This window comes from Hydrogenophaga sedimenti (assembly GCF_051857515.1).
In the GTDB taxonomy this organism is placed as follows: domain Bacteria; phylum Pseudomonadota; class Gammaproteobacteria; order Burkholderiales; family Burkholderiaceae_C; genus Hydrogenophaga.
Genome location: NZ_JBPZHA010000013.1, coordinates 55,435 through 112,321, shown reverse-complemented (window position 1 = coordinate 112,321; position 56,887 = coordinate 55,435). Strand labels below are relative to the sequence as shown.

The 56,887-nt window shown below is 66.0% G+C and carries 53 protein-coding genes and 1 riboswitch (2 of these 54 running past the window's edge); of the genes, 39 read left to right on the top strand and 14 right to left on the bottom strand.

The genetic code is table 11. The annotated features are described in order from the left end of the window. A protein-coding gene (locus tag ACS5NL_RS19520; RefSeq protein ID WP_439355644.1) for a DNA-3-methyladenine glycosylase family protein crosses the window boundary here: on the bottom strand, window positions 1-562 show its 5' portion. It extends 89 nt beyond the left edge of the window; 562 of the gene's 651 nt are visible here — the first part of the coding sequence; the start codon lies at window positions 560-562; its stop codon lies beyond the left edge, outside the window. Beyond that, window positions 562-1,947, bottom strand: a complete 1,386-nt coding sequence (gene cysS, locus ACS5NL_RS19515; protein ID WP_439355643.1) for a cysteine--tRNA ligase — start codon at window positions 1,945-1,947, stop codon at window positions 562-564. The genes ACS5NL_RS19520 and cysS overlap by 1 nt, the downstream gene beginning before the upstream one ends. A 183-nt stretch (window positions 1,948-2,130) precedes the next feature. On the opposite strand from cysS, the gene ACS5NL_RS19510 reads away from it, so the two are divergent. The 6 genes from ACS5NL_RS19510 (at window position 2,131) to ACS5NL_RS19485 (ending at window position 7,660) form a co-directional block, all read left to right on the top strand. Continuing rightward, entirely contained in the window at window positions 2,131-3,210 is a 1,080-nt protein-coding gene (locus ACS5NL_RS19510; RefSeq protein ID WP_439355642.1) for a YybH family protein, read from the top strand. An 89-nt stretch (window positions 3,211-3,299) separates the two neighbouring features. Further along, complete coding sequence (locus ACS5NL_RS19505; protein ID WP_439355641.1) at window positions 3,300-4,727, top strand: L,D-transpeptidase family protein; 1,428 nt, start codon at window positions 3,300-3,302, stop codon at window positions 4,725-4,727. Beyond that, window positions 4,727-5,461, top strand: coding sequence for a peptidylprolyl isomerase (locus ACS5NL_RS19500; RefSeq protein WP_439355640.1), 735 nt, complete (start codon window positions 4,727-4,729; stop codon window positions 5,459-5,461). Before ACS5NL_RS19505 ends, ACS5NL_RS19500 begins: the two co-directional genes overlap by 1 nt. 2 nt (window positions 5,462-5,463) lie before the next feature. Then, a complete protein-coding gene (locus ACS5NL_RS19495) occupies window positions 5,464-5,970 on the top strand; it encodes a peptidylprolyl isomerase (RefSeq protein WP_439355639.1) in 507 nt (168 codons plus the stop codon). Between the two features lie 35 nt (window positions 5,971-6,005). Beyond that, on the top strand, window positions 6,006-6,803 hold the full coding sequence (locus ACS5NL_RS19490; protein WP_439355638.1) for a UDP-2,3-diacylglucosamine diphosphatase: 798 nt from the start codon (window positions 6,006-6,008) through the stop codon (window positions 6,801-6,803). Continuing rightward, window positions 6,800-7,660, top strand: coding sequence for a M90 family metallopeptidase (locus ACS5NL_RS19485; protein ID WP_439355637.1), 861 nt, complete (start codon window positions 6,800-6,802; stop codon window positions 7,658-7,660). The genes ACS5NL_RS19490 and ACS5NL_RS19485 overlap by 4 nt, the downstream gene beginning before the upstream one ends. A 3-nt stretch (window positions 7,661-7,663) precedes the next feature. Here the strand turns inward: ACS5NL_RS19485 and ACS5NL_RS19480 are convergent, their stop codons facing one another. After that, window positions 7,664-10,387 (bottom strand): DUF349 domain-containing protein, encoded by a 2,724-nt coding sequence (locus ACS5NL_RS19480; protein ID WP_439355636.1) that lies wholly within the window; start codon window positions 10,385-10,387, stop codon window positions 7,664-7,666. Window positions 10,388-11,108: 721 nt separating this feature from the next. Between ACS5NL_RS19480 and ACS5NL_RS19475 the strand changes: the two genes are divergently transcribed. The 19 genes from ACS5NL_RS19475 (at window position 11,109) to tolA (ending at window position 29,055) form a co-directional block, all read left to right on the top strand. Next, window positions 11,109-12,026, top strand: a complete 918-nt coding sequence (locus tag ACS5NL_RS19475; RefSeq protein WP_439355635.1) for a transglycosylase SLT domain-containing protein — start codon at window positions 11,109-11,111, stop codon at window positions 12,024-12,026. Window positions 12,027-12,075: 49 nt separating this feature from the next. Then, window positions 12,076-12,219: riboswitch (ZMP/ZTP riboswitch) on the top strand. A 60-nt stretch (window positions 12,220-12,279) separates the two neighbouring features. Next, window positions 12,280-13,524 carry a serine hydroxymethyltransferase gene (glyA, locus tag ACS5NL_RS19470; RefSeq protein ID WP_439355634.1) on the top strand — a complete coding sequence of 415 codons (1,245 nt, stop codon included), beginning with the start codon at window positions 12,280-12,282 and terminating at the stop codon, window positions 13,522-13,524. A 19-nt stretch (window positions 13,525-13,543) separates the two neighbouring features. Next, complete coding sequence (gene nrdR / locus ACS5NL_RS19465) at window positions 13,544-13,993, top strand: transcriptional regulator NrdR (RefSeq protein WP_439355633.1); 450 nt, start codon at window positions 13,544-13,546, stop codon at window positions 13,991-13,993. A gap of 134 nt (window positions 13,994-14,127) precedes the next feature. Continuing rightward, window positions 14,128-14,658, top strand: a complete 531-nt coding sequence (locus ACS5NL_RS19460) for a GspH/FimT family pseudopilin (protein WP_439355632.1) — start codon at window positions 14,128-14,130, stop codon at window positions 14,656-14,658. Window positions 14,659-14,797: 139 nt separating this feature from the next. Further along, window positions 14,798-15,373 carry a GspH/FimT family pseudopilin gene (locus tag ACS5NL_RS19455; protein WP_439355631.1) on the top strand — a complete coding sequence of 192 codons (576 nt, stop codon included), beginning with the start codon at window positions 14,798-14,800 and terminating at the stop codon, window positions 15,371-15,373. Window positions 15,374-15,386: 13 nt separating this feature from the next. Then, window positions 15,387-16,019: a type IV pilus modification protein PilV gene (pilV, locus tag ACS5NL_RS19450; RefSeq protein ID WP_439355630.1), complete on the top strand. Its 633-nt coding sequence runs from the start codon at window positions 15,387-15,389 to the stop codon at window positions 16,017-16,019. 2 nt (window positions 16,020-16,021) lie between these two features. Continuing rightward, on the top strand, window positions 16,022-17,011 hold the full coding sequence (locus ACS5NL_RS19445) for a PilW family protein (protein WP_439355629.1): 990 nt from the start codon (window positions 16,022-16,024) through the stop codon (window positions 17,009-17,011). Continuing rightward, window positions 17,004-17,630: a pilus assembly PilX family protein gene (locus ACS5NL_RS19440; protein WP_439355628.1), complete on the top strand. Its 627-nt coding sequence runs from the start codon at window positions 17,004-17,006 to the stop codon at window positions 17,628-17,630. Before ACS5NL_RS19445 ends, ACS5NL_RS19440 begins: the two co-directional genes overlap by 8 nt. A gap of 44 nt (window positions 17,631-17,674) precedes the next feature. Further along, the gene (locus tag ACS5NL_RS19435) at window positions 17,675-21,901 is read left to right on the top strand and encodes a pilus assembly protein (protein WP_439355627.1); all 4,227 of its coding nucleotides are present in this window, start codon (window positions 17,675-17,677) and stop codon (window positions 21,899-21,901) included. A gap of 10 nt (window positions 21,902-21,911) precedes the next feature. Continuing rightward, window positions 21,912-22,397, top strand: a complete 486-nt coding sequence (locus tag ACS5NL_RS19430) for a type IV pilin protein (protein WP_439355626.1) — start codon at window positions 21,912-21,914, stop codon at window positions 22,395-22,397. 4 nt (window positions 22,398-22,401) lie between these two features. Continuing rightward, a complete protein-coding gene (ribD, locus tag ACS5NL_RS19425; RefSeq protein ID WP_439355625.1) occupies window positions 22,402-23,550 on the top strand; it encodes a bifunctional diaminohydroxyphosphoribosylaminopyrimidine deaminase/5-amino-6-(5-phosphoribosylamino)uracil reductase RibD in 1,149 nt (382 codons plus the stop codon). A 70-nt stretch (window positions 23,551-23,620) separates the two neighbouring features. Continuing rightward, window positions 23,621-24,253 (top strand): riboflavin synthase, encoded by a 633-nt coding sequence (locus ACS5NL_RS19420; RefSeq protein WP_439355624.1) that lies wholly within the window; start codon window positions 23,621-23,623, stop codon window positions 24,251-24,253. 24 nt (window positions 24,254-24,277) lie between these two features. Further along, entirely contained in the window at window positions 24,278-24,742 is a 465-nt protein-coding gene (ribH, locus tag ACS5NL_RS19415) for a 6,7-dimethyl-8-ribityllumazine synthase (RefSeq protein ID WP_439355623.1), read from the top strand. Window positions 24,743-24,744: 2 nt separating this feature from the next. Next, entirely contained in the window at window positions 24,745-25,236 is a 492-nt protein-coding gene (gene nusB / locus ACS5NL_RS19410; protein ID WP_439355622.1) for a transcription antitermination factor NusB, read from the top strand. 14 nt (window positions 25,237-25,250) lie between these two features. Continuing rightward, window positions 25,251-26,471: a pyridoxal phosphate-dependent aminotransferase gene (locus tag ACS5NL_RS19405; RefSeq protein WP_439355670.1), complete on the top strand. Its 1,221-nt coding sequence runs from the start codon at window positions 25,251-25,253 to the stop codon at window positions 26,469-26,471. Further along, complete coding sequence (gene ybgC, locus ACS5NL_RS19400) at window positions 26,468-26,902, top strand: tol-pal system-associated acyl-CoA thioesterase (RefSeq protein ID WP_439355621.1); 435 nt, start codon at window positions 26,468-26,470, stop codon at window positions 26,900-26,902. Before ACS5NL_RS19405 ends, ybgC begins: the two co-directional genes overlap by 4 nt. 42 nt (window positions 26,903-26,944) lie before the next feature. Then, the gene (gene tolQ, locus ACS5NL_RS19395) at window positions 26,945-27,649 is read left to right on the top strand and encodes a protein TolQ (protein WP_439355620.1); all 705 of its coding nucleotides are present in this window, start codon (window positions 26,945-26,947) and stop codon (window positions 27,647-27,649) included. Between the two features lie 3 nt (window positions 27,650-27,652). Continuing rightward, window positions 27,653-28,105 (top strand): biopolymer transporter ExbD, encoded by a 453-nt coding sequence (locus ACS5NL_RS19390; protein WP_439355619.1) that lies wholly within the window; start codon window positions 27,653-27,655, stop codon window positions 28,103-28,105. Window positions 28,106-28,116: 11 nt separating this feature from the next. Beyond that, complete coding sequence (gene tolA, locus ACS5NL_RS19385) at window positions 28,117-29,055, top strand: cell envelope integrity protein TolA (protein ID WP_439355618.1); 939 nt, start codon at window positions 28,117-28,119, stop codon at window positions 29,053-29,055. A 35-nt stretch (window positions 29,056-29,090) separates the two neighbouring features. Here the strand turns inward: tolA and ACS5NL_RS19380 are convergent, their stop codons facing one another. The 3 genes from ACS5NL_RS19380 to ACS5NL_RS19370 all read right to left on the bottom strand — a co-directional run bounded on the left by ACS5NL_RS19380 (window position 29,091) and on the right by ACS5NL_RS19370 (window position 35,631). After that, entirely contained in the window at window positions 29,091-31,310 is a 2,220-nt protein-coding gene (locus ACS5NL_RS19380) for an ATP-binding protein (RefSeq protein ID WP_439355617.1), read from the bottom strand. A gap of 113 nt (window positions 31,311-31,423) precedes the next feature. Continuing rightward, on the bottom strand, window positions 31,424-34,990 hold the full coding sequence (dnaE, locus tag ACS5NL_RS19375; protein WP_439355616.1) for a DNA polymerase III subunit alpha: 3,567 nt from the start codon (window positions 34,988-34,990) through the stop codon (window positions 31,424-31,426). Between the two features lie 8 nt (window positions 34,991-34,998). Next, window positions 34,999-35,631: a COG4648 family protein gene (locus tag ACS5NL_RS19370; protein WP_439355615.1), complete on the bottom strand. Its 633-nt coding sequence runs from the start codon at window positions 35,629-35,631 to the stop codon at window positions 34,999-35,001. A gap of 165 nt (window positions 35,632-35,796) precedes the next feature. On the opposite strand from ACS5NL_RS19370, the gene ACS5NL_RS19365 reads away from it, so the two are divergent. The 14 genes from ACS5NL_RS19365 (at window position 35,797) to ACS5NL_RS19300 (ending at window position 51,170) form a co-directional block, all read left to right on the top strand. Next, on the top strand, window positions 35,797-37,005 hold the full coding sequence (locus ACS5NL_RS19365; protein ID WP_439355614.1) for a beta-ketoacyl-ACP synthase: 1,209 nt from the start codon (window positions 35,797-35,799) through the stop codon (window positions 37,003-37,005). Then, window positions 37,002-37,802 (top strand): beta-ketoacyl synthase chain length factor, encoded by an 801-nt coding sequence (locus ACS5NL_RS19360; RefSeq protein WP_439355613.1) that lies wholly within the window; start codon window positions 37,002-37,004, stop codon window positions 37,800-37,802. Before ACS5NL_RS19365 ends, ACS5NL_RS19360 begins: the two co-directional genes overlap by 4 nt. Window positions 37,803-37,861: 59 nt before the next feature. Next, window positions 37,862-39,499 carry an NAD(P)/FAD-dependent oxidoreductase gene (locus tag ACS5NL_RS19355; protein ID WP_439355612.1) on the top strand — a complete coding sequence of 546 codons (1,638 nt, stop codon included), beginning with the start codon at window positions 37,862-37,864 and terminating at the stop codon, window positions 39,497-39,499. Between the two features lie 77 nt (window positions 39,500-39,576). Then, entirely contained in the window at window positions 39,577-40,911 is a 1,335-nt protein-coding gene (locus tag ACS5NL_RS19350) for an NAD(P)/FAD-dependent oxidoreductase (protein WP_439355611.1), read from the top strand. A gap of 11 nt (window positions 40,912-40,922) precedes the next feature. Then, window positions 40,923-41,774 carry a MipA/OmpV family protein gene (locus tag ACS5NL_RS19345; protein ID WP_439355610.1) on the top strand — a complete coding sequence of 284 codons (852 nt, stop codon included), beginning with the start codon at window positions 40,923-40,925 and terminating at the stop codon, window positions 41,772-41,774. 49 nt (window positions 41,775-41,823) lie between these two features. Continuing rightward, window positions 41,824-42,534, top strand: a complete 711-nt coding sequence (locus ACS5NL_RS19340; RefSeq protein ID WP_439355609.1) for a lysophospholipid acyltransferase family protein — start codon at window positions 41,824-41,826, stop codon at window positions 42,532-42,534. Between the two features lie 2 nt (window positions 42,535-42,536). Next, complete coding sequence (locus tag ACS5NL_RS19335) at window positions 42,537-43,322, top strand: glycosyltransferase family 2 protein (protein ID WP_439355608.1); 786 nt, start codon at window positions 42,537-42,539, stop codon at window positions 43,320-43,322. Continuing rightward, on the top strand, window positions 43,319-44,077 hold the full coding sequence (locus tag ACS5NL_RS19330; RefSeq protein WP_439355607.1) for a class I SAM-dependent methyltransferase: 759 nt from the start codon (window positions 43,319-43,321) through the stop codon (window positions 44,075-44,077). Before ACS5NL_RS19335 ends, ACS5NL_RS19330 begins: the two co-directional genes overlap by 4 nt. Continuing rightward, on the top strand, window positions 44,074-45,252 hold the full coding sequence (locus ACS5NL_RS19325; RefSeq protein WP_439355606.1) for a cation:proton antiporter: 1,179 nt from the start codon (window positions 44,074-44,076) through the stop codon (window positions 45,250-45,252). Before ACS5NL_RS19330 ends, ACS5NL_RS19325 begins: the two co-directional genes overlap by 4 nt. A gap of 774 nt (window positions 45,253-46,026) precedes the next feature. Further along, entirely contained in the window at window positions 46,027-46,401 is a 375-nt protein-coding gene (locus tag ACS5NL_RS19320; protein WP_439355605.1) for a hypothetical protein, read from the top strand. Continuing rightward, a complete protein-coding gene (locus tag ACS5NL_RS19315) occupies window positions 46,398-47,069 on the top strand; it encodes a hypothetical protein (RefSeq protein ID WP_439355604.1) in 672 nt (223 codons plus the stop codon). The genes ACS5NL_RS19320 and ACS5NL_RS19315 overlap by 4 nt, the downstream gene beginning before the upstream one ends. 162 nt (window positions 47,070-47,231) lie before the next feature. Beyond that, on the top strand, window positions 47,232-48,809 hold the full coding sequence (locus ACS5NL_RS19310) for a type IV secretion system protein (RefSeq protein WP_439355603.1): 1,578 nt from the start codon (window positions 47,232-47,234) through the stop codon (window positions 48,807-48,809). 82 nt (window positions 48,810-48,891) lie between these two features. Beyond that, on the top strand, window positions 48,892-49,431 hold the full coding sequence (locus tag ACS5NL_RS19305; RefSeq protein ID WP_439355602.1) for a hypothetical protein: 540 nt from the start codon (window positions 48,892-48,894) through the stop codon (window positions 49,429-49,431). Beyond that, window positions 49,428-51,170: a hypothetical protein gene (locus ACS5NL_RS19300; protein WP_439355601.1), complete on the top strand. Its 1,743-nt coding sequence runs from the start codon at window positions 49,428-49,430 to the stop codon at window positions 51,168-51,170. The genes ACS5NL_RS19305 and ACS5NL_RS19300 overlap by 4 nt, the downstream gene beginning before the upstream one ends. Before the next feature lie 17 nt (window positions 51,171-51,187). On the opposite strand, the gene ACS5NL_RS19295 is transcribed toward ACS5NL_RS19300, so the two are convergent. From ACS5NL_RS19295 to ACS5NL_RS19260, 8 genes are all read right to left on the bottom strand, one after another. Next, window positions 51,188-51,691, bottom strand: a complete 504-nt coding sequence (locus ACS5NL_RS19295) for a hypothetical protein (protein ID WP_439355600.1) — start codon at window positions 51,689-51,691, stop codon at window positions 51,188-51,190. A gap of 12 nt (window positions 51,692-51,703) precedes the next feature. Continuing rightward, window positions 51,704-52,441: a 3-oxoacyl-ACP reductase FabG gene (gene fabG, locus ACS5NL_RS19290; RefSeq protein ID WP_439355599.1), complete on the bottom strand. Its 738-nt coding sequence runs from the start codon at window positions 52,439-52,441 to the stop codon at window positions 51,704-51,706. Between the two features lie 7 nt (window positions 52,442-52,448). Further along, a complete protein-coding gene (locus tag ACS5NL_RS19285; protein ID WP_439355598.1) occupies window positions 52,449-52,898 on the bottom strand; it encodes a hotdog family protein in 450 nt (149 codons plus the stop codon). Further along, window positions 52,892-53,677 (bottom strand): beta-ketoacyl synthase chain length factor, encoded by a 786-nt coding sequence (locus ACS5NL_RS19280; RefSeq protein ID WP_439355597.1) that lies wholly within the window; start codon window positions 53,675-53,677, stop codon window positions 52,892-52,894. Before ACS5NL_RS19280 ends, ACS5NL_RS19285 begins: the two co-directional genes overlap by 7 nt. A 20-nt stretch (window positions 53,678-53,697) precedes the next feature. Continuing rightward, on the bottom strand, window positions 53,698-54,888 hold the full coding sequence (locus tag ACS5NL_RS19275; RefSeq protein WP_439355596.1) for a beta-ketoacyl-[acyl-carrier-protein] synthase family protein: 1,191 nt from the start codon (window positions 54,886-54,888) through the stop codon (window positions 53,698-53,700). Window positions 54,889-54,953: 65 nt separating this feature from the next. Then, window positions 54,954-55,754, bottom strand: coding sequence for a polysaccharide deacetylase family protein (locus ACS5NL_RS19270; RefSeq protein WP_439355595.1), 801 nt, complete (start codon window positions 55,752-55,754; stop codon window positions 54,954-54,956). Next, window positions 55,751-56,392 (bottom strand): hypothetical protein, encoded by a 642-nt coding sequence (locus ACS5NL_RS19265; RefSeq protein ID WP_439355594.1) that lies wholly within the window; start codon window positions 56,390-56,392, stop codon window positions 55,751-55,753. The genes ACS5NL_RS19270 and ACS5NL_RS19265 overlap by 4 nt, the downstream gene beginning before the upstream one ends. Beyond that, window positions 56,389-56,887: the end of an MMPL family transporter gene (locus ACS5NL_RS19260; RefSeq protein WP_439355593.1), read on the bottom strand. Its footprint extends 1,865 nt past the window's final position; only the last 499 of its 2,364 coding nucleotides appear in the window; the start codon falls outside the window, past its right edge; it ends in the stop codon at window positions 56,389-56,391. The genes ACS5NL_RS19265 and ACS5NL_RS19260 overlap by 4 nt, the downstream gene beginning before the upstream one ends.

The window sequence follows — 56,887 nt, the reverse complement described above, 5'->3', positions numbered from 1 at the left end:
GGATCTCGCTGCGACTGACCGGCTCACCGGAGAAATAAGCCCGGCTGATGCCGTTCTGCAGGCCGATGTCGTCCAGCGGCAGCACATTCGGGCGCATGAGGTGGAAGATCAGGAACATCTCGGCGGTCCAGCGGCCGATGCCGCGGATCGCCACCAGCTCGGCAATGATGGCCTCGTCGTCCATCTCTGCCCAGGCCTTTACGTGCACCTGATCGTTGGCAAAGTGCAGCGCCAGGTCCACCAGGTACTCGACCTTGCGGGCCGACAGGCCGGCCGCGCGCATGTCGTCGACCTTGAGCTTGAGCACGTAGGCCGGCGTCATCTTGCGCGGCAGTTTCTCGAATTTTTCCCAGACCGACTGCGCGGCCTTGACCGAGATCTGCTGGCCCACGATGCTGCGCGCCAGTGTGACGAACGCATCGCCGCGCGACTGCAGGCTCACCCCCGGGTGCTGCGGAATCAGCTTCTTCATCACGCGGTCGCGCTTCATCAGGTGGCGGCAGGCTTCCTGCCAGTACAGCGGAGCGTCCGGCCCGGGTTCGGGCAGCATGGAAGTGACCATCAGCTGCGCTCCCAGGTCGTGCCGGCCGGGCCGTCCTTGAGCACGATGCCCTGGGCCAAGAGCGACTGACGGATGCGGTCTGCTTCTGCAAAGTTTTTCGCGGCCTTGGCAGCCGCACGGTCAGCGATCTGCTGCGCGATGGCAGCTTCGTCGAGCCCTTCGCCTGCACCGCCAGCCTGCAGATAGGCCTGGGGATCCTGCTGCAGCAGCCCCAGCACACCGCCCAGGGCCTGCAGCAGACCCGCAGCAGATGCGTCGCGGGTGCGGTTGACTTCACCGGCCAGATCAAACAGCACAGCGACCGCCTCGGGCGTGCCGAAGTCCTCGTCCATGGCGGCCTTGAAGCGCGCCGCAAACGGCAAAGACCAGTCGATGGCCGCGGGCACTTCGGCCGTCACAGTCGCCAGCGCGGTGTACAGGCGCTTGAGGGCAGCGCGGGCGTCGTCGAGATGCACGCCGCTGTAGTTGAGCGCGCTGCGGTAGTGCGCGCGCAGCACGAAGAAGCGCACCGTCTCGGCGTCGTACTTTTCCAGCACCTCGCGGATCGTGAAGAAGTTGCCCAGGCTCTTGGACATTTTCTCGTTGTCCACGCGCACGAAGCCGTTGTGCATCCAGAAGCGCGCCAGCGGCTGGCCAGTCGCTCCTTCGCTCTGAGCAATCTCGTTTTCGTGGTGGGGAAACTGAAGGTCGGCGCCACCGCCATGGATGTCGAAACTCTCGCCCAGCATCTCGCAACTCATGGCCGAGCATTCGATGTGCCAGCCCGGACGGCCGCTGCCGTAGGCGCTGTCCCATTGGGCCTCGGCAGGTTCGCCGGCCTTGGCCGACTTCCACAACACGAAGTCCAGCGGGTCCTGTTTGCCATCGTCCACTGCCACGCGCTCGCCTGCGCGGAGATCGTCCAGCGATTTGCCAGAGAGCTTGCCGTAGCCAGGGAACTTGCGCACCGCGTAGTTCACATCGCCATTGGGGCTGCGGTAGGCCAGGCCCTTGTTTTCCAGGCGGCGCACGATGTCCAGCATCTGCGGCACGTATTCGGTGGCCCGCGGCTCGTGCGTCGGGCGCTCGATGCCCAGCGCGTCGGCATCCTGGTGCAGCGCGTCGATCATCCGGTCGGTCAACTGCTTGATGGTCTCGCCGTTCTTGACGGCGCGGGCGATGATCTTGTCTTCAATGTCTGTGACATTGCGGACATAGGTCACGCGAAAGCCGCTGGCCCTGAGCCAGCGCTGCACCACATCGAAAGCCAGCATGGAGCGGGCGTGACCGAGGTGACAGAGGTCGTAGACCGTCATGCCGCAGACGTACATGCGCACGTGTCCGGGATCGATGGGCGCAAACGGCTCGACGCCGCGGGAGAGGGAGTTGAAGATTCGCAAGGGCATGGGGGAAACCGGGCCGAACCGGCTGCTCGGACGCACCTGAACACGGGTATCGACGTGACACCCTCAGATACAATGCGGCAGTATAGCCAGCCCGGTTTGGTTCGCCTTCCTGACTGAGCGCTATAGTCTTACATGTTGGCCCGTTTCGGCCTTCGGTTTGCCGCTTTCGCCATCTGAGGTCCCATGAACCACCCCAAGACTTTTTCTTCTTCCCAGTCCGTCACGCCTTCCGGCAAAGCCCGTCGCTCGCTCGCAGCTCCGCTGCGCATGGTGGCACTCTCGATTGCCGTGTCCGCCGCGATGGGTGCGACCATGGCATGGGCCCAGAGCGACGACTACGCAGAAGTCAATCGTCTGCTGCGCGCCGGCCAGCTTGCCGATGCAATGGGCAAGGCCGACCAGTACCTGGCAGGCAAGCCGCGCGACCCGCAGATGCGCTTCCTCAAGGGTGTCATCCAGACCGAAAGTGGCAAGCCGACCGATGCCATCGCGACATTCTCCAAGCTGACCGAAGATTTCCCCGAACTGCCCGAGCCCTACAACAACCTGGCCGTGCTCTACGCCGGACAGAGCCAGTTCGACAAGGCCCGCGCTGCCCTCGAAATGGCCATCCGCACCAACCCGAGCTATGCCACGGCCCACGAAAACCTGGGCGACGTCTACGCCAAGCTGGCCAGCCAGGCCTACAGCAAGGCATTGCAGCTCGACGCCGGCAACGCCGCCGTGGCGCCCAAGCTGAGCCTGATCCGCAACCTGTTCGCCGCCGACGCCAAGGGCGTCAAGCCGACGTCCGCCGCACCCGCTGCCGCAGCCCCCGTGGCCGCGGTCAAGCCCCCGGTGACGACAGCCGCGCCTGCCACAGCGACGGCTGCACCAACCCCTGCGCCCGCGCCGGCAGCACCCGCGCCTGCCACGGCCAACAACGGCCAAGGCGACGTGGAAGCCGCCGTGCACGCCTGGGCCAAGGCCTGGTCCAACAAGAACATGTCGGGTTACCTGGGCGCCTACGCCTCCAACTTCACGCCGCCCGGCGGCCAGACCCGCAAGGACTGGGAGGCCGACCGCAAGGCCCGCATCGTGCCCCGCAACAAGATCGACGTCGGTGTCAGCGATCTGGCCGTGACGGTCAACGGTGACCGTGCTTCGGTGCGGTTTCGTCAAGCCTATGCGTCTGACTCCATCAGCGTGAGCAGCCGCAAGACGCTCGATCTGGTCAAGAGCGGCAACCGCTGGCTGATCGTTCGCGAATCCACGGGATCCTGATGTCGGGTCGGCGGTACTTTCAACGGGGTCACGCCAGCGTTTCTTCCGCCTCCCTGAATTCGGGTTTCAGCAGCGGAGTTCCGCGGTGGATGCTGGTCGGTGCGATTGCCCTGGCCGCCGCCGCAGGAGCCGCCTATGCCGTCAAGTCGGTGTTTTTCCGCAGCGGCAGTGCGTTCACGACGGCCACGCCGGCACCCTCCACCCAGACCGCCCTGCCCAGTGCACCGGCCCCGGTGTCGGCGGGCCAGTCGCTGATCGACTCGGCCTTGTCCACTGTCCAGGCCGCCACCCATCCGCTGACGGCGTCCTCGTCGCGCGGCAATGGTCTGCAGCAGCAGGCCCTGACCGACGAAGCCGTTGCCCAGGTGGTGCCCAAACTGGGGCAGGCAGAAGCGCGGCTGCTGTCGATCTACCGACTCATCAGCCAGGGGCAGCACCGCGAAGCCCTGGTCAAGGCCGATGAACTGGTCCGTGACTACCCGAATTTCCACCTCGCCCACCTGGTGCATGGTGATCTGCTGAGCCTGCAGGTGCGCCCGGTCCGCCAGCTGGGCGATGTGCCCGACACCAAGGCCATGGCCGCCGCACCGCAGTTGGCGATCCTGCGTGAAGAATCGCGCCGCCGCATGCTGGCGCTGACCGAGCGTCCACCCGAAGGCGCCGTGCCTTCGCAATTCCTCGCGCTGGCCTCGCAAAGCCGGCATGCGATCGCTGTCGACGCCTCGAAGTCCCGGCTTTACCTGTTCGAGAACCAGACACCCGCGGCGCCGGGCTCCAACCTCGCACCGGCCCCGAAGCTCAAGCTGCTGGGCGACTTCTACATCTCGGTCGGCCTGCAGGGCATCGAAAAATCGGCCGAAGGCGACAAACGCACCCCGCTGGGCGTCTACTACATCACCAGCAACCTGAACCCGTCCACGCTGCCAGACCTCTATGGTGTCGGCGCCCTGCCGATCAGCTATCCGAACCCGCTGGATGTCCAGCGCGGCAAGACCGGCGGCGGCATCTGGCTGCACGGCACACCCAAAGAGCAGTTCGTGCGGGCGCCACAGGCCTCGGACGGCTGTGTTGTGCTGTCCAACCCCGATCTTGAAAAGCTGCTGGCCACGGTCCAGATCCGCACCACGCCGGTCGTGATTGCGCCGGAACTGCAGTGGGTGCAGCCCGATGCGCTGGATGAAGACCGCCGCTCGTTCGAGGCCTCGCTGGAGGCCTGGCGCAAGGCCAAGAGCGGCGGGCAGATCGACCGGCTGAAGGATTTCTACGCCCAGCGCGCCGACAGCGGCAAGGATTCCGGCCAGACCTGGAGCCGTGTCGAGAGCGAACTGCGCTCGCAACGCATGCCCAGGGACCTGTCGATCAAGGACGTGTCCCTGCTGCGCTGGAAAGACAGCCAGGACACCATGGTGGTGACCTTTGGCGAGCTGGCACAGAACCAGGCCCGCGGCGTCACCCGCCGCCAATACTGGACGCGCGAACGCGACCAGTGGAAGATATTTTTCGAAGGAACACCCTGATGCAAGGAGTGAACGGTTTTTCTGGCCTGCTGCGGCGCCCGCTGCTGAAGGCCTTGCTGGTCTCGGTCCTGTCCTCGGCCGCGTTGTCTGCCGTGGCGCAGACAGCAGCCAAATCACCTGCACCGGTTGCAGCCACAGCGCCCAAGGTCCGACTGACGACCTCCATGGGCGACATCGTGCTGGAGCTGTACCCCGACAAGGCCCCGAGGACGGTCGAGAACTTCCTGCAGTACGTGCAGGACAAGCACTACGACGGCACGATCTTCCACCGCGTGATCGACAACTTCATGCTGCAGGGCGGTGGTTTTGATGCCAAGTACCAGGAAAAGCCCACGCGCCCACCGGTCGTGCACGAAGGTCAGGCCGCGATCCAGAAAGGCGGTCCGAAAAATGTGATCGGCACCGTCGCGATGGCCCGCACCAACGACCCGCAATCTGCGACAGCGCAGTTCTTCATCAACGTCAAGGACAATGCCTTCCTCGACCCGACACCGCTCCCCCCGGGCGACCCGGTGCCCCGCTTCGAGTACCAGGGCCGGATCTACGAGAACATCGCCCGAGCCAAGTTGCTGGCCGCAGGCCAGCTCTACGGTTACACCGTGTTCGGCAAGGTGATCGCCGGCATGGACGTCGTCAACAAGATCAAGGCCGTGCCCACCGGCGCCGGTGGCCCCTTCCCCACGGACGTGCCCAAGACGCCCGTCACCATCCTCAAAGCCACTCTGGAGAAATGAACATGGCCAACCCTCAGGTCGAACTGCACATCGCCGGCCACGGCGTCATCACGCTGGAACTCGACGCCGACAAGGCGCCGCTGACCACCGCGAACTTCCTGTCGTACGTGAACAAGGGTCACTACAACAACACGATCTTCCACCGCGTGATCCCCGGCTTCATGGTCCAGGGCGGCGGCTTCGAGCCCGGCATGACCCAGAAGTCCACCGACGCGCCGATCCAGAACGAAGCCAACAACGGCCTGCGCAACGAGGTCTACACGGTCGCCATGGCCCGCACCAACGACCCGCATTCGGCCAGCGCGCAGTTCTTCATCAACGTCGCCAACAACAGCTTCCTCAACCACACGGCGCCCAGCGCCCAGGGCTGGGGCTATGCCGTGTTCGGCAAGGTGGTGTCGGGCTCCGACGTGGTCAAGAAGATCGAAGCCCTGCCGACCGGCCGCAAGGGCTTCCACGACGACGTGCCCAAAGAGGATGTCGTGATCGAAAAGGCCGTCGCCCTTTGATCGGCGGGGCCCAGGCCCCTGCGCCAGACCCGACGATGGCGACCGACGACCGCTTTGCCACATGGCGCGCTCCCGCGCACTGGCAGGCGGTCGATTTCATTTCGGACCTCCATCTCCAGGCGGCGCACGCCAGCACGGTGCAGGCCTGGCTCGACTACCTGCAGAAGCCGGCCATCGGACGCCCCGATGCGCTGGTGATTCTGGGAGATCTGTTCGAGGTGTGGATCGGCGATGACGCACTGAATGAACCGGACGGCTTCGCCAGCCAATGCGCCCGGGCGCTGCGTGCGTTCAGCCGCACCACCCCCACCTTCTTCCTCTGTGGCAACCGCGACTTCCTGTTGGGAGAGGCCGCGCTGACAGCCTGCGGCATGCGAGGCCTGGCCGATCCCACGGCACTCGACTTCCATGGCCAGCGCTGGCTGCTCAGTCACGGCGATGCACTGTGCCTGGACGACACCGACTACCAGCGCTTCCGTGCCCAGGTGCGCTCTTCCGCGTGGCAACAAGCGTTTCTGTCGCAGCCACTGGCCAAGCGCGAAGCCGTCGCGAAGGACCTGCGCGAACGCAGCGAGGCGCGCAAGCAAAGCATGGCCCACGACCCCGAACTCTGGGCCGATGTCGACGCAGAGGCCGCCCGGGAATGGCTGCAGCGGGCGGATGCCCGCACGCTGATCCACGGGCACACGCACCGCCCCGCAGAACACGATCTTGGCGATGGCCTGCGCCGCGTGGTGCTCAGCGACTGGGACGCCGACGCGCAGCCGCCGCGACTGGAAGTGCTGCGCCTGACCGCCGGTGGCCTGCAGCGCCTGCCACTGGCGCCTGCATGAGCACCCTGCTCCCGGCCGCACTGCAGCGCTGGCTGCCACGCACCTGGCGCCGCCTGCCGGAGCCGCCCACGGCACTATGGCGGGACATCGTGCAGCGCCACCCTTTCCTGCGCACGCTGACCGAGACCGAACGCCAGCGCCTGAAGCTGCTGAGCACCCATTTCCTGCAAGAAAAAGAATTCCACGGCGCGCACGGCCTGGCAGTCACCGACGCCATGGCGCTGACCGTGGCGGCGCAGGCCTGCCTGCCACTGCTGCACATGCTGCCCCCCTCGGGGAAGCGCTCCGCGCACCCGCTCTCGGTGCTGGACTGGTACGGTGACTTCGTCGGCATCGTGATCCAGCCGGGTGCCGCCGTGGCGCGACGCAACCACACCGACGCGACCGGCATCGTGCACCAGTACGACGAGGTTCTGGCTGGGGAAGCCATGGACCGGGGGCCCATCATGCTCAGCTGGGAAGACGTGCTCGCCGCACCGCACACCATCGACCGCGGCGGCAACCTCGTCATCCACGAGTTCGCGCACAAGATCGACATGCACGGCATGGGCGCCGGCAATTCGCCCGACGGCGCCCCGCCCCTGCCCGGTGCGCTGTGGGGCACCGGAAGCGAAGCAAAGGCCCGAGAGCACTGGCGCGCCGTGATGGCCGACGCCTATGCACGGTTTCGCGAGTCGCTGTCGCTGGCCGAGCGCTTTGGTGGTGACACGCCCTGGCTCGACGCGTACGCGGCCACGCACCCGGCCGAGTTCTTTGCCGTGAGTTGCGAGGCCTACTTCGTCAATCGTGAGCGCCTGGCCCTGGAGTTCCCGGCGCTGGTCACGCTCTACGACGGATTCTTCCGGTCCAGGCCCTGAGCGTCAGCGGCGCAGCAGCACCTTCAACACGTTCTGCACCCGACGCGCAGCACCGGCGTCGTAAGCCCCCGAGAGCACCTTGGCCAGATCATGGCCCCAGGTGTCGGACGGCGGTGCATCGTGGCGGCGGGTCAGCAGCTGCAGCTGCAGCTGACGGCGAGCATCCAGCTGCTCCGCGGGCGTGGGCACTTCGGCCGCCATTTCCAGCCGCAGCAAGGCCTCGGCGGGCACCGGCGAGGCGGCTCCACCCAGGGCACTGGTCCAGGCCGAACGGGCCGCCGCGGTCACCCGGCCACCCAGCGCCTGTGCCGCCGGCACCGCGGAAGGATCGCGTTTTTCCCAGGCATTGACCAGTTGAGTCAGCACTTCACCGTGCGCCTGCGCCGCCAGCTTGCGCATGGTGGCCTCGGCGTGTTCGATCGCCTGGCGCTGCGCGCGGAAGGCCGCGTCGCCCAGACGGGGTGTCGCATGGCCCGGCGCAGAGCGGGGAGGACGGCTTTCCGCCCAGGCGCCGCGTGGGCCGCGGGCGTCCCGGCCATCGCGCGCGTCGCGCCCACCCGGACCACGGCGGTCATCGCGTCCTGCGGGTTCGGTCTTCTTCATGCCCGGGCGGTCGTCGCCACGCATGGCGACCAGCTTGCGCGCAGGGGCCGCGGGGACAGGCGCGGGGGCCGGCGCCTCAGGCGCAGCGGTGGTGTCGTCGGCATCCGATGCCGCAGCAGCATCACCGGCATCGGGTGCCGAAGCGGCTTCACCGGCGGGTTCTGACTTCGGCGACTCGGCCCTGGTTTCGGCGCTGGCAAGCACCGCCGGCGCCTCTGCTTCGCCCCGCAGGGCGCGTTCCAGCGCCTGCTGGGCGCTGCGGATCTGTTGCGCATCACCGGCCGCACAGGCAGCGTCCAGGGCGCGCGCCGCATCCAGCACCCGCTGGTCGTGTTCATTGAGCGCGGTCGCGGCCTTTTCACGCTCGCTGCTCTTGCGCTGGAAGGCCTCATCGATGGGCTTGCGGAACGCTTCCCAGAGCTTCTGCTCCAGCTTGCGCTCCAGCGGCACGGTGTGCGCTTCAGCCTGCCAGCGCCCCTGCAATTCCTTCACCGCATCGATGCGCAGCGCAGGACTGGCGCCCATCGCCGTCGCTTCTTCGATCATCTGACGACGGCGTGCGACGCTTTGCGACTGCGCGACTTCCAGGCCCGCGTGCGCCAGGTGCATGGCTTCTTTCCACTGCGGCTGCAACTCGGCGAATGCCTTTTCGCTCAGATGGCCGGCCTCGCGCCAGCGCTCGGAAAACGCATGCAGATCGCGGATCTGGACTTTCCAGTCGGACTGCCCGGTGTGCGCGACGGTCCATGCCTTGAGCTCTTCAATCAGCGCCAGGCGCTGCGCCTTGTGGGCTTCCGCCTGTTGGCGAACCTGGGTGAGCCAGACCTCGACCTGCTTGTGGGCCAGGGTGCAAGCCTCGTCGAAGCGTTTCCACAGCGCGTGATTCGCCTGACCGCCCTGATCGGTGGTTTTCCACTGCTCGCGCAAGGCGCGCAGGGTTTCCTGCAGCTTGCGGCCGCCCATGCGCTGGCCTTCGGGCGGCGCCAGCAGCGCTTCGGCCTTCTTCACCAGTTCTTCGCGCAACTGGTCGGCACGCCAGCGCTGCCAGTCTTCCAGCTCACCCGCCTGGGCCAGCACCGCGTGGGCCTTGGCCTCCAGATCCGGTCCCAGCAGACGTCCTTGTGACTTGAGCACCGCACGCACATCGGCCGCGGCCTTGGGTGTGGCCTTGCCGTGGCCCTGACCGACTTCCTTTTCCAGCACGGCCAGCACACGTTCCAGCTCGGCCACCGCCTTCTCCCGGCGTTCCTTGTGGGCCTGGGCATCCTGTGAAGCCACCACCTCGACGGTCTCACCCCGGGCCTGACGCAACTCATCGGCCCAGACCGGCACCGCCGGCAACGCGGCCTGCGGGTCGGCATCGGCCGCCACCGCCGTGGCCAGTGCGGCCTCGAAGGCGTCCCAGACCAGCTGCAGTTGCTGACGGGAAGCGTCCAGCATCGGCGGGAACTTGGGTTCCACGCTGGCCCACTGCGGATCCGCGGTGAGCTCGGTGGCCTGCTTCTGCCATTCGGCAACATCGTCCCGCAGCGCCTGGGCACTGGACTGCGCCTCGCGCCAGGACTTGGTGGACAAGACTTCAATGCGCTGCGCCATCAGGACCGCGGATTCGCGCTTGACCTGAACGCGGTCCTGCAGATCTTCGATCGCCTTGACACGCTCGGACAGCGCGACCTTGAGACCGGCCAGCGGTTCGCGCGACAAGGGCGCGCCGGCCCGGGCCGCATCGCGTTGCCAGGCCAGGGCATCGGCCAGGTTCATCCGCGACTGCCCGATGAGCGTCTCGGCCTTCTGGGCCCATTCGACGCCGATGTGTTCCTGGGCCTTCTGCCGGCGCAGCTCATCGAGCTTCTCTTTCAGCGGCTTGGCTGCGCCGCGGTCACGCTGCGACAGCTCCTTGAAGACCTCGTTCATCACCTCCCAGGTCGGCTCGGTCAGCAGCCAGGCGCGCACGCGGGCTGCCCGATCGCCAGACGTCGGTGCAGAGAATGCGCCGCCGGTGACGGCATCGAGGGGATGGGGGGTCTGGCTCGCGCCAACCGCCTTGGCACCGGCACTGGCCGAAGCCATCGGGTCGGTCGCGGGAGAAGACGGGGGCGTTTTGCGCAAAGAGAACAGCGACATAGGGCTAACAATGAATGGACGGGAACCACTCCCACCCAAGGGATCCGGGCGGGGTCGTTCAAACCCCTATTGTCGCCGCGGAACCGCCCCTCGACAGCGAACCCTGCTCCAGAAACGAGAAACCCCGGTCAGCCGAAGCTGCCGGGGTTGACGGCGGGGCAAAAACGCACTTGCCGTCTGGTCGGAAGCAAGGAGGGAATTGTCCCTGCGTCCTGGAAGCAAGAGATTGCTTCCGTGGGGTGCCGGACGGTGGCTGTACCACTTGTCTGGCGGGATTACCGACATACCGTCGGTGCACAAAGATTACTCCCGCACCCAGTCGTTGGCAAGCCCTGTTACCGCCCGGAAACCTTTGTTTTCTCGTTGGCCGACGAGGGTGCCAGCCGGACTTGCAACGAGCTGCAAAAGCCACCCGAACCGACAGGCGGCGCCTTCGGGCAAGGACCCGGCGGAGAGCCCCGTCACGCTTGCCGGGGGCGCTAGGAAAGTCAGCGGACTCAACAGCCCACGAAATACTAATAACCAAACTTTATATTAAACACAGTTTAAAACATTGACTTGACATTAGCCTGCCCATACCATTCGCCCGTTTCCCGCACAGGGATAACCCGAACACCGCCGGCCCCCACCCTCCTTCGGCCTGCGGTCCCGCCATTGATGGCGCCCCCCACCGCATGCAGCCACTCCTCCGGGATGGCTCAGCCTTGCAAGGAGCGACAGAATGACCCCGTACCTGACCGAGCACGACAAGAGCAGCGACGCAGCTGCCGCAACCCCCTGGCGCCTGGCCCTGGCCGACGCATTCCACGGCTTCATGGCCTTCACCCACAACGGCATGGCGCTGCTTGGCGTCGGCCTGGCCGCTCTGGCCCTGACCCTGGCAGCCCGCAGCGATCTGCGCACCCAGGCCGAACAGCAACTGCTGGGCTGGCTGCTGGAGCGCCATGATGTGACGCTGAGTGCGCAGGACGCGGAAGCGCCTCAGGACGCCGCCGACCGCACACTGGCGTCCAGTCCCGTCGCCCTGCCCAGGCAACAGGCCGCAGTGACCCAATGGCTCAGCCGCCGCTACCGGGTGGCGCAGGAGCCTCTGGCCTCCCTGGTGGCCGAAGCCTTCTCCATGGGCGAGAAGGCGCGCCTGGACCCGACCCTGATCCTGGCGGTGATGGCGATCGAGTCGCGCTTCAATCCTTACGCCCAGAGTCCGGTCGGCGCGCAAGGCCTGATGCAGGTGCTCACCCGCGCCCATTCGGACAAATACGCCGACTTCGGCGGCCAGGCCGCTGCCTTTGACCCGCTGAGCAACCTGCGCGTCGGCGTCAAGGTGCTGCAGGACTGCATCAAGCAGGCCGGCTCGGTCGAAGGCGGGCTGCGTCTGTATGTCGGAGCCGTGTCTTCCGACGGCAGCGACTACATCAACAAGGTGATGAGCGAGCATATGCGCATCCAGAGCGTCGCACTGGGCAAGCCGATGCCCACCTCCTTCCCGATTTTCTCGGCCATGCCTGTGGCCGCTCCGGCCGCCCCCGGTACCGAGACATCCACGCGGACCGGTCTGCTGGAACCCGCCGCCGAGGCCGCCCCTGGCGCCGCCCCGGCGCCAGCGGAGCCGCACTCCGGCGATCTCACCAGTTCCTGACCGGGATACCCCGATCCTCGGCGCGCCGACCTCACGGCTCGGCTAAACTAGCGCGGTGCACAACTGGCGATAGGCGCACGGCGGTTCTCCCGCCCTCCGCGCTGACGTGGCCCCCCGATCTGCCGGTCGGGACAACCACTGGGAAGTGCACCGCCCGTTTTCGGGCGTTCAGCCGTTCGCCTGGGCAGTCCCTGCAGCTTCATCCACACCGACCGAAGTGCGCGGGGTCCACGTCACCCGAGACTGCCAAACCATGTACGACCGCAACATCCTCATCGAGCAAACCGATCCCGAGCTGTTCGCCGCCATCCAGGCCGAGAACGCCCGCCAGGAACACCACATCGAGCTGATCGCCAGCGAGAACTACGCCTCGCCGGCCGTGATGGCCGCCCAGGGCACCCAGCTGACCAACAAGTACGCCGAGGGCTACCCGGGCAAGCGCTATTACGGCGGCTGCGAGTTCGTGGACGTGGCCGAGCAATTGGCCATCGACCGTGTCAAGCAACTCTTCGGCGCCGACGCCGCCAACGTGCAGGCCCACTGCGGCGCCTCCGCCAATGAAGCCGTGTTCCTGGCCTTCCTCAAGCCCGGCGACACCATCATGGGCATGAGCCTGGCCGAAGGCGGTCACCTGACCCACGGCATGGCCCTGAACATGTCCGGCAAGTGGTTCAACGTCGTCTCCTACGGCCTCAATGCCAAGGAAGAGATCGACTACGACGCCATGGAAGCCAAGGCCCGCGAGCACAAGCCCAAGCTGATCGTGGCCGGCGCGTCTGCCTACAGCCTGCGCATCGATTTCGAGCGCTTCGCCAAGATCGCCAAGGAAATCGGCGCCATTTTCATGGTCGACATGGCCCACTATGCCGGCCTGATCGCGGCCGGCGTGTACCCCAACCCGGTGCCGTTCGCCGACGTGGTGACTTCCACCACCCACAAGAGCCTGCGCGGCCCGCGTGGCGGCATCATCCTGATGAAGGCCGAGCACGAGAAGGCCATCAACAGCGCCATCTTCCCAGGCCTTCAAGGCGGCCCGCTGATGCATGTGATCGCTGCCAAGGCCGTGGCCTTCAAGGAAGCGCTGACCCCCGAGTTCAAGGCTTACCAGCAGCAGGTCGTGAAGAATGCTCAGATCGTGGCGGAGACGCTGACCCAGCGCGGTCTGCGCATCGTGTCGGGCCGCACCGAGAGCCACGTCATGCTGGTCGACCTGCGTGCCAAGGGCATCACCGGCAAGGAAGCCGAGGCCGTGCTGGGCAGCGCCCACATGACCATCAACAAGAACGCGATCCCCAACGACCCGGAAAAGCCCATGGTCACCAGCGGCGTGCGCATCGGCACCCCGGCCATGACCACCCGCGGCTTCAAGGACGAAGAAGCCCGCCTGACCGCCAACCTGATCGCCGACGTGCTGGACAACCCGCGCGACCCGGCGAACATCGAAGCGGTGCGCACCAAGGTCAACGCCCTGACCGCGCGCTTCCCGGTCTACAAGTGATCCCAGGCGGCGCAGCGCGATGAAGTGCCCTTTTTGCGGTCATCTGGAAACCCAGGTCGTCGAAACGCGCGTATCCGAAGACGCGGACTTCATCCGCAGGCGCCGCCAGTGTGGTCATTGCGAAAAGCGCTTCACCACCTACGAACGCCCGGAAGTCAGCTTCCCGGCGGTAGTCAAGAAGGATGGACGGCGCGTGGACTACGTGCCGGCCAAACTCCGCGCCTCGTTCGCGCTGGCCTTGCGCAAGCGCCCGGTCAGCACCGAGCAGGTTGATGCCGCCATCGAGCGCATCGAAGAAAAGCTGCTCAACCTGGGCGCCCGTGAAGTACCTGCCACCCGGCTCGGTGAAATGGTGATGCGCGAACTCAAGAAACTCGACAAGGTGGCGTATATCCGCTTTGCCAGCGTGTACCGTAGTTTCGAGGACATTGACGAGTTCCGGGCGCTGGTGGACGAAGTCCGCAAGTAGCCTCACTGCAACGAAATACCGCATTGATCCTCCATGCAGGGGACAATTCGCATACCAATAGCCTCCTCGGCGATTCTATTTGGACATCACCACCCGAATAATCCACCCAGGCAAACAGCCAGGGGATCAAAGGGATGGAAAACACAGTCAAGGCAATCAACGGGGCCCATCGCGGATACACACTGACAGAACTGGTGGTGGTTACCGCGCTGCTGGCAGTTCTCCTGCAGATCGCCATCCCCAAATTCGTGGAGTTGCTGTCTACATGGCAACGCGATCTGGTCACCCGCGCACTGACCAACCATCTCGCCCTGGCAAGGTCCGAAGCCATTCACTGGTCCCGGCGCGTCGTGATGTGCAGCAGTCCGGACGCACGAAATTGTGCGCCGCCATCCTCAAGAGAATGGGCCTCGGGCTGGCTGGTCTTTCAGGATCTCGATGACGACGGGCAATTTGGCCCAGAAGACAAACTCGTTGCGGTATCGCAAGGCACCACTGGAATCCGGAGCATCCGTGGCAGCGGAAATGTCCAACGATTCATATTCAATCCCACGGGAATGATGTCCTCCGGGATGGCTACCCTGGAGATCATGCCGCGGGTGGGGCCTACACAGAAAATCATTGTCAATCGCATCGGTCGGGTGAGACTGAGCCTGGATGAATAGAGGATGTCCGGCGCCAAGGTGAAGCCCAAGCGTGAAAAATGAATGCTTTTTACCGCTGAGGCATCCGAAAGCAACCGCGTGTCGGTGCGACTCAAGCCCAACAAACCGTGGCCGGTACATTGCAGTACGGAGCTGCAAATTGAAGTACCTGTCTTTCCCCCTTCCGCCACGCACCCAAGCCCAACACGGTTTCACACTTGTGGAACTGGTGGTGACGCTTGCCATTTTCGCGGTCCTGATCTCCCTGGCGATGCCCGACTTCAGCGAAACCGTTCGCCAGTGGCGCAGGGACAGCGCGACACGTGCATTGACATCAAGCCTGCAGCTGGCACGGTCGGAAGCGATCAAGTCCACACGAAAAGTGATGCTGTGCCCGAGCACCACGGGCACCTCATGCGCCACAGGCACCGAGTGGCGCAACGGCTGGATTGTGTTTGTTGACGACGGCGCGACCGATCAGGCGTTCAACACAGGCGAGCGCATCCTGCAGGCAACCTCCGCCCAGAGTGGGATTGCTTCGCTGACCAGCTCCGCCAACGTGGAGTTTTTGCAGTTTCTGCCCAGTGGGCTGATGGCGGCAGGGTCGACATCCGGTGCCAAGACCGGCGCCACCACATTCACTGTCACCCCCTCCGGCGTGACCTCTGCCACCCTAGTCAACAAGGTGGCCGTGTCTCCCGTGGGCCGTCCGACTGTCACCACCGTACATCCCTGAGCGACTCCTTGCCATGTTCCCGACTTGCCCTATTCCGCGCGTCACTCGCATGAGGTCCATCCAGCGACAGCAAGGTGCCAGCATGATCGAAGTGCTTGTCGCCGTTCTGCTGGTGTCCATTGGCCTGCTGGGCATTGCCGGGCTCTCCGGGGCCACGTTCAGCTACAACAAGACCTCGCAGGTCCGTCTGACCGGAATGGCCTTGGTCAACGACTTTGCAGATCGCGCCAGACTCAACGTTGCAGGTTACGACCGAGGCGGTTACAGCATCGCCTTGGGCGACAACTACCAGAGTTCGCCTGTCACGGTCGCCGCATCCAACTTGGGGCTTGACCCATCCGTGGCAGTAAACGGCAACAAGATTGCGGATGATCTGGCGGCCGCCGATGTGGATCAGTTTCTGCGCAGCGTGCGCAGCCGGCTTCCGCTCGGGGACGCCGTCGTCGTCAGCCGTCCGTCGGGTGCCACCAGGGACATGGATGTCTGGTTGCTCTGGCAACAGCCGCAGGTCGGAAGCGGTTCAGCGGATGACCTCAAGACCAGCGACTATCAGTTGTTCATGGCTGGCCAGGGGAATTGCCCCAACAGCCTGAGTGCGGCAGACAAACTTGTCTATAGCTGCATGTACTTCAAGGTGGGGCTGTGACCATGTCAAACCAACGCTTCGCCGGACGAACCCGCCTGCAGTTCCAGAGGGGTCTGAGCCTTGTCGAGCTGATGGTCGCGCTGACCATCGGCCTGTTCCTGATGGGTGCCGTCGGGATCATCTATGTCAACACGGCCACCACCTCCCGGGGCAGCACCCTGGAATCACAGATGAACGAGGATGCCACCTTGGCGCTGGAGTTGCTGCAACAGCAGGTTCGTCTCGCCGGTTTTTCCAATGTCAACAACTCCGGGGCACGGCTGTTCGCCGGGCGGGCGGTTCTGGGGTGTGATGGTGGATTTACCAACAACGCCGGGAGCACTGCCTTCGAGGCGCTGGCCTGCAACACGACCACCACCGGCTCGGATGCCATTGCGGTTCGCTACGAAGCGACCCTGCTCAACAGCCAGTCGGTGACCAGTTCCGGCGTTCAGCTTCCGGCCAACTGCGTCAATGAAGGGATCGCCACTTGGAATGCGCTGGCCGAAGGAGCATCCAGTGCCACACCGCTGGCCCTGGCCGACAACCGCTACTACGTGGCCAACGACGCGGATGGCACACCATCGCTGTTCTGTCAGGGTCGGACAGGTGCAGGTTTCGGGACGGCCACCGCCCTGATTCCTAACATCGAAAACATGCAGGTGCAGTACGCGGTGACGGCTCTGCCGACCGCCGGCAACCCGATCCCCCATCATGTGGCGGGTTACGTGAGTGCATCCAATACGGCCCTGGGCGCGACCGCCGGGAACTGGCCACGCGTGGCCGCGCTGCGTGTCTGCCTGCTGGCCCGCAGCGCCACAGCCGTACCAACCGGCGACAACAGCGTGAATGACGTGGGCCGGTACCTTGACTGCGATGGCGTCGAGCAGACGGCCACCGATCGCCGGCTGCGCCGTGCCTACATCACCACCATCCAGTTGCGCAACATGCGCCCGGCACTGCCAGCTGACTACGTGTCTGGCCAAGACCCCTGGGCTTATCTTTATGAATAACGAATCCACTGGTCCCGGAGCAGCCCCCTCGTGCCGCCACACACCGGCCGTCGAGCGCGGCATCGTGCTGCCCATGGCCCTGATCATGCTGGTGATCATCTCCTTCGCCGGCCTGATCGCCGCCAGGAACTCGGCCTCTTTCGAGCAGTTCTCGAACAACATGAGGACCAACCAGGTAGCACGCACCTCGGCCGAAGATGCCCTGCGACGTTGTGAGCGTTTCGCCAAGGACGCCACCGACAACGGAGGCACCACCTATCCGAGCGAGACCGGAAAGATCCTGGCGACGCAGGTGTCGGCCGATACCGAAGCCGCCATCCGGGCTGGCGCCTGGAACACCAGGGCCAACTGGGGCTCATCGGGAGCCAACATCCTGATCACTGTCACACCGGCTTTTGACACCAATGTCCAGGGACAGGCCAAGCTCAAGCCGGCCAACTACCCGACTTGCATCATCCAGGCCATGGTCAATGGGCGGTACCTGATCACCGCGCGCGGGCTCTCCAACGATGCAGTGGTCAGTAGCGGCGGCCTGCTGACCGCTGGTACCGAGGTCTGGCTTCAATCCATTCTCACGCCGTCCACCCCCGTGCTGTCCGCCAGCAGAGGTGTCGAATGACCGCAATGACATCGGATACACAGATACCCGCCAGAGAGGTTGCCATGAAATTTCATTCAAGACTGAGTATCACCAAGCTCCTGCCGTTGCTCGCGCTGGCAGTCAGTGCGATGGCTGTGGCCCCGCAACTGGCGGCTCAACCGGCCAACCGCCCCTTGCTGACCAATCAGGCCGGCGCGTTGCCTAACCTGATGATTTCCCTGGATAACTCGGGATCGATGGCTTTCAATTACCACGAGAGCTACAACGTCACCGACGACACGGAATACGAGAAGCGTTTCTGCCCGACCCCCTACTCCAACAGGAACTCAGCGACGTTGGCCACATTCAACAGTGGCATCGGAGGCGAGGCAATCTATTCCGCCGCTGGGCCGACCTACACCTGTTATGAGCGCAGGCTTGTCTCCGGATCCTGGACCACAGTGGCCCGCACTGCGGTGTCCCTCCCTTACGCTCCGGCCCAATACGTTGCCAACTGGTCCGCTCAGCGCTCGGCCGACGTCAACCCCCTCTACTACGACCCCCGCGTGCGGTACCTGCCGCGCGTGAATGGAAGCGGCGCCCAGATTGCGCCGACCGATGGCGCCGTCTGGGTGTCCAACCAGAGCAGTGCCCCTTTCTCCTACCGGCTTTTTCAGAGAAGCATTGCACCGTTCGACTTGCGCGTGTACCACTCCATGTACGCAAGCGATGGCTTCACCCGGAACTACCAAAACGTAGTCAACCAGGACAACCCCACCGGATTTACTGTGCGCTATTCCCTGGGGTACTCGCTGCGGACACCCCAGCACATTGCCTACAGTGCGGCCACAACCTCTTCGCCAGCATTCACCTACGCCATCTGCACCGCCGTGGTCACCGATGGTTCTGGAAGGGAAACTGGCTGCTCTGCACGGACCCAGGTGAATGTGCTTTACGGCGCGACGACCACGTACACCATCCCCACGCCCAACTCGCGGACAGACTGCTCGAACAACGTCTGTTCCAACACGCAGGAAGTGACGAACATCATGAACTGGTTCCGCTGGTATTCCATCCGGCAGACCGCCACCAGCACCGCCATCGGGCAGGCGCTTGCAGACATCAACACCAATGGCGCACTCAGTTCGCCGGCCAAATTTGATGACAAGTTGCGCATCGGATACATGCCCATCAACGAGACCTGGGCTGCCCCTCTGTCACTGCCACCGGGTGCAGGCGCCCCGGTGACCACGTCGCGTGGTGTTCGCAACCTCAAACGCGGTTCGACGGAGAACGACGAACTTTTCACGTGGCTCAATGGGATCATTTCCCAAGGCGGCACCCCGCTGCATTACTCGATTGAGCGGGCGGCAGACTATTTCCTGATGCGAAACAACGTCACGGAAAATCCGTGGCGCACCATCCCGACCAGTTCCAGCAGCGCGGAGCTTAGCTGCCGACGCTCTTTCAATCTGCTGTTTTCCGATGGCGGATGGACGTCCGGCAATCCCTGGGGGCCGTCTGCAGCCGGGCCGGACTATGACAACACCGTTGGCCCCACCTTCTCCCGGACCTTGAGCGATGGCAGCACGGAGACATTCCGATACCAGCCTCAGGGGATCGACACGATTGCTGGCCGCCTGAAATACACGCCTTATCCCAGCAATCCCAACAGTTCCGGGGGATTGGCCGACCTGACCGCCAAGTATTACTGGCACACCGACATGCTGAGCGGCAACGCCAACAATACAGTGCAGACCCGCCCGGGACAGCCGACGTTCTGGCAGAACATGTCGACCTACACCATTGGCTACCTGATCCAGCCTGGCGGCGAGGTCGCCACCAGTGGCCTGACGTTCAACCAGATCCAGACCTATCAAACCAAATATGCCCTGCTGGGATATACCGGTGCCGCCTCGTTTCTTCCCACTTGGCCGTCCGGCGATCTGATCGCCGCGGGTACCCAGCCCAGGGTGGATGACTTCATTCACGCAGGCTACACAGGCGGCGCCAGATCTTTCAGTGCCAGGACCGCCGATGACGTCAAAGGCATCTTCAACACCATTCTTTCCGAGATCCTGAGTGCGTCCGGCCGCGATGCGGGTGTTTCCGTCAGTTCAGGTGGGGACAGTTCGACCCTGGCGGGACAACTCAAATACACCGTGTCGTACAAGACGCTCGACAACTCGGGCAACATCCTGGCCAAGGAACTGGATGCCAACGGCAACGAGACCGGCGTCACCCGGTGGTCCGCGGAACAGCTCATGCCGGCCGCCTCGCTGCGTCGCGTGTTCACCATGAACAGCATCCGCACCCCGATCGATTTCCTCGGCAATTTCTCATCCCTCACCAGCGATGTGCAAACGGCGCTGAGACAAGGAACGGGCGCCGCGCGGATTCCCACCGATGCCAGTTTCGTGAACTACCTGCGAGGCGACAACACCCCGACCGACGCAAATGGACAGCTGTTCCGGCAGAGGGTCTCAAAGATCGCGGCCATGGTGAACCCACCATCGGAGCTGATGAACTATTCCCGCGACTACCAATACGACAGCGTGACCTCGGGTGGCGGGGTGGACGGCTGGGACAGCTACAAGGGCTTTGCTGGTCGCAAACTGGGCTACCCATCTTCCCTGTTTGTTGCGACCAACGGCGGGGTGATGCATTCATTCGATTCGAGAACAGGCGTCGAACAGGCGGCATTCATGCCCCGCCGCAGCATGGCGCGGCTGCTCAACTACGCGACCGAGCCTTACGCCTTTGAGTACGTGCTGGATGGCCCCATCAGCCAGAATGACATCTTCAACCGTGCGTACGCCAGCGCCAATTCCCTCTCCGTCGCCGACCAGTGGCAGGCATGGCGGCACATTGCGGTGGGGACCGGGGGGCGTGGTCAACAGTTGGTCTATGCCGTCAACTCACCGTTCAAGACCGGGGCCCCCCCCACTCGCATTCCCGACAAGCAGGATTTCCTGTGGGAAACCGGACCGGACCTCATCAACACGGCCGACGGCGACGATGTGACGGTGGGCTACATGGTCAATCCCGCACGCAGTGGGCAGACCGAAGACATGCCCAACAGCACCAATGGCCAACGGGGCCGATGGATCGTTGCCATCAACAATGGACACTACAACGGCGTGGCCGGCGGCGACAAGGCTGGTCTCGTGGTCCTCGATGCCCTGACCGGCGACGTGATCCGCACCATTCCCCTGCCATCGGGCTATTCCGCTGGCCGCGGCCTGAGCGGCGTGACTCTGCTGCGCAACTACAACCTGAACCATCGGGTGGTGGCCGCCTATGCGGGTGATGCCAATGGTCATCTGTGGAAGTTCAATCTGACGGGCGCTCCTTCCAACTGGAGCGTGGAACACAACAGGCCCCTGTTCACCGTCCCAGGCAACCGCCCCATCTTCGGCGCACCCGCCTGGCAGCCCCATGACCTCAAGAACCCCTGGAGCGACGGCTTCATGGTGGTGTTCGCCACGGGCATGATGCTGGAAGAAGGGGATCTTGACGACATGGGTGCCCAGGCCATCTATGGCATCTGGGACCAGCAGAACGTCGATGGCAGCATGGCCAACAACGTCACCCCCACCGAGGTGCTGCCAACGGAGTTGCAACAGCAGCGTGTACAAGCCACGACGGCAGCCGTGAGAAACGGCGTGACCTACTACGGTATCACCGACAACGCCATCGACTGGAACACCCAGCGCGGCTGGTTCATGCCGCTGGAAAATCCTCACCAGACCGATGTGGCCCTCCAGCCCGGAGAGCGTTCGATTGCCGAAGTGCAGAACGTGGGCACCAGCGTGCTGATCACCACCACGGTGCTGCGCCGCCCCGCCAGCACGGAGATGTGCACGATCAATGACCTGCCGGCCAACTACGTGTACCTGCTGGATGCCCGCACCGCCTCGGCGACCCGGAGCAGGTCTTTTGACGTCACGGGCGACACGCGTCTGGATCCATTTGCGGTCGCATTCATGCCTTCCGGTGGCTTCACCCGTGGCGTGTCCGTCACGAAGTTCTATTCGCGGGCTGACGGAACCCCTCTGTCCACCTACTCTCTGCCCACACCGACGAACGCTTCCGACCCCTATATCGATCCAGACGTGGTGGGACGCCCCATGGGTATCGGCGCCGACGGCGAGTACGAAGATCCCGCAAAATCCGGCCGATCGAACTGTCGCAACATCCGGGTGGCGATTCTGGGCACCGAAACCAATTCGCTGCGTGGCGGCGTGTCCTGCCCGACTTCCGGCTGGAGCCGCACGCAGTTCCAGCTGAGCGCCCCTCCGTCCAATTGATCCCAGAACCATGAATCACCCCATGCCCCAATTCCGGACCGATCGCAGACAGAGTGGCTTCACGCTGATCGAACTGATGGTCGTGGTCGCGATCATCGGCATCCTGGCCGCGATCGGCTATCCGTCTTATCAAGAACAGGTGGCCAAGTCGCGCCGTACCGATGCGCAAAGAGCTGTCTCGGAGGCGGAGCAGTACATGCGCCGCTACTTCAGCACCAAGGACACGTTTGTCGGTGCCGTCCTGCCCGCGGGTATTGCGACCTCACCCCGCCCAGGTGCAGGGGTGGCGGCATACAACATCCAGCTCATCGAGGGCGTCCCTGGAGTTGCAGTGGCCACTGCAACGGCGGCGTCGACCTACACGATCCGGGCCACCCGCACGGGAAGCATGGCCAACGACCGGTGCGGCAACCTCAGCGTGACCAACACCGGCGTCAAGACCCTGAGCAACAACGCCTCGGGCACCACCCTGGCCGATTGCTTCAAGGCATCCTGACCGAATGACTGCTGCCGCCGGGCCGACGTCTGATGCGCTGACCTTGGCACGACAGGCGCTTTGCCTGTCCAACCCCAATCCGCGTGTCGGGTGTGTGATCGTGGCAGCCGATGGCCGTGAGATCGGGCGCGGACACACCCAGCAGACGGGCGGCCCGCACGCCGAGGTCATGGCGCTGCGCGATGCGGCCTTGCGGGGCGAGTCGACCGTCGGAGCTACCGCCTACGTGACACTGGAGCCCTGTTCCCACCACGGCCGCACCCCACCCTGTTGCGACGCATTGATTGCGGCAGGCGTGTCCAGGGTCGTGGTCACCACCGGCGACCCGAACCCGCTGGTGGCGGGGCAAGGGCTTGCGCGGCTGCGCGCGGCCGGCATCGAGGTCGAATTGCTGCCACCAGACAGCACCGAAGCCCACGCAGCACGCGAACTGAACATCGGTTTTTTCAGCCGCATGGTTCGCCGGGCGCCCTGGGTCCGGATGAAAGCGGCAATGTCGCTGGACGGGGTCACGGCCTTGGCCACTGGCGAGAGCCAGTGGATCAGCGGCGAGGCCGCGCGCGCGGACGGCCATGCTTGGCGCGCCCGGGCTTGTGCGGTGCTGACCGGCATCGGCACCGTGCTGGAAGACGATCCGATGCTGGATGTGCGTCAGGCGCCCGCCACCCGCCAGCCACACCTGGTGATCGTCGACAGCCGGCTCGAAACACCGGCCAAGGCTCGCCTGTTCCAGCCCCCGGCGCAAGGCCTGTCCCGCAAGATCTTCATCTACTGCGCCACCGCCGATGCCGAGCGCCAGGCAGCGCTCGAACAACGAGGTGCCACCGTCATCGCCCTGCCCGGCCCGAACGGCAAGGTGGACCTCGCGGCCATGCTGAGCGACCTGGCCACGGTGCGTGAAGTGAACGAGCTCCATCTGGAGGCCGGTCACAAGCTCAACGGATCGTTCATCCGCGAAGGACTGGTCGACGAGTTGCTGCTGTACGTCGCGCCGCAACTGCTGGGCACGGGCGGATCGGGCATCGCCAGCTGGGGACCATTGCAGTCGCTGGACCAGCGCATGAACCTCCGCTTCGGCCCGATGGAACCGGTCGGCAGCGACCTGCGGATCCTGGCCCGCGTACAGGGGCGTGATGCCTTTCTGCACCCCTGAGCACGCCTGAATATCGGCTGCTTCGGCTCGTGGCCCGGCCCGGCGCCCCAAACCCTGCGAAAATAGCCGGATGTTTACCGGCATCATCACCGGCGTGGGGCGCATCGCCGACCTCCACGCACTGGGCAGCTCTTTGGACCACGGCAAGCGACTCACCGTCGAGGCGCCGCCGGGTTATCTCGACGACGTCGCCCTGGGCGACAGCATCGCGCACAACGGCGCCTGCATGACCGTCACCTCGCTCGACGCTGCCGCTTCCCGCTTCACCATCGACATCTCGGCCGAATCGCTCTCCAAGACCACCGGTCTGTCCGAAGCCGGTCGCCGGGTCAATCTCGAAAAGGCCCTGCGGGCCAGCGACCGCCTGGGCGGGCACATCGTCTCGGGCCATGTCGATGGCGTCGGCCGCGTGACGCGCTTCGAGCGCATCGGTGAAAGCTGGGAGCTGTGCGTGCTCGCGCCGCCGCCCTTGGGCAAGTACCTGGCCTACAAGGGCTCGATCGCCATCAACGGTGTGAGCCTGACGGTCAACCGCATCACCGACCGTGAGGATGGCTGCGAGTTCAGCATCAACCTGATTCCCCACACGGTGGAGAACACCACGCTCGGCGACCTCTCTGCCGGCAGCAGCGTGAACCTCGAAATCGACACCGTGGCCCGCTACGTCGAGCGCATGCTCGGCACCCCGGCGACCCCGACCTGACATTCCTCCCAAAGAAAGATCCCCATGTTTGGCGCAGACAAAGGCAGCTCCCATCTCCAGGACGGCAAGAAGCTGTCGATCGGCATCGTGCAGGCACGCTTCAACGAAGGCATCACCAATGCCCTGTACGAGGCCTGCCGAGCCGAACTGCTCGCCCTGGGCGTGCAGGAAAAGAACATTGCCCACGTGACGGTGCCGGGTGCCCTCGAGGTGCCGATCGCCCTGCTGGCGTTGGCCGAGCAGGACGAGTACGACGCGCTGATCGCACTGGGCTGCATCATCCGCGGCGAGACCTACCACTTCGAACTGGTGGCCAACGAGTCCGGCGCGGCGGTGACCCGCGTGGCGCTGGACACCCACACGCCGATCGCCAACGCCATCCTGACCACCGAGAACCTGGAGCAGGCGGTGGCCCGCCAGACCGAAAAGGGCCGCGACGCGGCGCGCGTGGCGGTGGAAATGGCCAACCTGCTGGACCAGATCGGCTGACCATGAACGACTCCATCCCCGCCAAGCCCCGCAAGGCCGCCGACAAATCGGCCCGCACCCGGGCCCGCGAATTCGCCCTCCAGGCGCTCTACCAGCACCTGGTCGGCCGCAACGAGGCCAGCGACATCGACGTGTTCACCCGCGACCTGTCGGGCTTTCACAAGGCCGACAGCGTGCACTACGACGCCCTGCTCCATGGCTGCGTGGAGCAGGCCGAACAGCTGGACGCGCTCATCGCCCCGCGACTGGACCGCCCGATGGTGGAGCTCTCGCCGATCGAACGCGCCGTGCTGTGGATCGGTGCCTACGAGTTCCAGCACTGCCCCGACGTGCCACTGCGTGTGGTGATCAACGAGTGCGTCGAACTGGCCAAGGCTTTCGGCGGCACCGACGGCCACAAGTACATCAACGGCGTGCTGCACCCACTCGGTGAGCAGCTGCGGCCGCACGAAGCGGCGCAGGCGCCGGGCCGCAAGTCGCCCAAGGGCGGATGAGCGGCGCGAAGCCCATGCGGATCAGCCAGCGCGCCCAGCGGGTCGAGCCGTTCTATGTGATGGAGCTGGCCAAGGCCGCCGCCGACATGGCGCGCCACGCGGGGCCGGGCAGCCGCCCGATGATCTACCTGAACATCGGAGAGCCCGACTTCACCGCGCCGCCGCTGGTGCAGGCCGCGGCCGAAAAGGCCATCCGCGACGGACGCAGCCAGTACACCCCTGCCACCGGGCTGCCCGCCCTGCGCGAGGCCATCAGCGGCTGGTACGCCAGCCGCTTCGGGCTGGACATCGACCCGGCCCGCATTGTCGTGACCGCCGGCGCTTCGGCTGCGCTGCAGCTGGCCTGCCTGGCGCTGATCGAAGCCGGTGACGAGGTGCTGATGCCCGATCCGAGCTACCCCTGCAACCGCCAGTTCGTGCAGGCGGCCGAAGGCACGCCGGTGCTCATCCCCTCCGGGCCGGAAGACCGCTTCCAGCTCAGCGCCGAGCACGTGGCCGCGGCCTGGACGCCCGCCACGCGCGGCGTGCTGCTGGCCTCACCATCGAACCCGACCGGCACCTCGATCGCCCGCGACGAGCTCGAGCGCATCGCGCGCTTCGTGCGCGACAGGGGCGGCATCACCCTGGTCGACGAGATCTACCTCGGCCTGTCGTACGACGAGGCCTATGGCCACAGCGCGCTGGGTCTGCCCGACGGCCTGGGCAATGAGGTCATCAGCATCAACAGCTTCAGCAAGTACTTCAACATGACCGGCTGGCGCCTGGGCTGGCTGGTGCTGCCGCCGGCGCTGGTGCCCGCCGTGGAGCGCCTGGCGCAGAACCTGTTCATCTGCGCCAGCACGATCGCGCAGCACGCGGCGCTGGCCTGCTTCGCGCCCGAAAGCCTGGCCGAATACGAAAGCCGCCGCGCCGAGTTCAAGGCCCGGCGCGACTACTTCATTCCCGCGCTGGACCGGCTCGGTCTGCGTGTGCCCGTGATGCCCGACGGCGCGTTCTACGCCTGGGCCGACGTGGCACCGCTGTGCGACCGCTGGGGCATTCCCCTGCAGGGCGAACGCCCCGGCGAAGGCGGCAGCTGGGCACTGGCCTTCGAGCTGATGCGCCGCTGCCAGCTCGCCACCACACCGGGCCGCGACTTCGGCCTGGCCGAACCGGGCCGCTATCTGCGCTTCTCCACAGCCAACGCCATGCCGCAACTGCAGGAAGCCGTGCAACGCCTGGAGGCCGCGCTGTGAACGACCAACAGACCTTCGGTTGGCCAGTGCGTGTGTATTGGGAGGACACCGATGCCGGCGGCATCGTGTTCTACGCCAACTACCTCAAGTTCTTCGAGCGCGCGCGCACCGAATGGCTGCGCCACCTGGGGGTCGAACAGCAGAAGCTGCGCGAGCAGGTCGGCGGCATGTTTGTGGTCACCGGGACACAGCTGCGTTACCACCGTCCCGCCCGGCTCGACGATTTGCTTCTGGTTACGGCCCGGGTGACCGAATCGGGTCGGGCCTCGCTCACAATCGAACAGGCCGCCCTGCTGCAGACGCCCGAGGGCCAGGCCCCGATCCTGCTTTGCGAAGGCAGCATCCGCATCGGCTGGGTCGACGCCACCGCCCTGCGCCCGCAGAGAATTCCAGCCCAGGTGCTCGACGCCCTCGCGGGCGGGAACCGCTGAACGATTTTTTCCTCCGAACCTCGTCCTTCACCGACACCGCCCATGCCCCAAGATCTTTCCATCGTCCAGTTGCTGCTCCACGCATCCTGGGTCGTTCAGGCCGTGGTCGCCCTGCTCGTGCTGGTCTCCGTCATCAGCTGGGCCGCCATCTTCCGCAAGGTCTTCACGCTCAAGCGGGTGAACAGCCACAACGAGGACTTCGAGAAGGAGTTCTGGTCGGGCACCAACCTGAACGACCTGTACGCCGCAGCCGCCCAGAGCGCGCGCCACGGCGGTCCGATGGAACGCATCTTCGCCAGCGGCATGCGCGAGTACCACAAGCTGCGCGAGCGCCGCATCACCGACGCCGGCGCCCTGCTCGACGGCGCCCGCCGTGCCATGCGCGCCAGCTTCCAGCGCGAACTCGATGCCCTCGAAACCAACCTGTCCTTCCTGGGCACGGTCGGCTCGGTCGCGCCCTATGTCGGCCTGTTCGGCACCGTGTGGGGCATCATGCACGCCTTCACCGGTCTGGCCGCGCTGGCCCAGGTCACCCTGGCCACCGTCGCTCCGGGCATTGCCGAAGCGCTGGTCGCCACCGCCATCGGCCTGTTCGCCGCGATCCCGGCCGTGGTCGCCTACAACCGCTTTGCCACCGACATCGACCGCGTGGCCAACCGCATGGAGACCTTCATGGAAGAGTTCTCCAACATCCTGCACCGCAACCTCGGCCAGCAGTCCGCCCAGGCCACGGCCTCGGGTCACTGAGCCATGGCATCCGTCTCCTCGCGGGGTCGTCGCACCCGCCGCACCAAGAACGAGATCAACATGGTCCCGTTCATCGACGTGATGCTGGTGCTGCTGATCATCTTCATGGTCACGGCGCCGCTGATTTCGCCGAGCCAGATCAGCCTGCCCAGCGTGGGCCAGGCCGACGCACAGCCCAAGGGCTTCGTGCAGGTCGTGATCGACAAGGACGAAACCATCCAGGTGCGCCAGGGCACCTCCAGCAAGAGCGGCGGCAAGGGCATCAAGATGGCGCAACTGGCCGGCGAAGTGCAGCGCCTGCAGGTCGCCACCGCCGCGGGTGGTGAAGCCGACAAGGTGCCGGTCGTCATCAGCGCCGACAAGGACATCAAGTACGACACCGTGGTCAAGGCCATGGACACGCTCAAGAAAGCAGGCGTCGAACGCGTCGGCCTCGCCGTCCAGGCCGGCCGCTGAGCCCCCCATCCATGCACGTCACCGCCGACACCCTCGATCTCAAGCCGCCCCGCCCCGGCCGCTGGGGCACGCCGGTCGTGCTCGCGCTGGTGGCGCACGCGCTGCTGATGGCGGCGCTGACCTGGGGCATCCACTGGAAAGAAGAGGAGCCTCAGGCCGCCTTCGAGGCCGAGCTCTGGTCGGCCCTGCCCCGCGAGGCCGCCCCGCGCGCGGTCGAACCGCCACCACCTCCGCCGCCCGAGCCGGAACCCCAGCCCAAACCAGAACCCAAGCCGGAGCCGAAACCCGAGCCCAAGCCTGCCCCCCCACCGCCGCAACCGACGGTGAAGCAGCCGGACATCGCGACCGAGAAGGCCAAGCAGAAGAAGATCGAAGACGACAAGCGGCGCGAGCTGGAAGAAGAGAAGAAGAAAGAAAAGGCCAGGAAGGAAAAGATCGAACAGGCCGAGCGCGAGAAGAAGGAAAAGCTCAAGGAAAAAGAGCTGGCCGAGAAGAAGAAGCTCGACGACCAGAAGCTCGCCGAGAAAAAGAAGCAGGATCAGGCGCGCAAGGCTGCGGACGATCGCAAAGCAGAGCAAAGCCTGAAGGCTGAACGCGATGCGCAGATGCGGCGCATCATGGGTCAGGCCGGCGCAACCGGCGGCCCCGAGGCCAAAGGCTCTGCGCAGCAGTCAAGCGGCCCGTCGTCCGGCTACGCCGGCCGGGTCAAGGCCAAGGTCAGCCCGAACATCCGCTACACGGAAGAATTCCCGCGCTCGCTGCGTACCGAAATCGAAGTGCGCGCCCTGCCCGACGGCACCATCACAGGGCGAAAGGTCGTCGAAAGCAGCGGTAATCCGGCCTGGGACGAATCGGCCCTCAAGGCCATCGACCGGACCGGCTCATTGCCGCGAGATGTCGACGGTCGCGTCCCGTCTCCGATCATCATCGTCGTGCGTCCGACCGACTGATCCGGCCGCAAGGGCCGGCAGCCGTCGGCAGCGGATCAGTACTGCGTCATCACCGCGCCTTCGCCAAGCGGCAGCCCCTGCAGCACACTGTCCAGCTCGCCCGGTTCGACCGGCTTGTGCAACACGGCGGCGAACAGGCTCTTGAGCTGATCCGCAGCCACCTCGTCGACATGTCCGCTCATGAGCACCACCGGCGGCGGAGCCTGCGTCGCGCGGATGCGCTGGGCCAGCCCGACACCGTCCAGACGCGGCATGGACTGGTCGGTCAGCACCACGTCGAAATGTTTGCCGGTCTGCGAGAACTGGGCCCAGGCTTCTTCACCGTCGCGCGAGCGCGTGACCTGCCAGCCCTTGCGCTCCAGCAATGCGCTCCAGGCGTGCCGCACCGACTGGTCGTCGTCGACGAACAGCAGCTGGCGGCCGCGCCCCGGGCCGCCCGGTGACGTGACCTGCGCCACGGCTTCATCGCGGCGGCTGGCCGGCAGGTACAGCAGGAAACAGGCCCCTTCGCTGCCGTTGACCAACCCGATGGCGCCGTGGTGCCGGGCCATGATGCCCTGCGCCACGGACAGACCCAGTCCTGTGCCTCGTCCCTTGGCCTTGGTGGTGAAAAAGGGGTCGAACACCCGGTCCAGGTGCTCGGGGGCGATGCCTGGTCCGTGGTCGCGCACCGTCAGCACCACGTAGCGCCCGTCGGCCAGGCCGGCGGCGCCCGCAGGCCACTCGGCCTGCAGCGGCAGCACCATGTCGCGCAGTGTCAGATCGATGCGGCCGCGTCCCTTCATCGCATCCGCCGCATTGATCAGCAGGTTGACCAGCACCTGCTGCAGCTGGGTCGGATCGGCATCGACCTCGTCGTCGTCGATCTGGTAGTCGATGACCAGCTCGCAGTCCCTGGTCAGCCCGGCCGACACCATCTGCCGCGTCTCTTCGATCAGCGTCGACCAGTGCAGGCGCCGCAGGCGGGGTGCCGACTGGCGGCCGAAGGCCAGCAGCTGGCGCATCAGGCCGTCGGCATAGCGCGTCGATTTCAGGGCCTGCTGCAAGGCTTCGTGGCTGGGGTGCGTCGGGTCCAGATCTTCCGACGCCAGGCGCACCCAGCCCGTGATCGCCGCCAGCGAATTGTTGAAATCGTGCGCGATGCCGCCGGTCAGGCGTCCCAGCGCCTCGGTCTTCTGCGACTGCATCAGCTGCATCTGCAGCGCTTCCTTCTGTTCGTGTGACTCCTGCTGCGCCCGGGCATCGACCCGCACCCGCGCCAGCAAGCCGTTGATGCCCTCCGCGAGTTGCGAGAGCTCATCCTTGCCGGCCACCTGCACCAGACCACCTGCCGAAGGCCCTTCGGTGGTGACCCGGGTCAGATCGGCGTGCAACCCCTGCAGGCGGCACAGCAGCAGCCGGTCCAGCAGAAAGACCAGCAACAGGCTGGCCGCAATGCCCGCCAGGGCGGCCAGGCCCATGCCCTGCCAGGTCAGGAAGCGCCCCTGCTCTTCCAGCCGCTGGTCCAGAGTGAGCACCAGTTCGGCGATGGGCTGGTCCCGGTAGTCGTCCAGCATCGAGTGCAATTCAAACTGGTGCTCGCTGACCTTGACCACATGGGTTTCTTTTCCGGCGTGACCGGGTGCGTCCAGTGACAGGCGGGCCGGCATCATCAGCAGTTCGGAAAACCGCGCCAGTTCGGCCTGGTCGAAGCGCCGCACCATCACCATCGCCCCCTTCACATGCGGCTGTGCGTCGGTGGGACGGTGGATCGCCGCCGCCACCACCATGTCCAGCTGTCCGTCGGACACGCGCAAGGTCCGGATCATGAACTTGGGGTCCGGAGACGCCAGCACGGCCGCGGCCAGCCCCCTCAAGGGCTCGACACGCGCGGGCGACACCGGCATGAGCTTCGCCTGATCGCCGATCGCCACGCTGGCCACCAGCTTGGCTCGGTCGTCGAACACCACGGCTTCGGAGATGTGCAGGTAGCCCAGGTTGTCGACGGCGAAGTTCTCCGTCATGAACTGCGGCTTGTGGCCGCCGACAAAGTCGACCGCATCGCCCCAGTAGGCGTAGTCGCGCGCAGTGGCACCCAGGTTCTGGAGTTGCTGGTCCAGCAGGCGGCGCGCACGGTCGCCCTCCCTGGCGGAACGGTCGGCTTCCAGTTGCTCGAACGACTGACTGACGATGTATCTCGCCCCGAACATCGCGGACGATGCGCACAGGCCGACGACCACCAGGACCAGCGCCCAGGCTTTGTACTGCAGTTTCATGGTTGTCTGAATCATCGACCCTTGAGACGAACACTTGAATCAGCACAGCCCGGTCGACGTGACAGGATTGGCGTTTGTCGGTACTTCCGGCGGGTGCGCCGGCCCCGCCAGCCTCAGTCGAACACGATTTCGGCCCGCCGCTCGTGCGCCTGCGCCATCCAGCTGGCCAGCGCCGCATCGGTCGGGAAGAACAGCGCCCGGTCGTCCAGCTGCAGTTCGCACTGCGCGCCCTCACGCCGGACCGCCAGCCGCACCGGCAGGCCACGCACCAGCTCGCCCTGGTCGGTGTCCTCGCGCCGGGGCGGGAATTCGCGCACCAGCTGGGCGATCGCCGGCGCCTGGCCATTGACCGCCACCCGCAGGTATTTGCCAAAGCGGCAGCGCGCGGCCGCCAGATCCCAGATCTGCTGGATCTTCAGCCGCAGACCGCCAGAGAAGCGGTCGGGCTGCACCGTCGCCTGCACGATCACCAGCTCGTCGTCCTTGAGCAGGTTGCGGTAGAGGTTGATCAGGTTCTCGTCGGCGCTGACTTCGAGCACGCCGCTCTTGTCATCAAGCTTGAAGAAGGCCAGCTTGCCGCGCTGCCCGTTGATGACCCGGAAGTCGGACACGATGCCCGAGAGGATCACCGGGTCGCGGCTTTCCTTGACGTCGGCCAGCGGCGTGCGCGCAAAGCGCCGCACCTCGCGTTCGACCTCGTCGAACAGGTGACCGGAGAAATAGAAGCCGATGGCCGTCTTTTCGTAGGTCAGGCGCTCCTTGACACCCCAGGGCATGGTCGCTTCGTAGGCCGGCTCCTGGGTGGACGAGCCGTGGTCGTCGCCGCCCAGCATGTCGAACAGGCCGCCCTGGTGGGCATTGGCCTGTGTCGCGGCCGCGTATTCGAAGGCCACGTCGACCGAGGCCAGCAGCTCGGCGCGGTTGAGGTTGAGCGCGTCGAACGCGCCGGCCTTGATCAGCGCCTCGACCGTGCGCTTGTTGATGCGCTGGCGGTCGACCCGCAGGCAGAAGTTGAACAGGCTGGTGAACGGCCCGCTCTCGTCGCCGTTCGGCCCTTCGCCCCGGCCTTCGCGCGCCGCCACGATGGCTTCGATCGCCAGCTGGCCCGTGCCCTTGACGGCGCCCAGGCCGTAGCGGATCAGATTGTCGGTGACCGGCTCGAAGCGGTAGCCGCCGCGGTTCACATCGGGCGGCTCGAAAGACATGCCCATCTTGCGCGCGTCTTCCCACAACACCTTGAGCTTGTCGGTGTCGTCCATTTCCACGGTCATGTTGGCGCAGAAGAACTCGGCCGTGTAATGGACCTTGAGCCAGGCCGTGTGATAGGCCAGCAGCGAGTAGGCGGCGGCGTGCGACTTGTTGAAGCCGTAGCCCGCGAACTTCTCCATCAGGTCGAACACCTCGTCGGCCTTGGCCTCGCTGATGTCCTTCTTGGCCGCGCCGGCGCGGAAGATGGCGCGGTGCTCGGCCATTTCTTCGGCCTTCTTCTTGCCCATCGCCCGGCGCAGCATGTCGGCGCCGCCCAGCGAGTAGCCACCCAGCACCTGGGCGGTCTGCATCACCTGCTCCTGGTAGACCATGATCCCGTAGGTCTCGGCCAGCACGGGTTCGACCAGCGGGTGCGGGTACTCCACCACCTCGCGCCCGTGCTTGCGCGCCACGAAGCTGGGGATCAGGTCCATCGGACCCGGGCGGTAGAGCGCGTTCAGGGCGATCAGGTCTTCCAGCCGCGAAGGCTTGGCGTCGCGCAGCATGCCCTGCATGCCGCGGCTTTCAAACTGGAACACGGCCTCGGTCAGGCCCTTGGAGAACAGCGCGTAGACCGCCCTGTCGTCCAGCGGGATGTCCTCGAAGCGGAAGTTTTCCTGGCCCTTGTGGCGCTTCATGATGAACTCGCGCGCGATCTCCAGGATGGTCAGCGTCGCTAGGCCCAGGAAGTCGAACTTCACCAGGCCGATGGCTTCGACGTCGTCCTTGTCGTACTGGCTCACCGCCGAGTCGCTGCCCGGCTGCATGTACAGCGGGCAGAAGTCGGTCAGCTTGCCCGGCGCGATCAGCACGCCGCCGGCGTGCATGCCGATGTTGCGGGTCATGCCCTCGAGCTTCTGCGCCAGCTCGATCAGGGTCTTGACGTCCTCTTCCTTCTCGATCCGCTCCGCCAGGATGGGCTCCATCTCGATGGCGTAGTTGTTCTTGTCGCCGTCCGGCTTCGGGCTGGGCGGGTACTGCAGCGTCACGCTCATGCCCGGCTTGTTGGGGATGAGCTTGGAGATGCCGTCGCAGAAACCGTAGGAGAAGTCGAGCACGCGGCCCACGTCGCGGATGGCCGCGCGCGCGGCCATGGTGCCGAAGGTGGCGATCTGGCTGACCGCGTCCTTGCCGTAGCGGTCCTTCACGTAGTCGATCACGCGGTCGCGGTTGGACTGGCAGAAGTCGATGTCGAAGTCGGGCATCGACACCCGCTCCGGGTTCAGGAAGCGCTCGAACAGCAGGTTGTACTGCAGCGGGTCCAGGTCGGTGATGAGCAGCGCGTAGGCCACCAGCGAACCGGCGCCGGAACCCCGGCCCGGGCCCACCGGGCAGCCGTTTTCCTTGGCCCACTTGATGAAGTCCGACACGATCAGGAAGTAGCCCGGGAAGCCCATCTTCAGGATGGTGTTGAGCTCGAACTCCAGCCGCTCGACATACCGCGGGCGCTGCGCTTCGCGCTCGGCCTCTTTGGGGAACAGGTGGCGCAGGCGGCCGTCCAGGCCTTCGTGCGAGACGTGGCGGAAATACTCCTCCACCGACATCACCACACCGTTGACCGGCGGGATCGGGAAGTTGGGCAGCTGCGGCTTGCCCAGCACCAGGGTCAGGTTGCAGCGTTTGGCGATCTCCAGCGTGTTGGCCACGGCGCTGGGCACGTCGGCGAACAGCTCGGCCATCTGCGCCGACGACTTGAAATACTGCTCACGGGTGAAGCGGCGCACGCGCCGGTTGTTGCCCAGGATCTCGCCGTCGGCGATGCAGACCCGCGCCTCGTGCGCCTCGTAATCGTCTTCGGCCAGGAACTGCACCGGGTGCGTGGCCACCACCGGCAGGTGCAGGCGCGCGGCCAGTTGCACCGCGGCCACCACATGGCGCTCGTCGTCCACGCGGCCGGCGCGCTGCAGCTCGATGTAGAAGCGGTGCGTGAACAGTCCGGCCAGCTGCAACGCCACGTCGGCCGCCTTCTGCGTGTCGCCGGCCATCAGCGCCTGCCCGACCGGACCGGCCTGCGCGCCCGAGAGCATCAGCAGGCCGCCGTTCAGCTCTGCGAGCCACTCGCGCTGGATCACCGCGCCGGCGCGGCCGTCGGCCCGCGTCCAGGCACGCGCCAGCAGCTCGCTCAGGTTCAGGTAGCCCTGCTTGTCCTGCACCAGCAGGATCACGCGCGGCAGCGCCGGCTGGTGGCTGCCCGGCATGGCGCCGGGCGTCTCATCGGCGAACCCAGCGAGCATCACCTCGGCGCCCAGCACCGGTTTGACGCCGGCCCCGCGCGCGGCCTTGTAGAACTTGACCGCACCGAACAGGTTGTTCAGGTCGGTGATCGCCAGTGCGGGCTGGCCGTCGCCGGCCGCCGCTTCGACGGCGTCGTCGATGCGGTTGGTGCCGTCGACGACAGAAAACTCGGTGTGCAGGCGCAGGTGGATGAACATCGGGAGAATCAGGGCGCCTTGTGGGCGTTGCGGGCGTTGTGGGTCTTCCAGGCGCGGATGGCGTCGGCGATGGTGGCCTGGTCCTCGCCGGCCAGCACGATGCGGCGGCACAGGAACTCGGCGATGAACATCAGCCCGATCAGCGGTCCGGCCAGCAGATTGGCGAAGGTCGACCAGATGGCCACCGGCACCAGCAGGAAGAGCAACAGGGACACCAGCGCGACGCCGGCGAAAAACAGCGTCCAGGCCACGGTCACCTTGCGGGTGTAGCGCAACTGGGCAGGAGAAAGCACACCGCCATGCACCCGGCGCGCCATCTGCGTCACCAGCGACTCACCGGGACCTCGGAGGGTGCGGCCGAAAAACAGCGCCAGCAGCAGGTACACGCCCAGCTGCTCCAGCAGGAACAGCAGCGCCGCCTGCGTCCGCAGCCAGGGCCAGGCGCCCAGCAGCAGCCCCGCCTGCAGCGCGATCGCCCCCACGGCCATCCAGCGCTGCGGCAGTCGCCAGAGCGCCAGCGCCAGGGCCATGCTCGCCGGCGCCAGCGCCAGGACCGCGCCCCAGGCCGGCGGCGTCTCGCTGGAACTGGCGTGGTGCGAGGCCAGCGCCCAGACCACCGCGACCAGCGCGACAACCAGCACCCGCCACCATGCCGGACCTGGAAGGCTTGTGTCGGCGTCTGGAACAGGAGGGATCATCGGGAGGCATCTTGTACGGAAAGCGGTCAATTTTACCGACCACCCCCGGGGCCTTCGGGGGCTTCCTACAATCCGCCAGCCTTGACACCACCACCTGTTCCGGATTCCGTGAAACCGATTTCCCTGCGCGTGAGCGCCTACACGGCGGTTTCGGCGCTCGGCGACGGTCTGCAGGCGATGCGCGAGGCCATCGCCAGCGGCCGAAGCGGCCTGACCCCGCTGGGCACACAAGACGTCGGCACCGGCCCGCTGGCCGAACCGCTGGCGACCTGGGTCGGCCGCGTGGCCGGGCTGGAGCAGCCCCTGCCCGGGCGCTGGAGCCACTGGGATTGCCGCAACAACCGCCTGGCCTGGCGCGGCCTGCAGGCCGACGGCTTTGCCGGCCAGGTCGCCGCCGCCGTGCAGCGCCACGGCGCGGGCCGCACCGCACTCGTGCTGGGCACCTCCACCGCCAGCATCGGCGCGACCGAAGACGCCTGCCGCAGGTTCGACGCCACCGGGGAGTTCCCGCCCCAGCCGGACAACCCGGGCTTGCACACCTTGCATTCGCTAACCGGTTTCGTGCAGGAGGCGCTGGGAATTGAAGGCCCGGCACTCACGGTTTCCACCGCCTGCTCGTCCAGCGCCAAGGCCTTTGCCGCCGCCGAACGCCTGATCCGGCTGGGACTGGCGGACGCGGCGGTGGTCGGCGGCGTGGACAGTCTGTGCGGCAGTGTGCTGTTCGGCTTCCATGCGATGCAGCTGGTCTCGCCCGAACCCTGCCGGCCATTCGACCACCGGCGCCAGGGCATCAGCATCGGCGAGGCCGCGGGGTTTGCCCTGCTGGAGAACACACCCGGCGGCCTGCGCCTGCTGGGCCACGGCGAATCCAGCGACGCCCACCACCTCTCCGCACCCGACCCGGACGGTGCCGGCGCCGAGGCCGCGCTGGACCAGGCCCTGGCCCGGGCCGGCCTGCGCACCACCGACATCGGTTTCGTGCACCTGCACGGCACGGCCACGCCGCGCAACGACGAGGTCGAAGCCCGGCTGCTGCAGCGCCGGTTCGCGCCCGGCACCCCGGCCAGTTCGACCAAGGGCATGACCGGACACACCTTGGGCGCGGCCGGTGCGCTGGGCGCCGTGTTCAGCCTGCTGGCCCTGGAAACCGGCGTGCTGCCCGGCACCGCCCACACCGGCCACGTCGCCGCCGGCATGGAAGGCTTCCTGCTGACCGCCCCCCGGCAGCAGACCGTCGAGCGGGTCGTGAGCCACGCCTTCGCCTTCGGCGGCAGCAACGCCGTGCTGGTGTTCGGCCGCGCGGAGGCCGCCGCGTGAGCCGCCCCCGCCACCGCGCCCATGTCGAAGGCCTCTCGCTCTGGGCACCCACCCTGCCGGGCTGGACGGTCGCCCGCGCCGTGCTGCGCGGTGAGGCCACGGCCGGGCCGCCCCGCCCCATTCCGCCACCGGCCTGCCTGCCCGCCGCCGAACGGCGCCGTGCGCCGCTGACGGTCGCGCTGTCGCTGGCGGCGGCCGAAGAAGCGGTGCAGGCCTGCGGTCGCCCGGCGGCGGCCTTGCTGGCGGTGTTCGCGTCGGCGCACGGCGACCTGCCGGTCATCGACGACATCTGCCGCACCCTGGTGCACACCCCGACGCTGGTGTCGCCGACCCGCTTCCTGCATTCGATCCACAACGCCCCCGCCGGCATCTGGAGCCAGCACCACCGCAATGGCCTGGCGAACACCGCCGTCAGCGGCGCGCAGCACAGCTTCGCCCAGGGTCTGATGGAGGCACTGATCCAGTGCGAGGCCGAGCAGCGGCCGGTGCTCTTCGTCGCCTACGACACCGAAGCCGTCGGCGCCCTGACCCACACCACGGCCAGCCGCGGATCGCTCGCCGCCGCGCTGGTGCTGGCCCCGCAGCCCGGCCCCCACACCCTGACCCGACTGGACTGGGCGCTGGAGCGCTCGCCCTGCGACGCCCCCGCACCGGCCACCGCCGCCGCGCAATGCCTGCGCGACAACGCCATGGCCCCCGCGCTGCCACTGTTCGAAGCCCTGGCGACACAGCGGCCGGCCTCGCTGGCCTGGCCGCTGTCGGCCCGGCAGTCCCTGCGGCTGGACCTCGCCGCCTGAACACACTTGGTCACCGGGGAAAACCCGGTCCGGCCATGGATTGCGGTGATACTCACCGGATGGACTCCCAAGCAAAACCACGCGACGTCGTGATCCTGGGCGGCGGCCTGGCCGGCCTGACCCTGGCCATGCAGCTCAAGCGGCGCGAGCCGGACATCGATGTGCTGGTGCTGGAGCGGCGCTCCGAGCCCGCACCCGAAGCGGCCCACAAGGTCGGCGAGTCCACCGTCGAGGTCGGTGCGCACTACTTTGACAAGGTGATCGGCCTGGGCGAACACCTGCGCGAGCGGCACCTGCGCAAGTTCGGCTTCCGCTTCTTCTTTTCCGAAGGCCGGCGCGACCTGGACCAGGTGACCGAAATCGGCGCCAGCCGCCACCTCTCGGTGCCCAGTTACCAGATCGACCGCGGCATCTTCGAGAACTTCCTGGTCGACGAAGCACGTCGCCGCGGCATCGAGGTGATCGAAGGCTCGATGGTGCGCCAGATCGACCTGGCCGAGTCCTCGTCCGACCCCACCGCCCTGCACCGCATCGGCTACACGCACCAGGGCGAGACCCGCAGCGTGTCGGCACGCTGGGTGGTCGACGCCTGCGGCCGCGCCGGGCTGATCAAGCGCAAGCTGGGCCTGGCCGAGCTGAACGACCACCCGGCGCACGCGATCTGGTTCCGCATCAAGGACCGCATCGAGATCGACCGCTGGACCGACAACACCGAGTGGCGCGAGCGCTGCGACCCGCAGGCGCGCTGGCTCTCGACCAACCACCTGGTCGGCAAGGGCTACTGGGTCTGGCTGATTCCGCTGTCCTCGGGCTCGCACTCGGTCGGCATCGTGGCCGACCCGGCGATCCACCCGATCGACACCATGGACACCTTCGAAAAGGCCATGGAGTGGTTCAAGACCTACCAGCCGCTGCTGTTCGACGACCTCGACGGCAAGCGCCACCTGCTGCAGGACTTTGCCTTCTTCAAGCGCTTCTCCTACGGCTGCAAACAGGTCTATTCGGCCGACCGCTGGGCGCTGACCGGCGAGGCCGGCCTGTTCCTCGACCCGTTCTATTCGCCCGGCAGCGACTTCATCGCCATCAGCAACACCTACATCACCGAGCTGGTCAGCCTGGACCGCCGCGGCGAGCGGCTGGGCGCCCGCGCGCAGGTGTTCGACCAGCTGCTGCACTCGTTCTACGAGAGCACCATGGCGCTGTACCAGGACCAGTACGCCATCTTCGGCGACCCCGAGGTGCTGCCGGTCAAGGTGATCTGGGACTACACCTACTACTGGGGCGTGCTGGCCCAGTTCGTGTTCCACGACCGGCTGGCCGACCTGTCGTCGCTGGCGGCCCTGCGCACCGAGCTGGCGCAATGCCAGGCGCTGAACCTGGCGGTGCAGGGTTTCCTGCGCCAGTGGTCAGCGGTCAGCCGCAAGCGCAACCCCGCGGTGATGCTCGACCAGGCCGAACTGCCCTGGTTCGCCGAACTCAACCGCAGCCTCAACGACACCCTGGACACCGCCGCCTTCGCCGACCGCATCCGCGACTCGCACGCGCGCCTGACGGACCTGGCGGCCGAGATCCTTGAACGCGCCCTGGACGACCACCCCGGCCTGGACACGGGAGAGCTCGGGCGCCTGCTGGCGGCCCGCAGTCTGGCGCCCGCGGCGGCGTCGCCCGACCGGATGCTGCCCGAGATGGTCGCCTGAAGTCGACACACTATGATGGAGGGCTGCCACCGGCGACCGCCGGAAGGCCCATTTCTCTGCCAGTCCGAGTCCCGCTCATGAATACCACGGCCCAGGAAAACGCAGGCGGTGCCTGCGACGTTCTCGTCATCGGTGGAGGCCCGGCCGGCGCCACCGTCTCCGCCCTGCTGGCCGAAAAAGGGCACCAGGTGGTGATGCTCGAAAAGGCCCACCACCCGCGCTTTCACATCGGCGAATCGCTGCTGCCGGCCAACCTGCCCCTGTTCGAGAAGATGGGCATCGCCGACGAGATCAAGGCGATCGGCATGCACAAGCCCGGCGCCGAGTTCGTCTCGATGGAGCATGGCCGCTCTCAGGCGTTCTCCTTTGCCGAGGCCTGGGACAAGTCCATGCCCTACGCCTACCAGGTGCGGCGTGCCGACTTCGACCAGATCCTGTTCCGCCATGCGCGCGACAAGGGCGCCACCGCGCTCGAAGGCGTGAAGGTCACCGGCGTCGAGTTCCTGCCCGAAGGCGGCGCGAGCGTCACCGCGCAGGACGAAGACGGCCAGACCCGGCAATGGAAAGCCCGCTTCGTGGTCGACGCGTCGGGCCGCGACACCTTCCTGTCCACGCGCTTTCGCATCAAGCACCGCAACCCGCGCCACAACAGCTCGGCCATCTACGCCCACTTCGACGGCACGGTGCGCGGCGAAGGCGCCGAAGAAGGCAACATCCGCATCTTCTGGTTCGCGCACGGCTGGTTCTGGTTCATTCCGCTGACCAATGGCACGACCAGCATCGGCATGGTGACCTGGCCGTACCACATGAAATCCAAGGGCTCGCGCAGCCTGCAGGAATTCATGATGGACAACATCGCCACCTGCCCGCCACTGGCCGAACGGCTCAAGATGGCCACGCAGACCAGCCCGACCGAAGCCACCGGCAATTTCTCGTACGTGTCCGAGCGCAACCACGGCAAGGACTACCTGATGCTGGGCGACGCCTACGCCTTCATCGACCCGGTGTTCTCCTCCGGCGTCTGGCTGGCGATGAACAGCGCCGTGGTCGGCGCCGACGCCATCGACACCTGCCTGCGCAACCCCGCCAAGGCTGGCGCCGCGCTCAGGAATTTCGACCGCGTGATGCGCCACGGCCCCAAGGAGTTCTCGTGGTTCATCTACCGCGTGACCAATCCGATCATGCGCGACTTCCTGATGGGCCCTAAGAACGTGCTGCGCGTCAAGGAAGCCATCCTCTCGGTGCTGGCCGGCGACGTGTTCGGCAAGACCCCGATCTGGCGCTCGATCCTGGTGTTCAAGGCGATGTACTACATCGCCAACATCGCGCAACCCAAGCGCGCCTACACGGCCTGGCAGAAGCGCCGCTTCAACATCCGCAAGGTGGACGATCCCGCCATGTACAACGCATGAGACGCACCCGCATGACACCCTCCCCGACCCTGGCCTTGCGCCGCCTGGCGCTGGCGCTGCTGGCGGGCGGTGTCGCCTCTGCCGCCATGGCCGCCGAAGAAAAGCCGCTGTGGGAGGCCGGCATGGGTGTGGCGACGGTGAGCTTTCCGGCTTACCGCGGCTCCGACCAGCGCCAGGCCTTCGTGCTGCCCACGCCCTACTTCGTGTACCGCGGCCAGTTTCTCAAGGCGGACAAGGACGGCGTGCGGGCAGAGCTGCTCGACGCCGACCGGGTGAAAGTGACCCTCTCGGGCGCCTTGTCCCCCCCTGCCTACAGCAGGGACATCCATGTGCGCGAGGGCATGCCCGACCTGCGCGCCAACTTCGAAGTCGGTCCGCAGCTGAACCTCACGCTGTGGCAGTCGGACAACCAGCGCCAGGAGCTGAAGCTGCTGCTGCCCTTGCGCGCCGCATTCACCCTCGAACGCAGCCCCAAGAGCATTGGCTGGGTCTTCCACCCCAAGGCCAATGTGGACTTCGGCGGCATTCCCGGCCTCTCCGGCTGGAACGCCGGCATGCAGCTCGGCCCCTTGTTCGGTGACAGCAAGCAGCACCAGTATTTCTACGGCGTCGACGCCGCCAACGCCACGCTGAATCGCCCGGCCTACCAGGCCAAGGGCGGCTTCGCGGGCATGCAGTACGTCCTGGGCGTCTCCAAGCGATACGACAAGACGTGGGTCGGCGCCTTCCTGCGCTACGACAGCCTGCGTGGCGCGGCCTTCGCCGACAGCCCGCTGGTGCGCACGCGCAACTATGTCGCGGGTGGCATCGCGGTCTCCTGGATCCTGGGGGAGTCGGCCGAGCGCGTGCTGGTCGATGACTGACCGCCGACGGACCCGTGGCCCGTTGCGGGTCCTGTACGAACGGCTGGCCATGCACATCGGCTTGGGCTCGCTGGCGGCGCTCTGCCTGTTCTGGCTGCCGTTCGCGATGCTGCTGCACCCGGTGTTGCCGCGAGCCCTGGGTCAGCGCTGGGGCCGCGAAACGATCAGTTTCGGATTCCGCATTTACCTGCGGCTGCTGGAAGCCGTGTGCGGCTGCCGTTTCGACCTGAGCGCCATCGAGCAGTTGCGCCACGAAGGCCCGATGATCATCGCGGCCAACCACCCGTCGCTGCTGGACGCGGTGATCCTGGTCTCGCGCCTGCCCAACGCGGTCTGCGTGATGAAGGCCAGCCTGATGAACAACCCGCTGTTCGGCTCCGCCGCGCGGCTGGCGCGTTATGTGCGCAACGACGGCATCCTGCAGATCATCGCGCGCGGCTGCGACGCGCTGCAGGAGGGCGGCCATCTGGTGCTGTTCCCCGAGGGCAGCCGCACCGTGAACTTCCCGGTCGACCCGTTCCCGCCCACGCTGGGCATGGTGGCCCGGCGCGCGGGTGTGCCGGTGCAGACCGTGCTGCTGGATTTCTCGACCGCCTACCTGGGCAAGGCCTGGCCGCTGTTCCGGCCGCCGCTGCTGCCCCTGGTGATCTGTGCCCGGCTGGGCCCGCGCCTGCCGCCGCCGACCGACCATGTCGCCTTCACCGCCGAGCTGGAAGCCATCTTCCGCCGCGAGGTCCGCGTGCCGGCCAACCCTTTCTGACCATGACCGACCGATCCCCCAACGCCTCGACCACCCACCTGGTCCTGATCCCGAGCTACAACCCCGGCCCGGGCGTGCTGGAGACCGTGCGCCAGGCGCGCGCCCAGTGGACGCCGGTCTGGGTCGTGGTCGACGGCAGCACCGACGGCACCGACGAACTGCTGCGCGAAGAAACCGGGCGCGATCCTGGCCTGCGCCTGATCGTGCTGCCCGAGAACCGCGGCAAGGGATCGGCCGTGCTCGAGGGCATCGAATGGGCCGCGCGCGAGGGCTTCACGCACGCGCTGACCATGGACTCCGACGGCCAGCACCCGGCCGACCTGATCCCGGCCTTCATGGCGGCCTCGCAGCGCGACGCCGGCACCATGGTGCTGGGCAAGCCGGTGTTCGGCCCCGAGGCTCCGGCCCTGCGCGTGAACGGTCGCAAGGTGTCCAACGGCTGGGCCAACCTGGAAACGCTGTGGATGGGCGTGGGCGATTCGCTCTATGGTTTTCGCGTCTACCCGATCGCGCCGCTGGCGAAGATCATGCGCGGCAACCGCTTCATGCGCCGTTTCGACTTCGACCCCGAGGCCGTGGTGCGGCTGTGCTGGGCCGGCGTGCGGCCGGTCAACATCGATGCCCCGGTGCGCTATCTCAGCGCCGAAGAAGGCGGCGTGTCGCACTTCAAGTACCTGCGCGACAACACCCTGCTGACCTGGATGCACACCCGCCTGTTCCTGGGCTTCGTGCTGCGCCTGCCCGTGCTGATCTGGCGGCGCCTTGTCCGTCCGGGAGCATCGACATGAACACCACCTCCACCAAAGGCGCACTCAAGGACGACCCACGGCTGCGTCCGTACTTCCGCAGCGAGGACGAGCGCCGCCAGCTCACCCAGGCCATGTTCAACCAGGCGGCGGTCGGATACGACAGCGCCGAAGCCCTGACGGCGCTGGGCAGCGGCGCCTGGTACCGCCGCGAAGTGCTGCAGCGCAATGGCCTGTCCCCCGGCATGACGCTGGTCGACGTGGCCGCCGGCACCGGTCTGGTCACGGTGGCCGGCGTCGAGCTGGTCGGCCCGACCGGGCGGGTGATCGCGGTCGATCCCTCGCCGGGCATGCTGGCGGAGCTGCGCAAGAAGGTGTCGGTCGAGACCATCGAGGCCTTTGCCGAGGCCATCCCCCTGCCCGACGCACAGGCCGATTTCGTGTCCATGGGCTATGCGCTGCGCCACGTGAACGACCTGCAGCGGGTGCTGTCGGAATACCAGCGCGTGCTCAAGCCCGGCGGCAAGGTCTGCATCATGGAGATCAGCCGCCCGCGTGGCCGGGTGCTGCGCGGCCTGCTGCGGTTCCACATCTCCGTGCTGGTGCCACTGATGGCGCGCCTGACCGGACGCCACGCCGATGTCCAGCGGCTCTGGGCCTATTACGGCGACACCATCGAGGCGGCGCTGGACCCCGAGACCATCCTGGATGCCCTGCGGCGTGCCGGCTTCGACCAGACCGTGTGTTCGGTTTCGCTGGGCATCTTCCGAGAATACACCGGAGTGAAACCCACATGAACACCACCGAAATTTTCCTGATCGCGATGCTGATCATCTTCAGCCTGCCCTGGCTGGTCTGGCGCGTGTTCAACACCGACTACTTCGCGCCGCTGGTGGTGGTGCAGATCCTGATGGGCATCCTGCTGGGCCCGGGCCTGCTGGGCAAGTGGTCGCCCGAGTACTACCAGTTCGTCTTCACGCCGGCGGTCGTCCAGTCGCTCAGCGGCATCGCCTGGTGGGCGGTGATGCTGTTCGTGATGATCGCGGGCATCGAGCTCGACCTCGGCCAGGCCTGGAAACACCGGCGGGAAAGCGGCATCACCGCCGGGCTGGCGCTGGGCGTGCCGCTGCTGCTGGGCTGCGGTGCGGCGCTGGTGCTGCTGAAGTACCCGGGCTGGATCGGCCCCAAGGCGCTTGAATGGCAGTTCGTGGTCGGCATCGGCATGGCCTGCGCCGTGACCGCGCTGCCGATCCTGATCCTGCTGATGGAGAAGCTCGACATCCTGCGCCAGCCGCTGGGCCAGCGCATCCTGCGCTACGCCAGCCTGGACGACATCGCGATCTGGGGCGTGCTGGCGCTGATCCTGATGGACTGGAGCCGCATCGGCAAGCAGGCCGCCTTCCTGGTGGGCTTCATCGTGCTGGGCTGGGGCTTCCGCCGCCTGATGGCCTGGCTGCAGGAACGCGACCGCTGGTACGTGGCGCTGATCTGGCTGGCGCTGTGCGGTTTTGGCGCCGACTGGTCCGGCCTGCACTACATGGTCGGCGCGTTTCTCGCTGGCGCAATCATGGACGCGCACTGGTTCAACCAGGAAAAGCTCGACCAGCTGCGCCACCACGTGCTGCTGGTGATGATGCCGGTGTTCTTCCTCTCGACCGGCCTGCGCACCAACTGGGCCGTCGGCGGTGCCGAGGTGTTTGCCGCGGCCGCCTTGCTGCTGGTCGTGTCGGTGGTCGGCAAGCTGATCGGCATCCAGATCGCCGGCCGCGTGCTCGGCTGGGGCAAAGGCGAAGCCACCATCATCGGCTGGCTGCTGCAGACCAAGGCGCTGATCATGATCATCTTCGTCAACATCCTGCTGGACAAACAGATCGTCACCAGCGAGAGCTTCACCGCCCTGCTGCTGATGGCGGTGGCCAGCACCATGCTGACGGTGCCGGTGGTGGCGCCGCGGATGGCTCGCAAAATGTAACCAAATAGTGCAAGCCGCAAGCGCTACTTGCGGCGATTGACGGTAGCATTAGCACTTGTCGGCTACGGGCCGATGTGCAAGTGACCGGTGGCCCACCACCGGCACCAGGGGGCCGTCAATGAACTCAATCCGTCGAGAATCAGTGCGCGCGTGCGGGAACCGCTCGGGTTACCGCACGCCGTCGCTTGTGCTTCTTCGCGCAGCCAGACTCACCCCCTCTTACAAGATCGCCTGCGGACAACAGCCAGCGCTGTTGCCCGCAGGCTTTTTCATGCCTTTCATTTCATTGCATCAATGGGCTTCACGAGGGGTTTATTTTGAAACGCATGCAGCAGGAACAGACACTCTCGAATCGGGCAGCCATTCAACACAGACAACTGGGACTTTGGCGACCAGCAGGAATTCCGAAGTCGGTTTGGCAGCATAGAGGGGATCGTTGCGAGGGTAACTCCACCAGCCTTAGCGATGCATATGACCAGATGCAAAAAGGCATGAAAAGAAAGCATGCCAAAGAGATTGCTGGACGAACCCCTAAGACATCTGCACCAACCAGACCCCGGCACGACGATGGAGCAACAAATTTATCATCTGAATTTACTCCTGACTCCTCGAAAACAGAAAACCAAAAAAAAACGAACTCCCTATTGATGTCACAAACCGGCACACGACATCCAGCCCGAGTGAACATCCGATCAACTCACCAACGTAGCAAGACCCCGTCAATTTAGAGAAATCATTTTTTCAAACAACTCACTTTTCTTGCATCAGAAACGCATGAAACCTCATTTCGAAAGAGAGTCAATGATAAAAGCAGCCATTCAAAGACGACAATTCAACAATTACCTTCTCTCAAGCGCAGCCGCTATAGGTTTAACTGCTTGTGGTGGAGGCGGGGGCGGAAGCGACGCTCCAACTCTTCGAGAAGCATTCGACAGGCTACAGCCTGGGATGACAAAGAGGCAAGTCTATGAACTTGTGGGGCGCACTCCATCTTCAAGCTCAAGCACGATTTATCACTACAACGACGGTGCAGAACATCTCATTGTAAGTTTTGATGCTGATAGCACGAAAAACACCGATGACTTCATTCTCCGTGATGCTACTTGGAACATCATTGATGGAGAAAGAATTTTCAGGGGCTATCTATGATCAACTCAAGAAATTCGCTGCTTGCTGCCGCAGCCATCGTTGGCTCGCTTATTTGTCCTGCTGCGTACTCACAATGGGCCGTACATGATCAAGAAGCTGTTCAGCAACTTGAGAACATAAATCGAGTTGGCAAAGTTACCAGCGAAGATGCGGAGCTGCAAAAAGATCTAGTGGAAACCAGCAAAGCATTTCATGAGCTTGAAATTGCTGGTGAAGAGAAGGAAAAATATATAAAAAGCCTCGCAAGCTGCGGAGAGCGCAAGGTGAATACGATGTACTTTGACGCCTGTATTGGCCGAAGAAAGCTCGCAATCAATTCCTTGATGCAATACGACGTGCATCTGGACAAGATGAACAAGCACCTGGAAGCAATTAAAAAGCTACTTGAAAACTCGCGGAGCGTGGACGACGCTGCAGGCCAACTCCAACGGTATCAAACCGAAATCCAGGCCCGCCAGGCCCTGATGCTCGGCGAGGCAGCGCGGATGCAGGGTCTGATGCAGGCTTACAAGCGTCGCGATGAGCTGTATGCGCTGCAGATGAACGAGGCGCGCGAGGCGACGGTGAGCAAGCCGCCGGTGAACGACGAGGCAGGTGCCTCCAGGCCAACGGCCAAGGCGCCCGCGTTCCGCGTCATCAACATGAACAAGCCGTTCGACAAACAATAATTGGCTTCGACCAACAGGAGTAAGCATGGCCGATTGCACGGCGCTGGACGCTGCCAACTTCATCAGCAGTTTCGTCTCTGACGCAGGCGTTTTCGCGGGCCTGCCGCGCAGTACCAGAACGCGCTGAGTGACGCGTCTTTCTACTGCCGCCTGCGCGAGTACGTGATCGAAGATCAATTGCAGGGCATCTACCAGCACGGGGCTGCGCGCGAACTGGCCAAGGTCATCGGCGTCATGTCTTCGACCTTCGTGACGCTGTGGGTCATGGTGCAGGGTTTCAAGATCATCAATGGCACGATGCGCACGCCCATACTGGAACTGGGCTTCCAGGCGGCAAAGATGATCCTGGTCCTCAGCCTGATCTCGCTAACGCTGGCAAACACGCCGTGGATCACCGAGACAGTCACCAACTTCCAGGAGGCCATCGCTATCTTCCTAACCGGCACCTCGACGCCGATCGACAGCCTGATCGATTTCAACGTCGCCGCCACTTCGCTGATTGACCTGGTGGTGCAGGACGTGTCCGGCAAAAGCATGGGTGGTACCGGCGCCACACTGGGCGGCAGCAACACGCTCACGGCCGGCTGGCTGGGCCAGGCTGGCCCGGCGGTGACCGCCGCCACCTTGTTGATGATGGCCCGAGTCGCCATCGTGTTCGGCATCATGCTGTCGCCGCTGTTCCTGTTCTTCTCCATGTTCGAAAAGACCAACGGTCTGTTCTGGCAGTGGGTGAAGTACCTGCTGTCGATCTTTTTCGCGATGGCAGCGCTGAGCATCGTGACCGTGATCGCCCTGCAGGCCATGTCGCAGTATGGGTTCTTCGTGTTTCTCTCGATGCTGGTGAACCAGATGGACCCCGGCATATTCCGGGCACTACTGGTATCTGTCATCACCGGCACCCTCAGCGGCCCGGACGCCACAGTTGACGTGGGCGGCGGTCTGACACGGCTAGCGACGATGGGTGCGTTCTTCACTGGGTTGATCATGGCGGTGCCCGCCATCGTGATGACCTATTTCGGCGCGGCGATGAATCTGGCCGCCCAGGGCCTTGGCTCGATGATGGGAAACAGCCACCCACCGGCATCGGCTCCACAGGGTGCGTCACCGGGTGTCGGTGACACCCAGCAGCTCTACAACGAACAGCGTCTCGCACAGAGCAACTACGCCAACAACACTTCGTACGCCAATGTGGGCGGCAATTCGCCGTCGCTGTCGGCAGGCAACCAGACGCTGAACCAGCAGGCCATGCAGCACATCGCCTCGCGCAACTCGGAAGCGGCTCAGTATGGTCAGGCAGGAGGCGCCGTCACGGCTGCTCAGCGGCAGCCGATCGGCATGGCGAACGACACACGCTTCCAGTCTGGGCAAGGTGGACAAGGCAACCTGTCGATGGGCGCGCGGGAAAAGGCGGGAGCGTCCGACGTTCGGTTAAGCAACATTTCTGCGTCCTCGCAGGGCTTGCCATCGTCAACCGCAGCACAGGGCTCGGCCAGCATTGGCCACGATTCGGGTTCCTACAACCCGGCACAAGTAGGCTCGCAGCCAGCAGCAGCCCTACCCCCATCCTCCGGAGGCAATCCGACGCCGGTGCACGCGATGCCACCACCCGGTGCAGCACTGCCGCGCTCGACCAGCGAAGCACAAGTGATCGAAGTGCCGGCGCGGGTGGTCTCTTCCGCAGAACTGCGAGGCGCCGTGCGCCCGGGTTCCGCCCAGCAGGTCACCCGTCCGCAGCGCTGACACCATGACTTTCTTGCGAGGCGGCTCCATGCCGGGTCGGATCATGAGGCGCTTGATCTGGATACTTTTCGCGGGGCTACTCATGGGTGCACAGCTGGGGTGTAGCGACGAGCGACGGTTTGCGTTTCACGGCCTGGCCTACAACCAGGCTGTGGACATGCCCGATGTCGACATCCTCGACTGCACTTATGGCGATGGACTGGGAGCGCATACCCAGCACGAAGTGGACACCGGTCAAGCGAAGCGGGGTGAATGCGGAAACATGTCCGGAGACATGCCAATCGGTGACTTCCTGTACGTCAAATGGCGGAACAAGGCCACGGGCAAGCAATACGAGGACAGGGTCGATCTACGCAAACGCCTGCCTTCGGCCAAGGAGATGCAGGGCACCGAGATCTATTTCCTGATCGATGAGAACCAGCTGTATGTGTACCTGGTTCCTCCATACGATACGGAGACTAGGCTCAACTATCTGCCGCCGGGCAAACCGGCCAACGGGCCAGATAGCGTGTCCTTTTTGGACGTCAAGACTCTGTACCCCGATAACGCGCCACCGAAGGTGCGTGGCGGTTACCCCAGTGCGCGTGCAGCGCGTGAAGCCGCCGAGAAGGCCGCGCCGTGAGCGAGGTGGTCAAACACCTGAATGACGCCGAGCGAGCAAGCCTTGGCGCCCAGGTCGAGACCCTCGCACGCGCGCCGGCACCGCGGGTGGACGCACGCTCCGGCGAGCAGTTCGTGTTCGTGGCCCATTTCGACGGCACCAACAACGACAAAGACGACCTGAAGCGGTCGGGCAACCCGCTGCCCACCAATGTGGCCGAACTCTGGTCACAGATGAAGCCGCTCGAGACGGGCAATCACAACTTCAAGACACACTACTACCGGGGTGTTGGCACCGATCCCGGCGCCAAAGGGGTTGCGGATGCGCTCGCGCCCACAGCAGAGATGAAGGACACGGCACACAAGGCCTACCAACACTTTGAGAGAGAAGCATCAGAATGGTTGCGGGCTCACCCCGAAGCCAGCCCTGCGGACTCTCTGAAGGTCATGGCCACCGCCTTCAGTCGCGGTGGCGGCACGGCAGCGGTGTTCAGTCAGTTGCTCTACGAGAGAGGGCTCAGCGACCCGAAGACTGGCAAGACCCTCGCACCTCCCGGCCAGCTCGGTCTGGTCGGCGCCATGGTCTACGACCCGGTGACCACCGGCTACGACGGCAACAGCGCTTTCTCGCCGACCTCGAAGAACATCACGGTGGTGCGCGCGCAAAACGAATACCGAGAGTGGTTCAAAGGCGTGGACCACACCCGCCATCCCGGCGCCACCACCGTCGAGGTCGTGGGCAACCACTGCAACATCGGCGGCGGTCACGACCATGGCATCGCCGCCCGGGTCCTGGAAGCTTCGACCGAATGGTTCAAGAAAAGCGGCCTGCCGATCGCGGATGTCCGTGCGCAGAGCCGCTATGACGGCCGGGCCACGATTTACCACGAGCGCGACATCCCCTATACAAACGACGTCTCCCGGGTGAGCCGCAGCCCGGTCGCCCGCGTGGTGTCACCCCTGGGATCGGTAGTGGTCGATGCCGCGGCCCGCGCCGCAGACTACCCGGTCACCCACGACCCTCGACAAGGCCTGGACGCGAAGCGTCAGCTGGCTCCGACAGCGCTGGAAGAAGTCACGCGGAAATCCGATGGCTGGAAGCTGTTTCACAGCGCGAGCGGCGCGGTATGGCGCAAGACCTATCCGGGCGACGGCGGGCAATCGGTGACCGCAGTCATGGTCGAGCGACGAGAACAGGGACCACCACCGGGCCAGATCGATTTCCACCTGATGCAGGACGACGGACAAGGCCACACCAAAAACCTTCTGCGCCGCACGCTTCCACCCACAAGCGGAGAGCACTTGCGCCATTCGCTCGACCAGCGACTGACACCGCCGGCTTACCCCGAACCCATGCGGGTGCAAGAAGGTGCCAGGGCTGCCGCCCATCCCAACGCCGATCAACGCGCCACCGCAGAACAGTTCAAGGAGCAGCTGGGACCGCGTCTGCAGCAGTTGGGCATGAGCGAGAAACAGGTGAAGACACTGGCTGCCGCTTCGGTCGCACTGCAGACACAGCACGCGAATCAAGGCAAGGCTTCTGCGTTCAGACTCAGTAAGGACGCGAGCACCATCGCAATGCAGCAGGAACGTCCTCCGCTGCGTGAAATCCAGGTGGTCCATGCCTTGGGTCAGGCGGAGCAATCCCACTGGCAAACCGCCGCGCAGGCCATGACAACCGCAAAAGCTGTCGAACCTCAGACCGGGATGGTCTCAGCGACAGCACCCTCCCGGAAACAGTCTGCGACCAGGGTAGCGTGAACCCGCGGGCCTCGGGCTCAGTTCTTGCCGCAGCCCACCCGCTGCACCGTGATCGCCCCCATCACCGTCACGCCCTTGGCGGCGTTGTCGCCGCTCATGACGGTGGTGCCGGTGAGGGCCGAGGCGAGCTGGGCGTTGCATTGCAGCTTGATGTCCATGCCGCCCATGACGTTGACGGCGGCGCGCAGGCAGTACCAGCCGTTGGGGTTGAGCAGCTCCAGTTCGGAGCCGCCCATCACGTTCACGCCGGGCTGCACCACGACGAGCACCGGGAAGTCGGTCGCCTCCCGGTCGGAGATCGACGGCCCACGCCCCATCACGCGCACCGAACCCGAAACGGTGCGCAGCGGCGGTGTGTCGGTGAAGGGGTGCTGTCCCCAGGCGCGCATGCAGGAGCGCGCGGCCGTCATGACCTCATCGTCGGCCGCAAGGGCCGGCGCCGCAGCGAGCAGACCGGCGGCCAGCATCAGACCCGAAAACGCCACCGACCCGCGTGGCCGTGAAGATGTCGTCTGTGCCATGCGCCAGCCTCCTCAGATCATTGCGCCGTTGATCGAAATCACCTGCCCGGAAATGTAGGCGGCCTGGTCCGACGCCAGGAAGGCCACGAGATGGGCCACCTCGGCCGGCTGGCCGACGCGCTGCATGGGCACCATGCGCTTGACCGCGTCGGCATCGAAGCTGCCTTCGATCATGCTGGTGGCGATCAGCCCGGGCGCGACCACGTTGACGGTCACGCCGCGGCTGGCCAGTTCCAGCGCCAGCGATTTGCTGGCCGCGTGCAGCGCACCCTTGGCGGCGGCGTAGTTGACCTGCCCGCGGTTGCCGGCCACCGCGGCGACCGAGGACACGCTGACGATGCGGCCCCAGCGCGTGCGCATCATGGGCATGGTCAGCGGCTGGGTGACGTTGAAAAATCCGCCCAGCGAGACATCGAGCACGCGGTCCCACTGCTCGCCGGTCATGCCGGGGAACACCGCATCGTCATGGATGCCGGCGTTGTTGACCAGGATCTGGATCGGCGCGGCCTCGACCAGCGCTTCCAGCGCCGCCGCAGTGGCCGCACGGTCCGTGATGTCGAAGGCCACGGCTTCCGCGCTGCCACCGGCTGCCAAGATCTTTTCGACCAGGGCCAGCGCCTTGTCCAGGCCACGGTTGGCGTGCACGATGACGTGGTGGCCGTCGGCCGCGAGGCGTTCGCAGATCGCGGCGCCGATGCCGCCGCTGCCGCCGGTGACGAGCGCACGGCGGCGCTTGGTGTCGGTGTTCATGGATGGTTCAAAGAGACTGTGCGTCCAGCACGACGGACGCGCGGCCTTCGAGCAGGCAGCGTTCGCCGCAGTGGACGGAGAACTGATAGAGGATCAGGCGCGCATCGCCCGACTGGCGCTCGGCCGTCACGCGCAACGGGCCGGACTGGCCGTCGAGACGGTCGGTGTGCAGGCTCAGGCCGCGCACGCTGGTGAGGTAGCCCTGGGTGGGCGCTGCGTCGCTCTGCGCCAGCAGCGCGCCGTGCACCGCCATCGCCTGCGCCGCGTATTCCACGCCATTGGCAGCGCCCAGCCGGCCAGCGTCGCGCAGCGGGTTCGCCGGATCGTGGTGGTTGACCGCCTCGCAGACGATGCGTTGCCCGTCCCATTCGACCACCCGGTCCAGCAGGCACATGCTGCCCTGGTGCGGAATGTGGGCGGCGATCCAGCCGTGGTCCAGCGCGACCGTGTTCAGCATGGACGCCATTCCACGTTCAGCTGCATGGGTGCGAGGTAGTCCAGCGCCACCACTCCGGCCTCGCCACAAGCAACCCGCCGCAGCAGCGGCAGGGCGCGCATGGCCGGGATAGCGCCGCGCAGCGTTTCCAGCGAAGCGTCGGCCAGCGGCTCGGCCGCATCCGTCGTCGGTGCCACCGTGATCGCGCCCAATGCACCTTCGGCACTCGGCGAGAGCAGCAGCGCCACGGCCCCGCAGTCGGGCGTGTCGCGCTTGGCGTGCAGCGGTGCGGGGTATTCGCTGTCGTAGGCGATCAGCAGCACCGGCTGGCCGTCGACCGCCACCTGCGCCAACGCGTCCAGCAGGCCGGCGCCGAAGCTGGCGTCGTAGGCGCCGATCACCTGGCACGGCGCCATGCTGCGGGTCGCGATGCCCCAGTAGCCGGCCGCCGCGTTGTGCACCGAGTTGTGGAAGCGGGTCGGCGAAATCTGGCGGTCCTCGCCGGCGAGCTGTTCGCACAGCGCGTGGCAGTTGTGGCCGTCGGCACCCGAGGCGGCAAACACGGTGGCCAGCGTCGAGGCGTCAGCACCCGCCTGCTTTACGGCCTCGAGACCCGCGCCGAGCGAGAGCTTGATGACGCGGCTGGCGCGGCGCCGTTCGGCGGGCGGCAGCAGCTCGGGCACCGGCAGCACCGTTGGCGCCGGCTGATGCGGTTGCTCGCCACGCAGCACGGCGGCGGCGCTGGTCCAGTCGGGCAGGCCGGGCGCGATCAGGCCGACGCCGGTCACGTAAGCGGTCATGGGTGATACCTTGCTCTGGCTCATTGCGCCACCCCCAGCACCAGGGAGCAGTTGCTGCCCCCGAAGCCAAACGAATTGCTCAGCGCGCGGCGCAACGGCCGGTCTTCCCCGTGCAGCTGGTAGCGGATCGGTATCGACGGATCGAGCGCGCCCGTGCCCGGGCTGCCGGGCAGGCGGCCATCGGTCAGCGCCATCGCGCAGATCAGGGCCTCGATCGCGCCGGCCGCACCCAGCGTGTGGCCGGTTGCGCCCTTGGTCGAGTTGCCCGGCACGCGGTCGCCGAACAGCGCGGCCACCGCCTTGCCCTCGGCGGCGTCGTTGGCCGGCGTGGCGGTGCCGTGCAGATTGATGTAGTGAATGTCGGCGGTGGTCAGACCGGCCGAGCGCAGCGCCGCTTCCATCGCCAGGCGCGCGCCCAGACCTTCGGGGTGCGGCGAGGACATGTGGTACGCGTCGCTCGACTCGCCCACGCCCAGCAGCATCACCGTGCCCGGCGCGGGTGTCGCCTGGCGCTCCAGCAGCGCGAAGGCCGCGCCCTCGCCAATCGAGATGCCGTCGCGGGCCGCGTCGTAGGGGCGACAGGGGTTCTTCGAGGTCAGCTGCAGCGAGGCAAAGCCGTACAGCGTGGTCAGGCACAGCGTGTCGACGCCACCGACGATGGCCGCATCGATCGTGCCCAGCGCGAGCTGGCGTGCTGCGGCGGCGAACACCTTGGCGCTGGACGAGCAGGCGGTGGAAATCGCCATCGCCATGCCGGCCAGACCGAAGTAGTCGCGCGTGAACTCGGCCAGTGAGAAGGCGTTGTGCGTCGTGCGGTAGTGAAAGTCGTCGGGCAAGGCGCCGGTGGCCGGGTCGCGGCGACGGTAGGCCAGCTCGGTCTGCAGGATGCCGGCGGTGCTGGTGCCCAGAAACACGCCCACGCGGTCGGCGCCATACCGGTCTGCTGCCTCGCGCACCCGCACTGCAAAGCCGTCGGCCTCCAGCCCCATCATGGTCAGGCGGTTGTTGCGGCAGTCGTAGCGCGACAGTGCGTCGGGCAGCCGCTGCTGGTCGACGCCCGCCACCTCGCCGATCCAGGTGTCGAGCTGCACGGACTCGAAGGCACAGGGCGCGAGCCCCGACCGCTCGGCCCGCAAGGCCTCGCGGTTGGGCGCAATGCCCTGCCCGAGGCAGGTGGTCAGGGTGTAGGCGGAAAGCGCAAGCGGGGTCACGGTGGGCTTCGTTGGCGAGAGGAATGGATCAGTGTAGGGGATCGGTCTGGCGCCGCGCACCCGGGTCAGGTCAGCGATTGTTGCAAGGTGACCGGCCGCAAACCCTGCGCGCGCAGCGTCTCCAGCAACACCGGCAAGGTGCTCAGCAGCACCGGCCGGCCGTCGGGCGCGAGCGCGGCGTGCCCGTCGTGCATCAGCAGGATGTCGCCCGGGCCGAGACCGCGCGTCAGGCGCCTCAACACCTGCTCGGGCCGGCCGTCGCGCGTGTCGTAAGGGCGGCGGGTCCAGGCGGCGAGCTGCAGGTCCAGACTGGCCAGCACCGGATCGAGAAAGGGGTTGCGCAGGCCGGCGGTCGGCCGGAAGAACAGCGGTGCCTGCCCGGTGATGTCACTGAGCGTGGCCTGGGCCGCGGCAATGTCGGCGCGCATGCGGCCCGGGCCGAACAGCGAGAACAGGTTGGAGTGCGAGTCGCCGTGGTTCTCGACGCGGTGGCCACGCGCCACGATTTCGCGGCACAGCGCCGGGTGTTGGCGGGCGCGCCAGCCGATGCAGAAGAAGGTGGCCCTGGCTTGCGCGGCATCCAGCAGGTCGAGCACCCGCGGCGTGACCTCCGGGTCGGGGCCGTCGTCGATGGTCAACGCAATCTCGCGACGGGCCTGGGCCGCGGCCGGCAGGCGGGTCATGTTGGGCCCGAGCAGCGAGGTCCGTGGCAACAGGCCGGCGACCGTGATGACCGCGTGGTTGGCCACCAGGGCGCCCACGGCCCAGGGCCAGAGCGAAGGCGCCGCCAGCGTGCCGACCGCGGCACCCGCGTGCAGCACGGCCGAGGCCTTGAGGGCCGGGGACGGTGACCAGGGGCGGCTCATGCGCGGACGGGAAAGTGGCCCTGATCGAGGAACTGCTGCCACAGCGGCAGCCAGGCCGACCAGTCGTGGTCGCCCGGCACCACCTCACAACGCGGCAGCGGCAAGTGCCGCGCCAGCAGGCCCATGCCATCGGCAAAGCGGTCGCGGTCGCCATAGCCCATGAACATCGGCACGGCCTTGGGTGGCGATTGCAGCCAGTGCCACAGGCGCACGTCGGGGTCGCTCATCTGGTCGTCACCGGCGATCCATTGCGCCAGCCCGCCAGCCCGCACGATGGCGTTGGTGGTCAGGCGGCCGCCCGCATACGGCGCCAGCAGGCACAGGCCGTCGACCGCCCCCACCTGCCCGGCCCAGCACGACAGCGCCAGCTGGCCGCCGCGCGAGATGCCACCGAGCCAGACCTTGCGGTAGCGCTGGCGTGCCGGCGCCAGCCATTCGGCTTCCAGCGTGCGCAGCGCGATGCGGTTGTCGGCGCCTTCGGCGTGCAGGTCGGGCGCGACCAGATCGAGCGACAGCCGCCGCTCGGCCAGCGCCCCGAACAGGCCCGCCTGCACCATGTGCTGCGGCGTCATCAGGGCGCCCGGCAGCATCAGCAGCAGACTGTCTCCGCCCTGGATCAGCTGCTCGGCCGGATTCACACCGCGGCCTTTGCGGAAATGTCCGAAGGCCTCGGGTACACCAGCACCATCGACAGCAGCAGCGCCAGCAAGGCGCCGGGCCCGACCGTGATGCCCACCGCCTGCAGCACCGGCACGCTGGAGCTGGCCAGGGTGCCGAAGCCGATCACCGTGGTCAGCGTCGCCACCGACATCGACAGCAGCGTGCCACCGTCCAGCGGTTCACCGCCCTCGGGACGGTCCAGGAACAGCGCGTAGTTCGAGCCCACCGCCACGATCAGCAGCAGCCCGACCAGATGCAGCAGGTGCAGCTTCACGCCCGCAAGATGCAACGCGGACATCACAAGGCCCACCGCCAGCGCCAGCGTGAACAGCACGCGCGCCAGCCGTTTGACCGAGCGCAGCGACACCGCCAGCAGGATCGCGATGGCCAGCACGCCCATCAGCGACAGCTTCGCCGCTTCGTGCACGTAGGTGCCGTAGAGCGATTCGAACTCGGTCTTGAGGTCGACGAAC

Excerpts from the sequence above, each read along its gene's own strand:
- ACS5NL_RS19490 (WP_439355638.1), top strand. The coding sequence starts at position 6,006 with ATGGCGACCGACGACCGCTTTGCCACATGGCGCGCTCCCGCGCACTGG.
- ACS5NL_RS19405 (WP_439355670.1), top strand. The coding sequence starts at position 25,251 with ATGCGGATCAGCCAGCGCGCCCAGCGGGTCGAGCCGTTCTATGTGATG.
- tolA (WP_439355618.1), top strand. The coding sequence starts at position 28,117 with ATGCACGTCACCGCCGACACCCTCGATCTCAAGCCGCCCCGCCCCGGC.
- ACS5NL_RS19485 (WP_439355637.1), top strand. The coding sequence starts at position 6,800 with ATGAGCACCCTGCTCCCGGCCGCACTGCAGCGCTGGCTGCCACGCACC.
- ACS5NL_RS19335 (WP_439355608.1), top strand. The coding sequence starts at position 42,537 with ATGACCGACCGATCCCCCAACGCCTCGACCACCCACCTGGTCCTGATC.
- ACS5NL_RS19505 (WP_439355641.1), top strand. The coding sequence starts at position 3,300 with ATGCTGGTCGGTGCGATTGCCCTGGCCGCCGCCGCAGGAGCCGCCTAT.
- ACS5NL_RS19440 (WP_439355628.1), top strand. The coding sequence starts at position 17,004 with ATGAATAACGAATCCACTGGTCCCGGAGCAGCCCCCTCGTGCCGCCAC.
- ACS5NL_RS19320 (WP_439355605.1), top strand. The coding sequence starts at position 46,027 with ATGAAACCTCATTTCGAAAGAGAGTCAATGATAAAAGCAGCCATTCAA.
- cysS (WP_439355643.1), bottom strand. The coding sequence starts at position 1,947 with ATGCCCTTGCGAATCTTCAACTCCCTCTCCCGCGGCGTCGAGCCGTTT.
- nrdR (WP_439355633.1), top strand. The coding sequence starts at position 13,544 with ATGAAGTGCCCTTTTTGCGGTCATCTGGAAACCCAGGTCGTCGAAACG.
- ACS5NL_RS19445 (WP_439355629.1), top strand. The coding sequence starts at position 16,022 with ATGTCAAACCAACGCTTCGCCGGACGAACCCGCCTGCAGTTCCAGAGG.
- ACS5NL_RS19480 (WP_439355636.1), bottom strand. The coding sequence starts at position 10,387 with ATGTCGCTGTTCTCTTTGCGCAAAACGCCCCCGTCTTCTCCCGCGACC.
- ACS5NL_RS19420 (WP_439355624.1), top strand. The coding sequence starts at position 23,621 with ATGTTTACCGGCATCATCACCGGCGTGGGGCGCATCGCCGACCTCCAC.
- dnaE (WP_439355616.1), bottom strand. The coding sequence starts at position 34,990 with ATGTTCATCCACCTGCGCCTGCACACCGAGTTTTCTGTCGTCGACGGC.
- ACS5NL_RS19430 (WP_439355626.1), top strand. The coding sequence starts at position 21,912 with ATGAATCACCCCATGCCCCAATTCCGGACCGATCGCAGACAGAGTGGC.
- ribD (WP_439355625.1), top strand. The coding sequence starts at position 22,402 with ATGACTGCTGCCGCCGGGCCGACGTCTGATGCGCTGACCTTGGCACGA.
- ACS5NL_RS19305 (WP_439355602.1), top strand. The coding sequence starts at position 48,892 with ATGGGTGCACAGCTGGGGTGTAGCGACGAGCGACGGTTTGCGTTTCAC.
- ACS5NL_RS19270 (WP_439355595.1), bottom strand. The coding sequence starts at position 55,754 with ATGAGCCGCCCCTGGTCACCGTCCCCGGCCCTCAAGGCCTCGGCCGTG.
- ACS5NL_RS19315 (WP_439355604.1), top strand. The coding sequence starts at position 46,398 with ATGATCAACTCAAGAAATTCGCTGCTTGCTGCCGCAGCCATCGTTGGC.
- ACS5NL_RS19340 (WP_439355609.1), top strand. The coding sequence starts at position 41,824 with ATGCACATCGGCTTGGGCTCGCTGGCGGCGCTCTGCCTGTTCTGGCTG.
- ACS5NL_RS19330 (WP_439355607.1), top strand. The coding sequence starts at position 43,319 with ATGAACACCACCTCCACCAAAGGCGCACTCAAGGACGACCCACGGCTG.
- ACS5NL_RS19380 (WP_439355617.1), bottom strand. The coding sequence starts at position 31,310 with ATGAAACTGCAGTACAAAGCCTGGGCGCTGGTCCTGGTGGTCGTCGGC.
- ACS5NL_RS19435 (WP_439355627.1), top strand. The coding sequence starts at position 17,675 with ATGAAATTTCATTCAAGACTGAGTATCACCAAGCTCCTGCCGTTGCTC.
- glyA (WP_439355634.1), top strand. The coding sequence starts at position 12,280 with ATGTACGACCGCAACATCCTCATCGAGCAAACCGATCCCGAGCTGTTC.
- ACS5NL_RS19280 (WP_439355597.1), bottom strand. The coding sequence starts at position 53,677 with ATGACCGCTTACGTGACCGGCGTCGGCCTGATCGCGCCCGGCCTGCCC.
- nusB (WP_439355622.1), top strand. The coding sequence starts at position 24,745 with ATGAACGACTCCATCCCCGCCAAGCCCCGCAAGGCCGCCGACAAATCG.
- ACS5NL_RS19325 (WP_439355606.1), top strand. The coding sequence starts at position 44,074 with ATGAACACCACCGAAATTTTCCTGATCGCGATGCTGATCATCTTCAGC.
- ACS5NL_RS19345 (WP_439355610.1), top strand. The coding sequence starts at position 40,923 with ATGACACCCTCCCCGACCCTGGCCTTGCGCCGCCTGGCGCTGGCGCTG.
- ribH (WP_439355623.1), top strand. The coding sequence starts at position 24,278 with ATGTTTGGCGCAGACAAAGGCAGCTCCCATCTCCAGGACGGCAAGAAG.
- pilV (WP_439355630.1), top strand. The coding sequence starts at position 15,387 with ATGTTCCCGACTTGCCCTATTCCGCGCGTCACTCGCATGAGGTCCATC.
- ACS5NL_RS19495 (WP_439355639.1), top strand. The coding sequence starts at position 5,464 with ATGGCCAACCCTCAGGTCGAACTGCACATCGCCGGCCACGGCGTCATC.
- ACS5NL_RS19390 (WP_439355619.1), top strand. The coding sequence starts at position 27,653 with ATGGCATCCGTCTCCTCGCGGGGTCGTCGCACCCGCCGCACCAAGAAC.
- ACS5NL_RS19510 (WP_439355642.1), top strand. The coding sequence starts at position 2,131 with ATGAACCACCCCAAGACTTTTTCTTCTTCCCAGTCCGTCACGCCTTCC.
- ACS5NL_RS19475 (WP_439355635.1), top strand. The coding sequence starts at position 11,109 with ATGACCCCGTACCTGACCGAGCACGACAAGAGCAGCGACGCAGCTGCC.
- ACS5NL_RS19460 (WP_439355632.1), top strand. The coding sequence starts at position 14,128 with ATGGAAAACACAGTCAAGGCAATCAACGGGGCCCATCGCGGATACACA.
- ACS5NL_RS19500 (WP_439355640.1), top strand. The coding sequence starts at position 4,727 with ATGCAAGGAGTGAACGGTTTTTCTGGCCTGCTGCGGCGCCCGCTGCTG.
- fabG (WP_439355599.1), bottom strand. The coding sequence starts at position 52,441 with ATGAACACCGACACCAAGCGCCGCCGTGCGCTCGTCACCGGCGGCAGC.
- ACS5NL_RS19285 (WP_439355598.1), bottom strand. The coding sequence starts at position 52,898 with ATGCTGAACACGGTCGCGCTGGACCACGGCTGGATCGCCGCCCACATT.
- tolQ (WP_439355620.1), top strand. The coding sequence starts at position 26,945 with ATGCCCCAAGATCTTTCCATCGTCCAGTTGCTGCTCCACGCATCCTGG.
- ACS5NL_RS19355 (WP_439355612.1), top strand. The coding sequence starts at position 37,862 with ATGGACTCCCAAGCAAAACCACGCGACGTCGTGATCCTGGGCGGCGGC.
- ACS5NL_RS19295 (WP_439355600.1), bottom strand. The coding sequence starts at position 51,691 with ATGGCACAGACGACATCTTCACGGCCACGCGGGTCGGTGGCGTTTTCG.
- ACS5NL_RS19350 (WP_439355611.1), top strand. The coding sequence starts at position 39,577 with ATGAATACCACGGCCCAGGAAAACGCAGGCGGTGCCTGCGACGTTCTC.